Origin of the sequence: Devosia sp. Leaf420 (genome assembly GCF_001425445.1) — a bacterium.
In the GTDB taxonomy this organism is placed as follows: Bacteria; Pseudomonadota; Alphaproteobacteria; order Rhizobiales; family Devosiaceae; genus Devosia.
In genome coordinates, this window is the sequence record NZ_LMQU01000001.1 from 567,133 (window position 1) to 624,393 (window position 57,261).

52 protein-coding genes and 1 riboswitch (2 of these 53 cut by a window edge) are annotated in these 57,261 nt (G+C 60.8%); of the genes, 8 read left to right on the forward strand and 44 right to left on the reverse strand.

Going from position 1 to position 57,261, the window contains the following annotated elements; all coding sequences use genetic code 11:
* The 3 genes in view from ASG47_RS02835 to ASG47_RS02845 are tightly spaced (at most 20 nt apart) and all read right to left on the reverse strand, a layout consistent with a single transcriptional unit that may run on beyond the window.
* Positions 1 to 86 carry the beginning of a hypothetical protein gene (locus tag ASG47_RS02835; protein ID WP_061907195.1) on the reverse strand. 250 nt of this gene lie to the left of the window's left edge, so only the first 86 of its 336 coding nucleotides appear in the window; it begins with the start codon at positions 84 to 86; its stop codon lies beyond the left edge, outside the window.
* The gene (locus ASG47_RS02840; RefSeq protein WP_061907196.1) at positions 83 to 970 is read right to left on the reverse strand and encodes an NAD(P)-dependent oxidoreductase; all 888 of its coding nucleotides are present in this window, start codon (positions 968 to 970) and stop codon (positions 83 to 85) included. Before ASG47_RS02840 ends, ASG47_RS02835 begins: the two co-directional genes overlap by 4 nt.
* A gap of 20 nt (positions 971 to 990) precedes the next feature.
* Positions 991 to 1,740 carry an SDR family oxidoreductase gene (locus ASG47_RS02845; RefSeq protein WP_061907197.1) on the reverse strand — a complete coding sequence of 250 codons (750 nt, stop codon included), beginning with the start codon at positions 1,738 to 1,740 and terminating at the stop codon, positions 991 to 993.
* A gap of 93 nt (positions 1,741 to 1,833) precedes the next feature.
* Between ASG47_RS02845 and ASG47_RS02850 the strand changes: the two genes are divergently transcribed.
* Together ASG47_RS02850 and ASG47_RS02855 are read left to right on the forward strand one after the other, a co-directional pair.
* Positions 1,834 to 2,784, forward strand: coding sequence for a 2-hydroxyacid dehydrogenase (locus tag ASG47_RS02850; RefSeq protein WP_061907198.1), 951 nt, complete (start codon positions 1,834 to 1,836; stop codon positions 2,782 to 2,784).
* A complete protein-coding gene (locus ASG47_RS02855; RefSeq protein WP_061907199.1) occupies positions 2,784 to 3,821 on the forward strand; it encodes an L-idonate 5-dehydrogenase in 1,038 nt (345 codons plus the stop codon). The genes ASG47_RS02850 and ASG47_RS02855 overlap by 1 nt, the downstream gene beginning before the upstream one ends.
* Here the strand turns inward: ASG47_RS02855 and ASG47_RS02860 are convergent, their stop codons facing one another.
* From ASG47_RS02860 to ASG47_RS03000, 29 genes are all read right to left on the reverse strand, one after another.
* On the reverse strand, positions 3,822 to 5,717 hold the full coding sequence (locus tag ASG47_RS02860) for a LysR family transcriptional regulator (protein ID WP_061907200.1): 1,896 nt from the start codon (positions 5,715 to 5,717) through the stop codon (positions 3,822 to 3,824).
* A gap of 72 nt (positions 5,718 to 5,789) precedes the next feature.
* Positions 5,790 to 7,403: an HAL/PAL/TAL family ammonia-lyase gene (locus tag ASG47_RS02865; RefSeq protein ID WP_061907201.1), complete on the reverse strand. Its 1,614-nt coding sequence runs from the start codon at positions 7,401 to 7,403 to the stop codon at positions 5,790 to 5,792.
* A gap of 38 nt (positions 7,404 to 7,441) precedes the next feature.
* A complete protein-coding gene (locus tag ASG47_RS02870; protein ID WP_061907202.1) occupies positions 7,442 to 8,725 on the reverse strand; it encodes a Zn-dependent hydrolase in 1,284 nt (427 codons plus the stop codon).
* Complete coding sequence (locus ASG47_RS02875) at positions 8,722 to 10,098, reverse strand: dihydroorotase (RefSeq protein ID WP_061907203.1); 1,377 nt, start codon at positions 10,096 to 10,098, stop codon at positions 8,722 to 8,724. Before ASG47_RS02875 ends, ASG47_RS02870 begins: the two co-directional genes overlap by 4 nt.
* Positions 10,099 to 10,111: 13 nt before the next feature.
* Complete coding sequence (locus ASG47_RS02880) at positions 10,112 to 10,612, reverse strand: TIGR02444 family protein (RefSeq protein ID WP_162243204.1); 501 nt, start codon at positions 10,610 to 10,612, stop codon at positions 10,112 to 10,114.
* 10 nt (positions 10,613 to 10,622) lie between these two features.
* On the reverse strand, positions 10,623 to 11,612 hold the full coding sequence (locus ASG47_RS02885; protein WP_061907205.1) for an ABC transporter ATP-binding protein: 990 nt from the start codon (positions 11,610 to 11,612) through the stop codon (positions 10,623 to 10,625).
* Positions 11,602 to 12,627, reverse strand: coding sequence for an ABC transporter ATP-binding protein (locus ASG47_RS02890; RefSeq protein WP_061907206.1), 1,026 nt, complete (start codon positions 12,625 to 12,627; stop codon positions 11,602 to 11,604). The genes ASG47_RS02885 and ASG47_RS02890 overlap by 11 nt, the downstream gene beginning before the upstream one ends.
* A gap of 1 nt (position 12,628) precedes the next feature.
* Positions 12,629 to 13,549, reverse strand: a complete 921-nt coding sequence (locus ASG47_RS02895) for an ABC transporter permease (RefSeq protein WP_061907207.1) — start codon at positions 13,547 to 13,549, stop codon at positions 12,629 to 12,631.
* Positions 13,546 to 14,493, reverse strand: a complete 948-nt coding sequence (locus ASG47_RS02900) for an ABC transporter permease (RefSeq protein ID WP_061907208.1) — start codon at positions 14,491 to 14,493, stop codon at positions 13,546 to 13,548. Before ASG47_RS02900 ends, ASG47_RS02895 begins: the two co-directional genes overlap by 4 nt.
* A 90-nt stretch (positions 14,494 to 14,583) precedes the next feature.
* Positions 14,584 to 15,516: an isocitrate lyase/PEP mutase family protein gene (locus ASG47_RS02905; protein ID WP_061907209.1), complete on the reverse strand. Its 933-nt coding sequence runs from the start codon at positions 15,514 to 15,516 to the stop codon at positions 14,584 to 14,586.
* A 124-nt stretch (positions 15,517 to 15,640) separates the two neighbouring features.
* The gene (locus tag ASG47_RS02910; RefSeq protein WP_156463950.1) at positions 15,641 to 17,260 is read right to left on the reverse strand and encodes an ABC transporter substrate-binding protein; all 1,620 of its coding nucleotides are present in this window, start codon (positions 17,258 to 17,260) and stop codon (positions 15,641 to 15,643) included.
* 91 nt (positions 17,261 to 17,351) lie between these two features.
* Positions 17,352 to 17,933, reverse strand: coding sequence for a UbiX family flavin prenyltransferase (locus tag ASG47_RS02915; RefSeq protein ID WP_061907210.1), 582 nt, complete (start codon positions 17,931 to 17,933; stop codon positions 17,352 to 17,354).
* A 3-nt stretch (positions 17,934 to 17,936) separates the two neighbouring features.
* Positions 17,937 to 19,277, reverse strand: coding sequence for a UbiD family decarboxylase (locus ASG47_RS02920; protein WP_082511533.1), 1,341 nt, complete (start codon positions 19,275 to 19,277; stop codon positions 17,937 to 17,939).
* 363 nt (positions 19,278 to 19,640) lie between these two features.
* Positions 19,641 to 20,642: a bile acid:sodium symporter family protein gene (locus ASG47_RS02925; protein ID WP_061907212.1), complete on the reverse strand. Its 1,002-nt coding sequence runs from the start codon at positions 20,640 to 20,642 to the stop codon at positions 19,641 to 19,643.
* 109 nt (positions 20,643 to 20,751) lie between these two features.
* Positions 20,752 to 21,252, reverse strand: a complete 501-nt coding sequence (locus ASG47_RS02930; RefSeq protein WP_061907213.1) for a flavin reductase — start codon at positions 21,250 to 21,252, stop codon at positions 20,752 to 20,754.
* Between the two features lie 120 nt (positions 21,253 to 21,372).
* Positions 21,373 to 22,401, reverse strand: coding sequence for a methionine synthase (locus ASG47_RS02935; protein WP_061907214.1), 1,029 nt, complete (start codon positions 22,399 to 22,401; stop codon positions 21,373 to 21,375).
* Between the two features lie 29 nt (positions 22,402 to 22,430).
* Complete coding sequence (locus ASG47_RS02940) at positions 22,431 to 23,414, reverse strand: DUF1852 domain-containing protein (protein ID WP_061907215.1); 984 nt, start codon at positions 23,412 to 23,414, stop codon at positions 22,431 to 22,433.
* Positions 23,415 to 23,668: 254 nt separating this feature from the next.
* Positions 23,669 to 23,883, reverse strand: a riboswitch (cobalamin riboswitch).
* A gap of 212 nt (positions 23,884 to 24,095) precedes the next feature.
* Complete coding sequence (locus ASG47_RS02945; protein ID WP_061907216.1) at positions 24,096 to 25,772, reverse strand: gamma-glutamyltransferase; 1,677 nt, start codon at positions 25,770 to 25,772, stop codon at positions 24,096 to 24,098.
* 31 nt (positions 25,773 to 25,803) lie between these two features.
* Positions 25,804 to 26,685 (reverse strand): ABC transporter permease, encoded by an 882-nt coding sequence (locus tag ASG47_RS02950; protein ID WP_082461221.1) that lies wholly within the window; start codon positions 26,683 to 26,685, stop codon positions 25,804 to 25,806.
* Positions 26,678 to 27,631 (reverse strand): ABC transporter permease, encoded by a 954-nt coding sequence (locus ASG47_RS02955; RefSeq protein ID WP_061907217.1) that lies wholly within the window; start codon positions 27,629 to 27,631, stop codon positions 26,678 to 26,680. Before ASG47_RS02955 ends, ASG47_RS02950 begins: the two co-directional genes overlap by 8 nt.
* Before the next feature lie 70 nt (positions 27,632 to 27,701).
* Complete coding sequence (locus tag ASG47_RS02960) at positions 27,702 to 29,312, reverse strand: peptide ABC transporter substrate-binding protein (protein ID WP_082511517.1); 1,611 nt, start codon at positions 29,310 to 29,312, stop codon at positions 27,702 to 27,704.
* Between the two features lie 67 nt (positions 29,313 to 29,379).
* A complete protein-coding gene (locus tag ASG47_RS02965; RefSeq protein WP_210168431.1) occupies positions 29,380 to 30,309 on the reverse strand; it encodes a 2-hydroxyacid dehydrogenase in 930 nt (309 codons plus the stop codon).
* 192 nt (positions 30,310 to 30,501) lie between these two features.
* A complete protein-coding gene (locus tag ASG47_RS02970) occupies positions 30,502 to 31,485 on the reverse strand; it encodes an ABC transporter ATP-binding protein (protein WP_061907219.1) in 984 nt (327 codons plus the stop codon).
* Positions 31,478 to 32,500 carry an ABC transporter ATP-binding protein gene (locus ASG47_RS02975; RefSeq protein ID WP_061907220.1) on the reverse strand — a complete coding sequence of 341 codons (1,023 nt, stop codon included), beginning with the start codon at positions 32,498 to 32,500 and terminating at the stop codon, positions 31,478 to 31,480. The genes ASG47_RS02970 and ASG47_RS02975 overlap by 8 nt, the downstream gene beginning before the upstream one ends.
* Positions 32,497 to 34,116 carry a DUF885 family protein gene (locus ASG47_RS02980; protein WP_061907221.1) on the reverse strand — a complete coding sequence of 540 codons (1,620 nt, stop codon included), beginning with the start codon at positions 34,114 to 34,116 and terminating at the stop codon, positions 32,497 to 32,499. Before ASG47_RS02980 ends, ASG47_RS02975 begins: the two co-directional genes overlap by 4 nt.
* Positions 34,113 to 35,228 (reverse strand): Gfo/Idh/MocA family protein, encoded by a 1,116-nt coding sequence (locus ASG47_RS02985; RefSeq protein WP_061907222.1) that lies wholly within the window; start codon positions 35,226 to 35,228, stop codon positions 34,113 to 34,115. Before ASG47_RS02985 ends, ASG47_RS02980 begins: the two co-directional genes overlap by 4 nt.
* Positions 35,225 to 36,307 carry a ketopantoate reductase family protein gene (locus tag ASG47_RS02990; protein WP_061907223.1) on the reverse strand — a complete coding sequence of 361 codons (1,083 nt, stop codon included), beginning with the start codon at positions 36,305 to 36,307 and terminating at the stop codon, positions 35,225 to 35,227. Before ASG47_RS02990 ends, ASG47_RS02985 begins: the two co-directional genes overlap by 4 nt.
* On the reverse strand, positions 36,304 to 37,503 hold the full coding sequence (locus ASG47_RS02995) for a hypothetical protein (RefSeq protein WP_061907224.1): 1,200 nt from the start codon (positions 37,501 to 37,503) through the stop codon (positions 36,304 to 36,306). Before ASG47_RS02995 ends, ASG47_RS02990 begins: the two co-directional genes overlap by 4 nt.
* 32 nt (positions 37,504 to 37,535) lie before the next feature.
* Positions 37,536 to 37,946 carry a VOC family protein gene (locus tag ASG47_RS03000; protein ID WP_061907225.1) on the reverse strand — a complete coding sequence of 137 codons (411 nt, stop codon included), beginning with the start codon at positions 37,944 to 37,946 and terminating at the stop codon, positions 37,536 to 37,538.
* A gap of 137 nt (positions 37,947 to 38,083) precedes the next feature.
* On the opposite strand from ASG47_RS03000, the gene gcvA reads away from it, so the two are divergent.
* Entirely contained in the window at positions 38,084 to 38,974 is an 891-nt protein-coding gene (gene gcvA / locus ASG47_RS03005; protein WP_061907296.1) for a transcriptional regulator GcvA, read from the forward strand.
* Between the two features lie 176 nt (positions 38,975 to 39,150).
* Here gcvA and ASG47_RS20510 read toward each other — a convergent pair whose 3' ends face one another.
* The 5 genes from ASG47_RS20510 to ASG47_RS03030 all read right to left on the reverse strand — a co-directional run bounded on the left by ASG47_RS20510 (position 39,151) and on the right by ASG47_RS03030 (position 43,639).
* On the reverse strand, positions 39,151 to 39,471 hold the full coding sequence (locus ASG47_RS20510) for a hypothetical protein (RefSeq protein WP_156463951.1): 321 nt from the start codon (positions 39,469 to 39,471) through the stop codon (positions 39,151 to 39,153).
* Between the two features lie 172 nt (positions 39,472 to 39,643).
* On the reverse strand, positions 39,644 to 41,728 hold the full coding sequence (gene glgX / locus ASG47_RS03015; RefSeq protein WP_061907227.1) for a glycogen debranching protein GlgX: 2,085 nt from the start codon (positions 41,726 to 41,728) through the stop codon (positions 39,644 to 39,646).
* A 179-nt stretch (positions 41,729 to 41,907) separates the two neighbouring features.
* Positions 41,908 to 42,321, reverse strand: coding sequence for a response regulator (locus ASG47_RS03020; protein ID WP_061907228.1), 414 nt, complete (start codon positions 42,319 to 42,321; stop codon positions 41,908 to 41,910).
* A gap of 146 nt (positions 42,322 to 42,467) precedes the next feature.
* Positions 42,468 to 43,196, reverse strand: coding sequence for a PspA/IM30 family protein (locus ASG47_RS03025; protein ID WP_061907229.1), 729 nt, complete (start codon positions 43,194 to 43,196; stop codon positions 42,468 to 42,470).
* Entirely contained in the window at positions 43,193 to 43,639 is a 447-nt protein-coding gene (locus ASG47_RS03030; RefSeq protein WP_061907230.1) for a YjfI family protein, read from the reverse strand. Before ASG47_RS03030 ends, ASG47_RS03025 begins: the two co-directional genes overlap by 4 nt.
* 208 nt (positions 43,640 to 43,847) lie before the next feature.
* Between ASG47_RS03030 and ASG47_RS03035 the strand changes: the two genes are divergently transcribed.
* The 5 genes from ASG47_RS03035 (at position 43,848) to ASG47_RS03055 (ending at position 47,654) form a co-directional block, all read left to right on the forward strand.
* Positions 43,848 to 44,507, forward strand: a complete 660-nt coding sequence (locus ASG47_RS03035; protein ID WP_061907231.1) for a DUF2491 family protein — start codon at positions 43,848 to 43,850, stop codon at positions 44,505 to 44,507.
* A 32-nt stretch (positions 44,508 to 44,539) separates the two neighbouring features.
* Positions 44,540 to 44,941: a DUF350 domain-containing protein gene (locus tag ASG47_RS03040; RefSeq protein ID WP_061907232.1), complete on the forward strand. Its 402-nt coding sequence runs from the start codon at positions 44,540 to 44,542 to the stop codon at positions 44,939 to 44,941.
* Positions 44,942 to 44,952: 11 nt separating this feature from the next.
* On the forward strand, positions 44,953 to 45,537 hold the full coding sequence (locus tag ASG47_RS03045; protein WP_061907297.1) for a DUF1190 domain-containing protein: 585 nt from the start codon (positions 44,953 to 44,955) through the stop codon (positions 45,535 to 45,537).
* A 3-nt stretch (positions 45,538 to 45,540) separates the two neighbouring features.
* Positions 45,541 to 46,698 carry a glutathionylspermidine synthase family protein gene (locus tag ASG47_RS03050; RefSeq protein WP_061907233.1) on the forward strand — a complete coding sequence of 386 codons (1,158 nt, stop codon included), beginning with the start codon at positions 45,541 to 45,543 and terminating at the stop codon, positions 46,696 to 46,698.
* Between the two features lie 65 nt (positions 46,699 to 46,763).
* Positions 46,764 to 47,654 carry a lipid kinase gene (locus ASG47_RS03055; protein ID WP_061907234.1) on the forward strand — a complete coding sequence of 297 codons (891 nt, stop codon included), beginning with the start codon at positions 46,764 to 46,766 and terminating at the stop codon, positions 47,652 to 47,654.
* Positions 47,655 to 47,657: 3 nt separating this feature from the next.
* On the opposite strand, the gene ASG47_RS03060 is transcribed toward ASG47_RS03055, so the two are convergent.
* The 7 genes from ASG47_RS03060 to ASG47_RS03090 form a co-directional block, all read right to left on the reverse strand.
* Positions 47,658 to 49,856, reverse strand: a complete 2,199-nt coding sequence (locus ASG47_RS03060; protein WP_061907235.1) for an AI-2E family transporter — start codon at positions 49,854 to 49,856, stop codon at positions 47,658 to 47,660.
* 215 nt (positions 49,857 to 50,071) lie between these two features.
* Entirely contained in the window at positions 50,072 to 51,133 is a 1,062-nt protein-coding gene (locus tag ASG47_RS03065; protein WP_061907236.1) for an ABC transporter ATP-binding protein, read from the reverse strand.
* Positions 51,134 to 51,144: 11 nt separating this feature from the next.
* Positions 51,145 to 53,346 (reverse strand): glycoside hydrolase family 2 protein, encoded by a 2,202-nt coding sequence (locus ASG47_RS03070; RefSeq protein ID WP_061907237.1) that lies wholly within the window; start codon positions 53,344 to 53,346, stop codon positions 51,145 to 51,147.
* A 9-nt stretch (positions 53,347 to 53,355) separates the two neighbouring features.
* Positions 53,356 to 54,168, reverse strand: a complete 813-nt coding sequence (locus tag ASG47_RS03075) for a carbohydrate ABC transporter permease (RefSeq protein WP_061907238.1) — start codon at positions 54,166 to 54,168, stop codon at positions 53,356 to 53,358.
* A complete protein-coding gene (locus ASG47_RS03080) occupies positions 54,165 to 55,010 on the reverse strand; it encodes a carbohydrate ABC transporter permease (RefSeq protein WP_061907298.1) in 846 nt (281 codons plus the stop codon). The genes ASG47_RS03075 and ASG47_RS03080 overlap by 4 nt, the downstream gene beginning before the upstream one ends.
* A 222-nt stretch (positions 55,011 to 55,232) precedes the next feature.
* Positions 55,233 to 56,513, reverse strand: coding sequence for an ABC transporter substrate-binding protein (locus tag ASG47_RS03085; protein WP_082511519.1), 1,281 nt, complete (start codon positions 56,511 to 56,513; stop codon positions 55,233 to 55,235).
* Between the two features lie 95 nt (positions 56,514 to 56,608).
* A protein-coding gene (locus tag ASG47_RS03090) for a LacI family DNA-binding transcriptional regulator (RefSeq protein ID WP_061907239.1) crosses the window boundary here: on the reverse strand, positions 56,609 to 57,261 show its 3' portion. It continues 334 nt past the right edge of the window; only the last 653 of its 987 coding nucleotides appear in the window; the start codon falls outside the window, past its right edge; its stop codon occupies positions 56,609 to 56,611.

Here is a 57,261-nt window from a genome sequence, read left to right on the forward strand (position 1 = left end):
AGGATTTCGGCGGTAACGGCGGCGCGTAAGGCGGCTTCCTGGCCTTCATGCACCTTACCTTCGAAAAGGGCGTAGCGGGTGATCACTGAAACTTCTCCTTGCTGGGGCCGCGGAAGAATTCCATCAGCGCGGCCTGGTCTTCGCCGCCCAAGCCGGCTGCGGTCAGCAGGCGATGGATTTCGGCCGCGAGGGCCGTCAGCGGCATGGTGATCTGGGTCTGGCGCGCGAGCTCGCGGGCGCCATCGAGGTCCTTGACCATGTTGTCGATGCGGCCGGTGCGACGGTAATCGCGCGCGGCAAAACGGGGCATATATTCCTGGAGCAGTGCGCTATCCGCGCGGCCGCCCTTGAGTGCGGCGGGGATGCGCTCGACATTGACGCCTGCGGCTTCCGCCAAGGCGGTGGCTTCGGCGACGGCCATGAAGCCGAGGCCGCAGAGGACCTGATTGACGATTTTGGTGGTCTGGCCGGTGCCGACATCGCCCATATGGGTCTGGTTGGAGGCGAGCTGGGAGAGGATGTCCTGGGCTTCGCACACATCGGCCTCGGTGCCGCCTTGCATCAGCGTCAGTTGGCCGATTTCGGCCTTGGGCGCGCCGCCGGAAAGGGGGCTATCGACCCAGCGGAGGCCCTTTTCCCTGGCCTCGGCGGCGAGAGCGCGCGTGGCTTCGGGGTCGATGGAGGACATGTCGATAATGAGCAGCCCCGGCGCCGCGCCTGCGGCGATGCCGTTGGGGCCGAAGACAGCGGCGCGGACGATGTGCGAAGCATTGAGGCTGAGGATGACGGCGCCGGCGCCCTGGGCGAGTGCGCTGGCGCTGGCCGCGGCGGTCGCGCCCTTGGCGACGAGATCGGCGACCTTTTGTGCGTCGAGATCGAAGACTTTTAGCGCCGTTCCGGTGGTCGCAAGACGCGCGCCGATGGCGCCGCCCATGGCGCCAGCGCCGACAAGACCGATGTGACCTGTCATGAAGTCCTCCTCAGGCAGTCTTAGAGCGACGCGGTGATGCCGCCATCGACGTAAAGCGTGTGGCCATTGACGAAGCTCGAGGCCGGCGAGGCGAGGAAAATGCAGGCGCCGACCAGTTCCTCGACATCGCCCCAACGACCGGCAGGGGTGCGCTTCTCGAGCCAGGCGGAAAAATCCTTATCGGCGACAAGCGCGGCATTGAGCGGCGTATCGAAATAGCCCGGCGCGATGGCGTTGCACTGAAGACCATATTTGGCCCAGTCGGTGCACATGCCCTTGGTGAGATTGCCGACGGCGCCCTTGGTGGCCGTGTAGGGCGCGATCGAGGGGCGCGCGAGAGCGGTCTGGACGCTGGCGATATTGATAATCTTGCCGGCGCGGCGGGTGATCATGTGGCGGGCGCAGGCCTGGCCGACATTGAAGACGCTGGCGACATTGGTCTGGAGAAGGCGCGTAAAAGCGTCGGCGGGAAAATCTTCGAGCGGGGCGCGAAACTGCATGCCGGCATTGTTGACGAGGATATCGATGGCGCCGGTTTGAGCCTCGAAGGCATCGACGGCAGCGCGGGCCGCGGCGTGATCGGTGACGTCGAAGGCGAGCGTCGCGGCGCCGGGAATTTGCAGGGCGGCTTCGGCGAGCTTGGCCTCGTCGCGCCCATTGAGGACGACGCTGGCGCCGGCTTCGGCAAGACCCTTGGCGAGCGCGAGACCGATGCCTTGCGACGATCCCGTCACCAGGGCGCGGCGGCCGGTGAGATCAAAAATCTGCATGGGTCACTCCTTCAAGAAACCGGCTCGACAAATGTGCCTGCCTCTGTTTTGTTATCGATAACATTTTCTGTCAAGACGTAAAGCCTGCTTCTCATGACCAAGCCGCATATCCTGCAAATGGGGCCTTATCCCGAATGGGATCAGGTGCCGCTCGACGCCGCCTTCACCGTTCACCGCTATTTTGAAGCGGCGGACAAGCCGGCCCTTCTCGCGGCGGTCGGCAAGGACATTCGCGGCATCGCGACGCGCGGCGAGCTTGGTGCCAGTGCCGACATCATCGCGGCTTTGCCCAATCTCGAAGTGATCAGCGTCTATGGCGTAGGCTATGACGCGGTCGATCTCAATGCCTGCCGGGCGCGCGGCATCCGCGTCAGCAATACGCCCGATGTCCTGACCAAGGACGTCGCCGATCTCGGCGTTGCGATGATGCTGGCGCTCTCGCGCGGCATGATCGGTGCCGAGACCTGGGTGCGGGATGGGTCATGGGCGCAAAAGGGGCTTTATCCGCTCAAGAGCCGAGTTTGGGGTAAGAGGGCCGGCGTGCTCGGCCTTGGCCGCATCGGCTTTGAAGTGGCCAAGCGTCTGCAGGGTTTTGATCTCGATATCGCCTATTGCAATCCGACGCCCAAGGACAGCGCACCGGGCCACTGGCGTTACGTCGCCAATCCCGTCAGCCTTGCTGCCGAGGTGGATTTCCTCTTCGTCACCCTCGCTGCCTCGGCTGCGACGCGGCACATCGTGGGGAAAGATGTCATCGCGGCGCTTGGCCCCGAAGGCATGCTGATCAATATTTCACGCGCGTCCAATATCGACGAGGACGCGCTGCTGACGGCGCTTGAGACCAAGGCGCTCGGCTCGGCGGCGCTCGATGTGTTCGAAGGCGAACCGAAACTCAATCCGCGGTTCCTCGCTCTCGACAATGTGCTGCTGCAGCCGCACCATGCCTCGGGTACGGTCGAAACGCGCAAGGCCATGGGCCAATTGCTGCGCGACAATCTCACCGCCCACTTTGCGGGCCGCAACCTTCTCACACCGGTGCTCTGATGAAAGCCATTGTCATTCATGCCGCCAAGGATCTGCGCGTCGAAGATCGTCCGGTGGAAAAGCCCGGCCCCGGCGAGGTTTCGCTGCGGCTGGCGACCGGCGGGGTCTGCGGTTCGGACCTGCACTATTACAATCATGGCGGCTTCGGCACGGTAAAACTGCGCGAGCCGATGGTGCTCGGCCATGAGGTCTCGGCCTTTGTCGAAGAGCTTGGCGAGGGTGTCACGGGGCTTGAGCGTGGGCAGTTGGTGGCCGTGTCGCCATCCCGGCCCTGCGGCCATTGCCGCTATTGCCAGGAGGGCCTGCAGAACCAGTGCCTCAATATGCGGTTCTATGGTTCCGCCATGCCCTTCCCCCACATCCAAGGCGCGTTTCGCGAACAATTGGTGGCGCTGGCGAGCCAGTGCGTCGTCGCGGATGGGTTGAGCGCCGGTGAGGCCGCCATGGCTGAACCGCTGGCGGTGACGCTGCATGCGACACGCCGCGCGGGACAGTTGTTCGGCAAGCGGGTGCTGGTGACCGGTTGCGGCCCCATTGGCGTGCTGTCGATCCTCGCGGCACGCCGCGCCGGTGCAGCCGAGATCGTCGCGACCGATCTGTCGGATTTCACCCTCGCCATTGCCAAGGCAGCGGGCGCTGATCGCGTCATCAACACGGCCAAGGACACTGAGGGGCTTTCGCCCTATGGTGCCGACAAGGGCTATTTTGACGTGCTCTACGAATGCTCCGGCGCGGCCCCTGCCCTCGCCTCGGGCATTGCCGCGCTTCAGCCGCGTGGGATCATCCTTCAACTGGGTCTGGGTGGCGACATGACCATCCCCATGCAGATGTTGACCTCCAAGGAACTGGACCTGCGCGGCTCCTTCCGCTTCCACGAGGAATTTGCCATCGGTGTCGAGCTGATGCGGAAAAAGTTGATCGACGTGAAGCCTTTGATCACCCATTCGGTGCCGCTCGCTGAAGCCGAGTCGGCGTTCAAGCTGGCCTCCGATCGGTCCTCGGCCATGAAGGCGCAGATCACCTTCGCGAGTGCGTAATCAATCCTCGGGCAGTTCGACCGTGGCGGTGCGCCCCGGTCGGAACACCCGGACGAATTCCTGCACGATGATGCGCTCGGCTTCCGAGAGTTCGCGGTCGGCCGAGAAGATGACTGATAGCGCGCCAGAGAGCTCCTCGTGACGGATCGGCACGGCGATCAAATTGCCGGCCTCGATATCGGCTCGCACGGATGATGGCGGCAGAATGGTGCAAAGTGGCGCCTGACGGACCATGGCGATGGCCAGTGCCAACGAGCCGACTTCGACCACCGTCTTTAGACGCAGGCCGCGTTCACGGGCGGCATCGGCAAAACTCTGGTGAATGCTGAGATGCTGGCGGCCGAGAACGAGCGGCAGCGCCACCGTTTCCTCGATCCCCAATTCCTTGCGACCGCCGAAACTGATCGCGGGATTGCCGATGACGCAGAGGGACTCTGTTGGCCCCAGACGAATACGCGCAACCTGCGCCTGCACCATGCCAACCAGCGCCAGGTTGAGATCGCCCGAACGCACATGCTCGTGGAGCATCGTGTTGGAGCTTTCAACGATCTGCAACTGCCAGTCCGGGTGGCGCGCATGGATGCGCGTCATCACATGAGCGATCTTTTCGGTGAGAACGCTGTCGTGGCCGGAGCTCGGCAAGGTGCCGATGGTGACGCGGGCTTGGGAATGGGCGGCAATGTCATGGGCCTTGCGGACGATCCAATCCTGCCGCTCTTCGATGACGACGGTCTGCGCCCGCACGTCCTCGCCGCGCGGGGAAAGGCTCGTCCCCTCCTCCGTACGCTGAAGCAATGGTGCGCCAATGGCCTCTTCCATTTGGGAAATGTGCTTAGAGGCTGACGACTGCGCCGTATTGGCGACGCGCGCCGCGGCGGAAATGCTGCCCGTCTGGGCGACGAGATTGAAGAAATGGATCTGGCGCGTGGTTAGGCGCGGCGTGAAGACCGCGCTATTTTCTGCGGCGAGGTTGCGCCGCATGGCTTCGAGGAATGCCTTGCCGTAGGCCCCGGCAGCCCCGCCGGTTTCGCCATAAATCGAGGAAACGAAACCCGGGGCGAAGGGGGCTTCCTCGTGACGGGCGAGGCCGAGCCGGCGCGGCATGAGATTGGCGGGCATGAGTAGCCGCGTCTGCGGCTGGTCGCGCAGAATGGCCGAGACCTGGGCGGGCTCTTCGTCCCGATAGCGCAGGCGATCGGCAAAGCCGTGTTCGGTGGCAAAGCGCGTCATGGCGTCGACGATCTCGCGCCGCATGCGGAGGAGCGTCACGCGTTCGTCGGGCTGGAAGGCGTCGACCCGACTGCCTTTATTGCCGACGACAATCCAGGGATCGTCGTAGAGATGGACGGCTTTGGCACTCACCGTCGCAGCGGTGCCGTAAAAGATGCGGAGCTGGCCGGATTTGTCGGGCAAGCGCTCGCTTTGGGCAAGACCGGTGGGATCGCCGATATCGTCGTCATCAAGGCCCGAAAAGTGCCAATCGACGAGCAATTCCGGCGCTGTCTCGATCATCTCCTGCGAGGTGCGCAGCAGAGCCTTCGAGACCCGACCGATGGCAAAATTCAGATCAAGATGAACCGATAGCTTGACCATGCGGCGGCCGCCCGCGAACCGGGCCTCGCGCGTGTGCTGCTCGAGATAAAGCAGGTGTGCGCCGGTGCGAAACAGCCAGAAGGCGGCCGGCAGGAGATCAAGCCCGGCGCCCCGACGCTCGAAGAGTTTGAGGCCAAGCCGTTCTTCGAGATTATGAAGGGCAATGCTGAGGGCGGATGGGGTCTGGCCGAGGTCTTTGGCTGCGTCGGCAAGACGGGGGGATTGGCAGGCGAGCACGAACTTTGACAATAGGGAAAGTTCGAAGCCAGCCTTATCCATAAGGGGCAGCATAGAGCCGGCCATGGTCGCACTCAAGCTAGCCTGAAGTCGAGTATGGGTAGCGAGGCCCGCGTCGAGCGCGGGCCTCAAGAGGGCTTAATTGAGCGCGCCGACGGCGCCTTCAGCAGCGGCGAGGACGCCGCCATCGGTGAGGAGCTTGATCATCGGGACGATCTGGTCCTGCATATAGCCATCCTGCTCCTGGAGCGGGACGACATCGGACACGGCGTCATAGATCGCCTGGGTGCCGGCGCCGAGGGCGAACTGCCCAAGCGCATCGCGCGTGAGGAAGATCGCCTTGGTGGCCAAGAGGCATTCGACGGCGACGATTTTCGGCATGTTGCTCAGGACCTGCTGGGCCTTGCGGCAGGACCAGGCGGCCATCGAGACGTGATCTTCCTGGCTCGACTTGGTCGGGATGGTGTCGGCCACCGATGGGAACGCGAGAGTCTTGTTCTCCGAGGCGACGGCGGCAGCGGCTGTCGACAGGATGCCATAGCCATAGTTGAGGCCGATGGGGCGGCCGGCCAGGTTGGGCGGCAGGCCATAGTTCAGCGTCGTGTCGCAGAGCGCAAAGAGGCGGCGCTCTGAGATGTTGCCGATTTCGATCAGCGCGATGGCGAGGATATCCATGGCAAAGGCGATGGGTTCGCAGTGGAAATTGCCGCCCGAGAGGAATTCAAGCGCGCCTGCTTCATTCCAGAACACCAGCGGATTGTCGGTCGCGGCATTGAGTTCGCGCGTCATCAGCGTCTTGGCGTGTTCGAGCTGGTCGCGACAGGAGCCATGGACCTGCGGCAGGCAGCGGAAGGAATACTGATCCTGCACGCGGGCATGGTGGACGGGATGGAGGATATCGTCTTCGAGGCGAACGGCGCGGGCGGATTCCGAGGTGCGGCGCGAGCCCTTGATCATGCGGCGCACGTTTTCGGCGGCGTTGATCTGGCCCGGTTGCTTGCGCACTTCGTGAATTCGCGCGTCGAACGCGGCCTGTTCGCCGCGGATGGCTTCAAGGCTGAGCGAACCGATGGCGTCCACCGTCTTCATCAACTGCTCGGCATCCCAGATGGTCAGCGAGCCCATGCCGGCGCAGAGGCTGTTGCCATTGATGAGCGCGAGGCAATCCTTGGCCTTAAGATCGAATTTGGTCGGCGAAATGCCGGCCAGTTCGAGGGCCTTGGGGGCGGACATGCGCTCGCCCTTATAATAGGCCTCGGCCTTTTCGTAACCGATCAACACCGAAACCATATGGGCGAGCGGAGCAAGGTCGCCCGAGGCGCCGACAGATCCCTGAATCGGAACAACGGGATGCACGCCGGCATTCAACATGTTGACGAGGCGATCGACGACTTCGATGCGGAGGCCCGAAACGCCGACGCAGAAGGCGTTGATGCGGACGGCCATCATGGCGCGCACGATTTCTTCGGAGGCCGGATCGCCCATGCCCGAGCAGTGCGAGAGCACGATATTGAGCTGGAACTGCTCGTTATCGGCCTGGTTGATCTTGTAATCCTTGAGCTTGCCGACGCCGGTGTTGAAGCCATAGGTCGCCGGGGCATTTTCGGTGAGCCAGTTTTCCTCGATATAGGCGCGCTTCTTGACGATCTCGGCGCGGGCCTCGGGGGCCAGCTCGACCTTGACGCCTTCGCGTGCGATGCGGACGACCTGCTCGATGGTGAGGCTGTTGCCGTCGAGGATGATACTGCTCATTCTTCTATTCCTAGGTGGGGGCGCTGTTGCGCCAATGGTCAGGCCGCGGGGGCACGGGGCTTTTGATCGAGGGTTGAAAGGGTCAGCGCCAGAACGTCGGCGGCTCGGGCGATGGCTTCGGTGTCGGTCCACTCTTCGGGGGCATGGCTGATGCCGCCCTTGGAGGGCACGAAAATCATGGCGGCGGGGGCAATGCGCGCGACAAAGGCCGCGTCATGGCCGGCGCCGGACGCGAGCGAGCGCGTCGCGAGGCCATGGACTTCGGCGGCTTCGCGAATGATGCCCTGGAGGCGCTGATCGCATAGGACTGCGAAAGTGCGGCTCAGGCGCTCGGTGGCGGCGACACGGCAGCCTTCGGCTGTGGTAGCGTTCTGAGCCAGAGTGTCGATGGCAGCGAGATAATCGTCCATGGCCGCATCGTTCTCGGCGCGGATGTCGACGATCGCTTCGGCGGCCCCGGGCACAACATTGGCGCCATTGGGCTCGAACTTGATGACGCCGACGGTGGCGGTGAAATGGCCCCTGCCCTTTTCGGCCTCGACGCGGGCGGCATCTCGAAGTGAGAGAAGGAGGCGCGACATGGCCATGCCGGCATCGGCGCGCATATTCATCGGCACGGTGCCGGCGTGACCGGCTTCGCCTTCAAGGCGAATGCGGACGCGGGCGATGCCGGCGATGCCGCTGACGACGCCGAGGGGGATGGCCTCGGCTTCAAGGACGGGGCCCTGCTCGATGTGGATCTCGACGAAAGCGGCGACATCGGAATGAAGCTTGTCGCCGAGGCGCGAGGGGTTGCCGCCCATGCAGGTGATGGCGGTATCGAGCCGCTCCTGGTCTGGACCAACCATGGCGAGGTGGTCCAGCGTCAGCGCGCCGACCATGCCGCGGCTACCGATGCAGGAAAGGCCCCATTCGCTTGGTTCTTCGGCAAGGAAATCGACGAGGTCGATCGGATGTTTTGGCGTGTAGCGGGCGTCGCGCAGAGCGCGGATGGCGGCAAGGCCGGAGAGAATGCCGGCAATGCCGTCGAAACGGCCGCCGCTCGGCACGGTGTCGCTGTGCGAGCCGGTCATCAAGGCGGGGGCGGACGCATCCGTGCCCTGCCAGCGGCCGATGAGATTGCCGGCGGCGTCGATACGGGTGGACAGGCCCTCTTCGGCGAAGCGCTTGGCGAGATAGTCGCGTCCCTTCAGGAACATCGGCGTGAAGGATCGCCGAGTCCAGGGTTTGCCGGGCTCGGTGAGCGCCGCCAGCGCGTCGAGATCGCGCTGGAGCTGCTCGCGATCCACCTTGATCGGGGTGTTGGTGCCAGGGATGTTCATGCGGCGATTGCCGGGGTGACGCGGTTGGGCTTGATGAAGCGGCCATTGCCGGGCTGCGCCAGGACGTTGGTGCCGTCGAAGACAAGATCGCCGCGGAGGAAGGTGGCGACCGGGGCGTGGCGAATGAGGCGGCCTTCATAGGGGCTCCAGCCGACGACGTTGTGGCCGCTGGCGGAGGGGTCGTAGTAGCGCGGGCGTTCGGTGAAGACGGCAAAGTCAGCGTCGAGCCCGAGGCCAAAGCCACCCTTTTGGTCCGCAATGCGGAAGAGGCGCGCCGGGTTGGATGCCAGCAGTTTTGCCGCGTGGGTCAGCGGCAGGTTGCGATCGGTGAGACCGTCGAGGAGAAGACTGGGGAGCACTTCCAGGCTCGGCATGCCCGAGGCGTTTTCGAGCATGACCGCGGACGACTTGCGTTCAAGGCCCCAGGAAACGTGGTCGGTCGAGACGATGGTGATATGGCCTGCGGCGAGATGCTGCCAGAGCTTTTCGCGTTCGGCGGCGGATCGGATCGGCGGATTGCATTTGGCGCGGCCGAGCATGCGCGACACATCTTCTTCCTCGCTACAGACGAGATAGTGGATACAGGCTTCGATGGTCGCGTCGACGCCCTGAGCGCGATAGGCCTGGGCAATGTCGTAACCGCGGCCGACGGAGCAGTGAACGATGTGGGCAGAGGCGCCAGTTGCCTGGGCGATTTCGTAGACTTCGGCGATGGCCAGAGTTTCGGCGATCGGCGGGCGGGATTCGCCATGGGTGCGGTAGTCCGTGCGGCCTGTTGCCTTGATGGCCTCGCTCCAGACCTGAACGCACTCATCGTTCTCGTTGTGCACGCCGGCGATCAGGCCGGTCTTGGCGACTTCGGTGAAGGCCGCATGCAGAAGCGGCGTCGGGATGCGCGGAAAACGAGTTGAATCGGTGTTGAAGGTCGAGAACTTGAAGGAGGCGGCGCCCGCTTCGGCCATTTCGGCGATATGGATCGGGCCATGCGCCGGATTGATCGTGCCATAGAGCGCGAAATCGACACGGGCCTGTTCGCCGGCACTGCGGGCCTTTTCGCGGATCATGTCGCCAGTCGAAATCAAGAGGCCGGCGTCATAGGGCATATCGACGATGGTGGTGACGCCGCCGGCAGCGGCCGAGCGCGTCGACCAGATGAAATCTTCCTGGTCCTTTTGCGAGCGCGAATGGACCTGGCCGTCGATGACGCCAGGAAGGACGATGGCGTCGCCGAAATTGTGGACATCTTTTGCCGCGGGCGCCGTGCCCGAGCCGAGCATCGCGATCTTGCCATCGCGCACGGCGGCAAAGCCGCGCTCGACGATGCCGTCTTCGCCGACGAACCGGCCCTGGATGACTGTATCGAAATCACTCATGATTATGCTCCGTTCAATCCAGCGCCACGACCGGCGCAACCTGCGCATCATAGGCGATATCAAAGGTCTGCAAGAACTGCGTGGCAATGTCTGTGGGCACGCCGCGCAGTGCGAGGTACTGGCTGGCTGCAACGCCGCCTTCCCCACCTGCCGGCGGGAAGGCTTCGGCGAGCCGCTGGACATGCAGACGCTCGGCTTCAAGTTCAAGGCGTTTGATATCGTCGCGTAGCGCCTGTTCGGATGGCGCGGTGAAGCGCCCCTTCATGGCCTGGCGGGCGCGGCGGAGCGGTTCGATGGCGGCAGCGCGCCAGTCTTCGCTCTCGATCACCAGCGCATCGAGATTTTCGGCAGCAATGCCGTGGCCGACCCGATCGGCAATGCACAGCACCAAGAGCAGCGGCACATCGACATTGTACCGCTCCTGCAGGTCGAGGCAGGCACGGCCAAGCGCGGCGTCGCGATAGGCGGCGCACATATCGGGCCAGACGCGCTGGAGAAAGCCGGGATTGCTCATCGTCTTGCCCTCACGCCGCCATGCCGGGCGCTGGCTCATCATGGTGATGATGGCAGGCGACCATCTGGCCACCTGGCGCGGTCTGCAAGGTTGGGACGACTTGGGCACAGATGTCGGTGGCGCGCGGGCATCGGCTGCGGAAGGCGCAGCCACCTTGGGGCCGATTGCGCGAGGGCATCACGGTGCGCTTGCCATCGGGCTCGATCTTTCGCGTGGCATCGACCACGGGCACGGCTTCGAGCAGCGTGCGGGTATAGGGATGCGCCGGTCGGGTGTAGATCTGCGGCCCCGTGCCGATCTCGACAATGCGGCCCATGTAAAGCACGGCCACGCGATCGCTGACATTTTTGACGACCGCGAGATCGTGCGAAATGAAGATCAGCGCGAGATTACGGTTTTCGCGGATGTCCTGCAGCAGGTTGATGACCTGCGCCTGCACCGAGACGTCGAGCGAGGCGACCGGTTCGTCACAAACGATGAGTTCAGGCTCGACGGCGAGCGAGCGGGCAATGGCGATGCGCTGGCACTGGCCGCCGGAAAACTGATGCGGCTTGCGCCCGGCAACGAGGTCGATATCGAAGCCGACATCGGCGAGAGCGGACTGCACGCGGGTCTTGCGTTCGCTGGCGGGCTTGCCCTGGATGACGAGGCCCTCGGCGACGATGTCTTCGACATTGCGGCGCGGATTGAAGGACGAGAGAGGGTCCTGGAAAATCATCTGCAGGCGATTGCGCATGCGGCGCATGTCTTCGCTTGGCAGGGTGATGAGGTCCTGGCCCTTGTAGCGCACCGAACCCTTGGCCGTCGTATTGGCATTGGGCAGGAGGCGCAGGAGCGCGCGGCCGATGGTGGTCTTACCGCTGCCGCTTTCGCCGACGAGGCCCAAGGTTTCCCCTGCCCCGACGGTGAAGGAGACGTCATCGACCGCCGTCATTTCCTTGCCGGCGCGGGTGAAGCTGACCGAGAGGTTCTGGACCTCGAGAATGGCGTCACTGGACATGGGCAACCTCCTGCGGCGCCTGGCGCGGCAGTTCAGCCAGCGGGAAATGGCAGGCAAAGCGATGGTCGGGGTGAATGCCGGCCGACATCGGCGGCATCGCTTCATGGCAAATGGCCTGAGCCGACGGGCAGCGCGGCGCGAAGGGGCAACCGGCAGGACGATTGGCTAGGTTCGGCGGCTGGCCGGGAATGGTGCGGAGCCGTGTGTGTGCCGGCTGGTCCATGGCGGGCATGGCCGAGAGCAATGCTTCGGTATAGCGATGGCGCGGATTGCGAAAAACTTCGGCGGTCGGGCCATACTCAACGACATTGCCGCCATAGAGCACGAGGATTTCGTCCGTCCGCCCGGCGACGACGCCGAGATTGTGCGACACGAGGATCATCGACATCTGCCGCTCGGCCTGGATGGTCTGGAGCAAATCCAGCACTTCCTTTTGCACGGTCACGTCGAGCGCCGTCGTCGCTTCGTCGGCGATGAGCAGATCAGGCTGGCAGATGAGCGCCGCCGCAATCATGATGCGCTGCTTCATGCCGCCCGAGAACTGGTGCGGATAATAATCGTAGCAATCCTCGGGGTCGGGAAGACCGACGAAGGATAGGAGTTCGATGGCGCGAGAGCGCGCTTCGACCTTGCTCAGGCCCATATGGATGCAGCCGGCTTCCTCGATCTGCCGCCCGATCTGGACGAAAGGATTGAGCGAGGTCATCGGGTTCTGGAAGACGATGCCGACCTTGCGGCCGATCAGCCGGGCACGATCTCGCGGCTTCAGCGCAAGCAGGTCCTGCCCTTCAAGTTCGATCCGGCCCATGGTCTTGAGGCCCTTGGGCGCGATGCCCATGATGGCCTTGACCAGCATGGACTTTCCGGCGCCGGATTCACCGACAATGCCCAGAGCGCGGCGGGGCGCGAGGGTGAAGTTGATGTCCTGAAGGATCTGCAAGGGACCGGAGACAGAGTCCATCTCACAGGTCATGGCGGCGCAGGAGAGGATCGGGCGAGGAGCTTCGGAATACATCTCAGCTCTCCCGTTCGCGGCTGTTGAGGCGTTGGGCGAGATAGTCGCCGATGGTGTTGAAGGCATAGACGGTCAAGACGATGGCGAGCACGGGTCCCACGATGAGAATGGGGAAGCGGCTCAAGAGATCGGTCGAGCTGGCGATCATTCCACCCCAGCTCGGTGCCGGCGCAGGAATGCCGTAGCCAAGAAAGCTCAGCGAGCCCTCTGTGATGATGAGGCCAGCCATCAGCGTCGGCATGACGGCGGTCAGGGCCGGAATGAGATTGGGCAGGATTTCCTTGAGGAGGATGCGGCCATCGGTGGCGCCCATGGCGCGGGCGGCCAGCACATAGTCGCGGTTGGACTGCGAAATGACGCCGGCTTTGGCAACGCGGGCATAGGTGCCGATATCAAAAATGCCGAGGACGACGATGATGGTGACGACGGACGGACCAGTGACCGCGACGAAGGCGAGCACGACCAGCGTCGAGGGCATGGCGGCAAGCGCATTGGCGAAGAGATCGACACCGCGCTCGAATATGCCGCGATAGTAGCCGGCGAGCATGCCGAGGAGGAGCCCGGCGACGAGGGCGATTGTCGTCGAAATGGCGACGATCATCATCGAGGTCCGCGCGCCATAGAGCACGCGCGAGAAAATGCTGCGGCCGATATCGTCGGTGCCAAGGAGGCCATTGAGCGACCATTCCGGCAGAGCCGAGAAATCGCCATAGGGCAGTTTCGGGCTGACAAGACCGGGGATGAAATCGACGAAGAGCGCGATCAGCACCAGCAGGACGAGAAAGATCGCCGCCAGCATTTCAAAGGGCGAGGCGCCGGGGAGTTTGAGGCGGCTCGACCAGGGCATGGCGTGGCGCACGATCTCGCCGAGCTTGGCATCGGGGCCAAGCTTGAAGACGGGGGAATTGCCGATATCGGTCATGATACTTTCACCCGTGGGTCGATGAGCGCATAGCCGAGATCGACCAGCATGAAGACGATGACGAAGATGACGACGGTGAGCGATAGGATAGCCTGGACGAGCGGAATATCGTGGCTCTTGACGGCGCTCAGGATGGTCCAGCCGATGCCGGGCACGGCGAAATAGCTTTCGACGACGAAGGAGCCGGCGAGCATATAGGTCAGCGACAGGCCCATGACCGTCAGGATCTGCGGCATGGCGGGGCGCAGGGCATGATGGAAGAGAATGTAGCCGAGCGGCAGGCCCTTGGCGCGGGCGACGGCGATATAATCTTCCTGCAGCGTCGTGACGAATTCGTTGCGCGCCACGCGGTAGAGATAGGCCGTCTGGTGCATGCTGAGGCAAAGAACGGGCAGCGCTACATACCAGAGATTGGCCACCGGATTTTCGGTGAACTTGGCCCAGCCCGTCGCCGGGAACCAGCGCAGCACCATGGCAAAGAGATAAGAGAACAAGACCACGATGACGAAGGTCGGCACGGCGAGGAGCACCGTCGAGATCGAACGCATGACCTTGTCGGCGAGCTTATTGGGATGGCTCGCGGTGTACATGGCAATCGGAATGCCGAGGAGCGACACGGCCATGGCAAGGAAGGCGATCTCGAAGGTTACGGCAGCGCGTTCGAGAACGACGCCGAGAATGGGTTGTTGGCTGAAGAGCGTCACCCCGAGATCACCGCGGAGGAGATCCCCGAGCCAGCTGAGATAGCGCTGCCAGAGCGGCAGGTCATAGCCATATTGGGCATTGAGCGCCGCGATCTGCTCTGGCGTTGCGTAATCGCCAAGGATCAGCTGCGCAGCCGAGCCGGGCGCCAGGCTTGAAAGGGCAGTGGCGCTAAAAGTCACCAGCAGGAAGACGAGAACCCCGGTGATCAATCGCGTCGATATGGCCCGAAAATAGGGCATTGCGCTATTCAGCACGTCAGTTCCCTTTCCTGTTCCGGCGGCGAGTTTTGACACCCACCGCCACCTTTGCGTTCACCTTCAATGGCGCGCTCAGATGCGCTTCCACTCTTCTTCCGCGTCCATCCAGCCGATGTCGCGTTCGAGCAGGTTCCGCTGCTCTTCCTTGGTGTAGCCACCCATGTCGTGCTCATCGGAATAGCGGGTGCTCTGCTCGGCAAAGACGCGCTTACCGAAATCCATCATTCCGTACATCGAGCCTTTTTCGAGGTAGTGCATGGTGACGAGGTTGAAGCCGAGGGCGCCGATATCTTCGAGTTCGACGAAGGGCTTGCCATTGACCCAGGCGATGTCGCCAAACATCTTCCAGCCCGGCAGCGCCGCGTTGACCTTCTTGCACTCTTCGAGGGTGCGCAGACCATGGACATAGGTCATTTCAGCGCCGAGATCCTCGGCCTTGACGCAGCGCTCGATGGCGTCGTCGAGGCCCTTTTCGAGCTTGGACTCGGTGCGGGCGATGACGACACAATCGGTGTCGGCGCAGGCGTCGAGTGCGGCCTTGATCTTGGCCAGCCAGAGTTCCTGGGAAATCACCGGATGCTCGATATTGCCATCGAGCTTGCCTTCGAGCGTCGCCTTTTCCATGGCGCGGCCGAAGCGGGCATAGCCGCGTTCGTTGGGCGTATCTTCGAGGAGAATCGCGGCAGCGCCGGCCTTGGCGAGGCGGCGGCAGGTGCGATAGGCCTGGGCCACGTCACCGAAGCAATCGTCGGCGTCGATGATCAGCGGCAGCGGGGAGTAATCGGAAATGCGGTCGGTGGCCCAAACCAGCTCTTCCTGATTATGCAGGCCCATATCCGGCACGCCCGACATCGAAAAGCCGAGCGAGGCGCCCGAGAGCAGAATGGCTTCGAAACCAGCCATTTCCGCTGCCTTGGCCGAGTAGCAATCCCACACGCAAGGGGTGAAGACCTGCTTCTCGCCAAAGAGCTGGCGGAAGGTTTTTCTGGGGCGTTTGTCGAACATGAGATGACCTTCAGGTGTCATTGGATGGACGCCGTCGGCATCCGTTTTATGGGACGGTGCCGCGGGGAGGCGCGGCACCGTTTGCTCCGTCACGAGGGAAGAACGGAGCGGTGTGGGCTAGAGCTTATTTTGCAGCGCAGGCGTCTTCACAGACGTAGAGATACTGCTTCTGCAAGATGCCGCCATTGGAGGGCACGATGCCGCCAGTGTTGTCGCGGAGCAGCAGGAAGCGCGTCTCCGAGCCAAAGATGTAGAGCGGCAGGTCCTCGGCAATGACCTTCTGCACGTCGAGATAGGCAGCCTTGACCTGAGCCTGATCCATGGTCGCATTGGCGGCATTGAGATAGCCGTCCATGGCTTCGCTCGAATACTGGCCCCAGTTGTCGACGCCACCGGTCTTGAGAAGGTTCGAGATGATCGGCTCGGCGCCATTGGCCACGAGCACGCCACCATCGACGCAGAGGTCGAAATTGACCTGGGTCTGGCACTGCGGCTTAAGCATGGCCTGGTCGACGAGTTCGAGCTCGACTTCGACGTTTTCGTAGGCCGACAGCACCTGCTGCAAGTACGAAGCGAGACGCTTGAGGTCCGAGTTCGAATAGGTGACGAGCTTCATCTTGAACGGCTTGCCGTCGGCAGCCAGTTCGTTGAAGAGCTCCTGCGCCTTTTCCGGGTCGTAGGTCGGCAGAGTGTATTCGGTCTGATAGTAAGGCGAGGCTTCGGTGAAATAGTTGGTCGGGGTCACATAGCCATCGACCTGGGTATAGGCCTGCATCAGGCGGGCCGGATCGACCGCGTGGTAGAAGGCTTCACGCGCGCGGTGATCGGTGAAGCTGCCGGCGACCTGATTGAAATAGGCGCGATAAAGGCCCGGGATCGGGATTTCATGCGTCGTCACACCGGGTGCTTCGGCATTGGCGCCGAACTGGTAGGGATAGCCCGCCATCATCTGCGCGCCGCCCTGAACCACAGTCGAGATACGGCTGTTGGTTTCCGGGATGATCGCGAATTTCAGCGTGTCGAGATAGGGGCGCGGCTGGTCCCAATAGTCCGGATTGCGCTCGAACGAGAGCGAAATGCCCTGATCCCAGCTTTCAAAGAGGAAGGGGCCAGCGCCGACCGGCTTGATCGCGGCCTTATCCGAGCCGGCAGCTTCGAGCGCCGCGGGCGACGCAACGAAAGGCGCGGACTGGGCGACAGTCGAACCGAAATTGCGGTTCGGAGTCGGCAGGGTGATTTCGATGGTCAGGGGGTCGATGATCTTGACGCCGTCGATCCAGGACGAAACGAAGGGCTGGGCCGGTGCGAGCGTGTCGGGATTGGCGGCGCGCTTCCAGTTGTAGACCACGGCTTCGGCATCATAGGGATTGCCGTCGGTGAATTTCACGTTCGGACGCAGCTTGAGGGTCCAGACCTTGGCGTCGTCACTGGTCAGGCTCTCGGCCATGCCGCCCTGAACCTTGCCTTGGAGGTCGACATAGACCAGGAAGCCATACACGGAATCGAGCTGATCCATTGGGCCGCCCGGGAAGGTGCCCGAGGTGATGGCCGGATCCCAGCTCTTGATATCGGAGCCGGCGATGATGGTCATTTCACCGCCGCTCACGGCCTGCTCGTCGGCCTGAGCAAAGGCGTTGCTGGTCATGCCGGTCAAAACCGAGGTGCCGAGCAGAGCGAGTGCAAGCGCAGCGGCTCGGCCCATGCGGGCGGCGCGCGACTTGCTGGTAGTCGTCAGATTGTTCATGTGTTTCTCCATTTTTTGCGGCCTCCTTTCTCCAGAGGAAGCCCGTTCCCTTATTCATGCTGGCTGAGGCGGCCAGCGGACGCGTCCCTGACTAGCTCAGACCTCCTTCTTTCCATCGGCGCACACTGGGGTGGTCGAGATCGAACAGGTCCAGAGCGCGACCCACTGTCTGGCTCACCAGATCGTCGAGCGTCTTCGGACGGGTATAGAAGCTGGGCACGGGCGGCATGATAATCGCCCCGCTGCGCGTTGCCGTGTCCATCAACGCGATGTGACCGGCATGAAGCGGGGTCTCGCGCACCATCAGGACGAGCTTGCGACGCTCCTTGAGGCAAACGTCGGCGGCCCGCGAAATGAGATCGTCGGAATAGCAATGGGCTACTGCGCTCAGCGTCTTGATCGAGCACGGCGCGACCAGCATGCCTTCGCATTTGAACGAGCCGGAGGCCACCGCTGCCCCGATATCCTTATGCGGATAGGTGACATCGGCCAGAGCGCGAATTTCCTCGGCAGAGCCAACGACGCCCTCTTCCATGGCCGTGCGCACACCGGCGCTCGACATGATGAGATGGGTTTCGATGCCTTCGATTTCGCGCAGCATCTTGAGCGCCTGCACGCCGTAGCAAGCGCCGGAGGCTCCGGTAATCGCAACGATCATACGGCGCTTGTGCATGGCTCAGCGCCCCTTGGCCCGGGCGCGGGCCAGAACGGCACGCATACGGTCGTAAGAAGCTTCCGGCGGGAGGGCCTTGTCGAAGCCTTCCTTGCGGTCCGACTGTCGGATGGTCGCGTCATAACCGATCTTGGCGACCATGCCGCCCGATTCCTGCGGCTCGGAACGATCAGCGGGAAGGTCGGTGACGATCAATACGTCGCGCTCGGCGCGCATGCGGGTCGACTTGGCCAGCTCCACCGCCTCGGTGTCCCAGGGGTCCACATCGCTATCGACGATGGTGATGTTCTTGATGATGCTGACGGCACCCCAGCAGATCGCCATGGCGCGGCGGGCCTGGCCGGGACGCGGATTGTGGATTTGCACGACGACATTGTTGCGGCCCGAACCGGACGCCGTGACGGCGACTTCGCCGACATTGTGGATCGAGCGCGACAGCTGGGCCTTGAGGCTCGCTGCAATTGGGATGGCGCCGAGATAGATGTGTTCGGCGTGGTAGCCGGGTTCGATGACCTGGAACATGGCATCTTCCCGCCGCGTCATGCGGTGGAAGCTGGCGAGGACACCAACGCCATAATCCTCGTACATGCCATGATATTCCGAGACATAGCCCTCTTCGATGGGCTTATCCGCATGGATGAAGCCTTCCAGCACGATCTCGGCATCGGCCGGCACGAGGATGTCATTGGTGAGACACTTGGTGACGCGCACCGGCGCGCCGAGCAGTGCACCAGCACAATGCAGTTCATCGTCGCCAAGGCCAAGATAGAGGCAGGCGGCCAGCTGAATGGCGGGATGTGCACCGAGAACCACGGCGAAGGGCAAGGGCTTACCCATCGCCGCGGCCTTGCGCGCCATGATCGCGAGGTGATGGTTCGGCGCAATGCCGATCAGTGCCTCGGTGGGGCTAAGGATCTTGAGGCGCGCATAGGAGGCATTGCCAAGGCCGGTTTCGGGATCAACCGCAACCATCATGCCGGCGCTAATATAGGGGCCGGTTTCCTTGGCAAAGAATGTTGGAACAGGGAGGCGAGCAAGAACGCCATCGGCAAAATCGACCTGCTGGACAGGTGCGTTTTCGACGATCACTGGCGCAACCGGCTTCTTGACAGAAGCAAGCAGCGTTTCCTGGATTTGGTCAGGCTCGACGCCGAGGGCCAGCGCGATGCGCTTGCGATCAGAGAGCAGATTGCCGAATGCAGCGAGGTCCGAACCCTTGAGATTGCTGGCAATGACAGCATTGGTATCGTGGGTCAGCGACAGCAGTGCGGAAAGATCGAAATGCGGATCGACTTCTTCGCCGACCACCAACAGTTCGCCTTGTGCCTCGAGCTGGCGCAGCATCGGCCGGCAGGACTGGTCCTGCACATCGAGGCCGAACACCCTCTCGTTTTGAGGCGAAAGATCTGCCACCGCTGAAACACTAACCAAAACCACTACCCCGCCGCCCTCTGACTATTTGATGAGCATGGAGCGATCGGAGGGGCGTGAGTAGCCAGAGCTCCCTTAATTTAGGTATCGGAAATTTTTAATCTTAGTGCCATTATCCTCCCACGTGCGGTGAGCGGCAGATGCCATTGACGCTCAAGCGTTTAATATCTGCGCCATGTGAGCAGTGCTGTTCCGCGATACTCCCCAGCTCCGGAACGTTCGGGAGCAGGCCCTTACCACAGCCTTTCGGAACGCCGAACGAGGCGTCGCCCCGAACTAAGTCGCCGCCGCTTCCAGTTCTTTTTCGCTGGCGAGATAGCCAGCACGTTGCGCAATGATGGCGCAGACGAAGAGTTGGATTTGGTGGAACAGCATCAGCGGCAGGATGATCATGCTGACGGCTTGACCAGCGAACAGAATGTTGGCCATGGGGAGTCCGCTGGCGAGGCTCTTTTTGGAGCCGCAGAAGAGCAAGGTGATCCGATCGGCTGGAGTGAGCCCTGCTGCCCGCCCAGCCCACACCGTGGTTACCATGATGACCGCGAGCAGAATGACATCGGCCGCGATGATGATCGAAAGGCTCGCCAAACTTACTTCTTGCCAGATGCCGGCGATGACGCCGGCGCTGAAGGCTGAGTAGACGATGATGAGGATGGAGCCACGATCAACGACCTGCGTCAGAACGGAATGACGGCTGATGAAACCGCCGACCAAGGGGCGGAGTAGTTGGCCGAGGATAAAAGGCGCGAGGATTTGGAGGCCGATATCGAGGATGGATTTTAGCGAAATGCCATCGCCCGAAGAATGCAGTAGCACGGCCACCAGCGCCGGGGTGAGGAACACGCCGAGCACATTCGACATCGATGCCGCGCATACTGCCGCAGGGACGTTGCCGCGTGCGATCGACGTGAACGCGATCGATGACTGTACCGTGGACGGCAGTATGGAAAGATAGACGATGCCGATCGCCAGTTCTTCCTCGATCCATGGCGACAGGACAGCCGCTAGGGCCAATCCGCAAAGAGGAAACAGCACATAGGTGAAACCGAAGACCAGGCCTTGCAGGCGCCAGTTGGCGATGCCCGCCACGATGGCGCTGGTGTTGAGCTTGGCGCCATAGAGGAAAAACAGCAGCGCGACAGCGAAATAGGCGATCTGGTCGACGATATCTGCCCCGACGCCCGACGCGGGAAAAATGGTCGCGAGCGCTACAGTCCCGATCAGAAGGAAGAGATAATAATCGAGGCCGAAGCGTTTCAGGCGGTTAGCAAGGGACATTGGGACGTGCCAGATCGAGGAGATGGGGTTTGGTATAATGGATCGGCGCAATGATCCACAGCGCTCGGGCAGTTTTAGTCACGGGCAACCTTAGCGCGCTTCAAGCAGCCTAGCCGCTGATGTAGCGCCGCATGCAGTACATGAGCGTCGCTTTCTCGTCGCTCTCACGAACGCTGACGACACGTCCGAAGAGAACTCGGTGGGTTGCTTCGTCGACAAAACTAGTGAGTTCGCAGTCAAAGCTCACTGATGCGGTGGCGAGGACGGGGACTCCTGCAAAACCCTCGTGCCATTCGCCAAGGGCAAAGCGCTCCAAGCCCGGCATTCTGCCTCCAAAAAGTTCCGAGAGGTCTTCCTGGCCCGGCCTCAACGTATTGACGCAGAAGTGGCGGGCTTTCTCGAAGGCATGAAAACATGAGCTGGCACGATTGATGCAAACGAGCAGTGTCGGGGGTGTATCGCTGACACTGCACACGGCCGAGGCTGTAAAGCCATAACGTTTCTCAGCCAACGTCGTGGTGACGACATTGACGGACGTGCCGAGGCGCGACATGCCGTTGCGATAGGTGGCTTTGTCCACAGAGTTGGGGCGATGGTCCAAGACGTCCATATCGGCCTCTCAAGCATATTTTAGGGCGGAAGAACCGGAGCGGCGTTTGTCGTCGCTACTTTTGATCGGTTTGGCGGTGGCGAACCCAGCTGGCCACACGGGGTGACGACGGGTCAGTGCTTAAGTCGATAGCTCCTGGCGGACGATTGCAGCACCGGCACTCAGGGCCTGCAATTTTCCTGTAGCGATCTTTCGGGAAAGAGGCGCCATGCCGCAATTGGTGCTGGGATAGAGCTTGTCAGCGTCCACGAACTGCAAGGCCTTCCGCAGGGTCGCGGCGACTTCTTCCGGAGTTTCGATGGTGTTGGAGGCAACGTCGATCGCCCCGACCATGACCTTCTTGCCCCGAATGAGCTCGATCAGGTCCATGGGGACATGGGAATTATGGCACTCGAGCGAAATCAGATCGATGCTCGATTTCTGTAGCGTCGGCAGCGTCTTTTCATATTGCCGCCATTCGTCGCCGAGCGTCTTCTTCCAATCCGTGTTGGCCTTGATGCCATAGCCATAACAAATATGGACGGCAGTCTCGCACTTGAGGCCCTCGATCGCGCGCTCAAGCGTTGCTACGCCCCATTCGTTTACCTCGGCAAAGAAGACGTTGAAGGCCGGCTCGTCGAACTGGATGATATCGACGCCCGCAGCTTCAAGCTCCTTGGCTTCCTCGTTGAGGATTTTAGCGAACTCCCACGCGAGCTTTTCGCGGCTTTTGTAATGCGCATCGTAGAGCGTATCGATCATAGTCATTGGCCCCGGCAGGGCCCATTTGATCGGCTGCGTAGTCTGGCGACGCAGAAACTTGGCGTCTTCGACGAAAACCGGCTTCTGCCGCGAAACGGCGCCCACGACGGTGGGCACGCTCGCATCATAGCGATCGCGAATGCGCACGGTTTCGCGCTTTTCGAAATCGACGCCATCGAGATGCTCGATGAAGGTCGTGACGAAATGCTGGCGCGTTTGTTCGCCGTCGCTGACGATATCTATGCCTGCCTGTTGTTGATCTGCGAGGGAAAGGCGCAGCGCGTCCTGCTTGCCCTCGACGAGTTCTTCGCCGTCCAGTTTCCAGGGCGACCAGAGCTTTTCAGGCTGGGCCAACCAAGAGGGTTTGGGCAGGCTACCAGCCGTCGAGGTGGGGAGGAGTTTGTTCATGATGCTCGATCTTCTGTTCTTTTAACTGTTCAGGACGCGTAGCTGGCGGACCACTGGTCGAGCACGCTCTTATAGGGCTTGATAAAATGCTCTTCGGCGAACTTGCCCTGCTCGACGGCGAGGCGGCTACGTTCGTCGCGGTCATAGATCACCCGCGTCACGGAATAGTCCTGGTGCTTCAGGTCGGGCTGATAGAGAGCTCCGGCAGCCGAATTGGCGTTATAGATCTCGGGCCGGTAGATTTTCTGGAACGTCTCCATCGTGCTGATGGTGCTGATCAATTCCAGATTGGTGTAGTCACCCAAGAGATCGCCCACATGGTAGAACGCGAGCGGCGCCACGCTATCGGGCGGCATGAAGTAGCGAACCTTGAGCCCCATTTTGGCAAAATACTGGTCGGTCGACGAAAACTCGTCCTGGCGATACTCGACGCCCATAACCGGGTGCTGATTTTCGGTGCGGTGATAGACTTTGCTACTTGAGGCACTGATGCAGATCACCGGCGGCTTGCTGAAATTTGCGCGGTAGGTTTCAGAGTTCAGGAATGCCTTGAATAGCTTGCCATGCAGATCGCCGAAGCTCTCCGGAATTTTGAATTTAGCTTGCCCCTTATTGTGTTCGGGCAGCACGACGCTGAAATCGTAGTCGCGAACATAGGACGAGAAATTATTGCCGACGATTCCGTCGACGCGCTCATTCGTCCTCTTGTCCAGAATGGTCGACTTAAGGATTTCGATGAGGGGGAACGAGGCGCTCTTTCCATCGGCACCGATCGTCAACTCGACAGTGACGATGTCGAGGTCGACGGCGTAGCGGTCGGCTTTGGGGTTATCCCAGCGCGCCAAGGCGTTGAAGCGATTGTCGATCATCCTCAGCGCATTGCGCAGATTTTCCTGCCGGCGCTCGCCGCGAGCGAGATTGGCGAAGTTGGTGGTGACGCGCGTGTTTTCAGCGGGCTGATAGTCCTCGTTGAAAGCAACGGTCTTGATTGCGAAAGTCAGGTCTTTGGTCATGGAGCGGTCGCCGTCTCTTATCGGTCTTGATGTCAGTCAGCAGGGTTGAAAGTGGCGCATGACGCATCGCCAGCGCGCATCATCGGGACGTCGAGCAGACCTGGCATTCGTGGGTGGCACGCCAAACATGCCGGCGGATTTTGCATTTGAGACATGACAAGCCCCATTCTGTTGGGGGCAAGGCCAAGGCAAGCACATAGCGAAGCGGGCCGCGCTCGCGACCATCACTACGGCACACCAGGACACCCCGCCCGTGGACGTTATTTCGCCGAGGCAGGTCTCCTGGCTCGCGGGTCATCGCCGTTATCCGTCTTCCCAGGTCTGACCCCAGTGACATGTTGGACTTCGGCTCGCCGCTTACAGTTGCGGGGGCAGCTCCGGCATTCCCGACCTTTCGGGGCACCGGCTTCCCTCTTAGCTCCGGCACATCGCAAGCGGCGACCGGAGAACCTTGGCCTCTGCACTTTCCGGCAGAAGCCATCACGAGTCAATACCGTATAAAGATATCTTTATATCTTTAATTCATCAGGTGAGTGGTTTGAGGTTTGCAGAGCGTGGAGCAGCATGATGCGAGCCCCTTGCTCGCGTCTGGAGCTAAAGCTATCGCGCTAAAGAGATTTTGGTTGTGAAGTTAACAGCGACGGTCGCGCCGCTCGGTGCGCGACCAAGGCTAGTCTTCCGCTAGATCAAAGACGCCGCGGTGCCGGTGCGCCTGAAATCGGCCGATGCCATGAGACCGGCATCGCTGCGCCAGCACATCTGGAAGGAGCCCATATTCCAGTCCCATGCCGGCATGGGAGTGAGATGGAGGCCGAGGGCCGTGACGCCAAGGACGGCTTCCGGTGCCAATCGACTTTCGATCGTGAGCGCATAATTATCCTCGAGCGGCAGCATGCGCGGGGCATCAGACGCCGCATCGGGCGTCATGCCGAAGTCGAGAATATTGACGAGCATTTGCGCCACTGTCGCATAGACATTGCCCGGCGTGCCAAGCGCCAGCCAAGGCGCGCCATCCTTCATGACGAAGGTATTGCCCAAGATGTTGCGCATGCGGGCGCCCGGTGTCCGCCAATTAGAGAAGTGCGCGTTCATCGACGTCTGCTCGTGCGATCCCATCATGGCAACGCCGCCGACAGCCATGCCGGGGATGCCACCCGACTGCACCGTGTTCATCATCTGCAGCCAATTGCCTTCAGCATCGACGATCGAAATTTCACAGCTGCCGACCGGCGCCTTGGACTTGGCGCTGTTCCAACCGGACGCGGCAAAGGCGGCGGCGCCGGTGGTCAGCCGGACATGGTCGGTCAGATCGACCTTGGGCCGGCTGGCCTTGATCAGTTGGGCCAGGGAGCGGTGATAGGCCGGGTCCATGATGGCGGTGGCACCCTCGCCGAAATATTGAGGGTCGTGGAGGAAGCCGCAGGCCTGTTCGGCCAGACGGAGCGCGTGGCTCATATAGAAGAGATAGTCGGCGCCAAATGGCTCCATCTGGGCAATGCCCGCTTCCTCGAGCACGCCCAGCACCAGCGAGCAGAACACCGCCTGACGTTCGGGCGGGGCCAGACTGACAATCTCATTGCCGCGATGACTAAAACTCAATGGCTCCTGCCAGCGCGGCGGGTTGGCGGTCATATGGTCGAGCCGCACCGGCCAGCCGAGGGCGTTGCCGACCGCCACGAAATCACGCGCCCATTGGCCTTCGGTAAAATAGGTTGGGCCCTCCTCCGCTAAAGCCCGCAGCGTCTTTGCCAAAGAGGGATTGCGCGTGATGCTGCCGACGGGTGGCAGATAGCCATCAGGCATGAAGACGGCGCGGCCTTCTTCGAAATAGGTCGAAAAGGGAGCGGCGAAGACGTTGACGCCATATTCGAAGGAGGAAACCGGATGGCCCTCTTCAGCCCAGCGAATGGCATCCTGGCACAGTTCGGACCATGGCCGCGTGCCAAAGCGATCGTGCATGGCGCCAAGTCCGGGCATAAAACCGGGAATAGCCGCTTGCGGTCCCGGTGCGCCCTCCCGCGCCCAACCACCGACGCCGTTGATCGGCCGGAATGGCGCCAAGTCGTGCGGCAAGGTGCCGAGTGAATTCAACTGATAGGCGCGCTTGGTCTTGGCGTCCCAATAGAGAAACGAGACCATGCCGGCATGGCTGGTCAGGTGGGGCTCGACCGCTGCCTGCACCAGTGCTCCGGCAATGGCGGCATCGGCCGCATTGCCGCCACTAGCCAGGACTTTCATCACGGTTTCTGTGACGATCGGATTGCCGGTGCTCGCCACCGCCTTGCCGCGCGCCAGAGGCTTGGGGCCCTGGTCGACGATATAGCGGCTTTGCAGGTCAATCAGGCGTGCTTGATCCATCTGATGTCACCGTTTTTCTTCGAGCTAAAGATTATTCCTTCGGCTCCATGGCGTCGCGGAGACCATCGCCAAGGAAATTCACGGCCAGCACCGTGCAAAGGATCAACAGCCCCGGGGGAATGGCGAGCCAAGGCGCGACGCTGAGATAGGAACTGGCGCTGTTGAGCAGATTCCCCCACGTCGGTACCGGCGGCTGGATACCAAAGCCGAGAAAGCTCAGAGCCGATTCCAGCATGATGGCGCTGCCTACGGCCAGAGTCGCCGAAACAGTGATTGGGCCGATGGCATTGGGCAGGATATGGCGGAACATGAGGCGCGCGCCCCCTGCCCCCAAGGCGCGGGCCGCCTCGACGAATTCGCGCTCACGAAGCGCCAGAAACTGGCTCCGCACCAAACGCGCCGTACCCATCCAGATCAGCATGCCGACGATGGCGACAAGGAGAGGCGGACTGGGACGAAAGAGCCCGGACAGCAGCAGCACAAGCGGCAAAGTCGGGATCGACAACATCACGTCGGTCAGCCGCATCAAGAGCGCGTCGGTCCAGCCACGGTAAAAACCTGAGAGCGCGCCCACCAAAGTCCCGGCTATCGTCGCAATGATTGCGCCCGCAAGACCGACAGCGAGCGATACGCGACCGCCATAGATCAGCCGGGTCAGGGAGTCGCGACCAAGTTCGTCAGTCCCCAGCCAATGCTGCGCTGAAATCGGTCCGGGTGAACCAATCAGCATGAAATCCTGCCCATCGAAGGAATAGGGCGAGAAATAGGGGCCGATGATGATCGCGACGGCGAGAAGCAACAAGAACGTCAGACCAGCTACTGCCGGCTTGTGCTTGAAGAAACGCTTGATGACGCGACGGCCGTAGCTTTGCGGCGGCTGGACCTTGGCCAGCGGAATGGCAGTGTCAACCATAGCGGATCCTTGGGTCGAGCGATGCATAGGCGAGATCGGCGATGATGTTGGCGATGATGATGCCAAGCGAGCCCATCATCATCAGACCCATCAGCATCGGATAGTCGCGGCCATCCATGCTTTCCATGAAAAGACGCCCAATGCCGGGCCAGGCAAAGACGGTTTCTGTAATGACAGCACCAGAAATTACGGTCGCAAAATCCACCGCGATGACAGTGACGGCTGGGATCATGGCGTTTCGCAGGGCGTGAAGAATAACCACACCCCGCTCCGAGCGACCCTTGGCGTAAGCGGTACGGATATAATCCTGATTGAGCACGTCGATCATGCCGGACCGGATAAACCGGCTCCAGCTCGCGACAGTGGCGAGCGACAGGACTGCGGCGGGCATGACGATATGGCGCAGACGATCGAGAAAATCGCCGCCGCCGATGGATTTATAGCCAGCCGATGGCAGCCAACCCAGTTGCACGGAAAACAGCAATTGTAGCAGTAAGGCCAGCCAAAAGACGGGGATCGAGATACCGGCGAACGAGGCCAGCGTCAGGCTACTATCGAGCTTCGAGCCACGGCGCGAAGCGCTGATGATTCCAAGAGGAATAGCGATGATGAGGGAAATGATCAGCGCAAGGCCGCCCAGCTCAAGCGTTGGCCCGAGGCGCAAGACGATTTCGGTCAGCACCGGGCGACCAGTGCGGATGGAGTAACCCCAATCGCCGACCACCATGGACTTCAGCCAGAGGAGGTATTGAATCGGCACTGGTTGATCGAGACCATACGCGGCCGAGATCTGCGCCAGCGCTTCCTTACTGACGGCAGGGTTCTCGGTATACATATCGAGCGGACCGCCCGGCGCCAGATGGATAATGGCGAAAAGAATAACCGAAATACCCAGCAGCAGCGGGATGGCGCTCAGTAGACGGCGCAAGACGTAACCAAAACTCATGCCGCCTCCAGGCTCGCAAAAAGAAAATGCCCCCGGCCCGTTGCGGCCGGGGGCGTTCGTCCAGTGGAGATTACTCCATGTACCAGGCAGAGGTATCGACGAAGTTGGTCATGTTGGTTGGGTTCGGCACGAAGTTCTTGAGCTTTGTGGTCTTGGCGATCAAGGCCACGTTGTTGACCAGCGAGATGGTCGGCAGGTCTTCGGCCAGGATGGCTTGGAACTTCGAGGCTGCAACCTTGCGCTCAGCTGGGTCCAGCGTGTTCTCGAATTCGGCCATGGCTGCATCGAGCTCAGGGTTGGAATAGGACTGGCCATTGTTGGCGCCGCCCGTGCCCCAGAAGTCGTGGTAGACGGGGTTAGCCGAGGTGATCCAGCGACCATAGATCAGGTCGTAGCCGCCCTTGTAGCGGGCTTCGCGATAGGCAACGCCGGTTTGGTTGTTGGCGGTTGCCTCGATGCCGATGGCCTTGAGCTGGGCAATGATGACTTGCTGGGCGAGTTCGTCATCGGCGCGACCGGACTGCACCATGAACGCATAGGAGAGACGTTCGCCGTCCTTTTCACGGATGCCATCGCTGCCGGCGACATAACCGGATTCGTCGAGGAGCGCGTTGGCGGCGGCAACGTCATAGGCGAGGACCGGCGTGCTGTCGTCGTAGAAATCGAACACCGGTACGACAGGCGACTTGATAGCCTTGGGGAAACCACCCTGAGCGCGAATGATCACTTCGCGATCGATGGCCATGGCAATAGCCTTGCGCACGTTGAGATCGGCGAGCGAGGGGCGCTTGAAGTTGAAATCGAGGTGCTGCCAGCTTAGCTGCGGCCCCTGGACGATTTCGATGCCCTCGATGCCCTGAACCTGGCTCGCCTGGCTGTAGGGGGTCGAGACGACCATGGTCACTTCGCCCGACTTGAGCTGGGTGATCAGGGTATTGGTGTCGGGGATCATCTTGAAGATGATGGAGTCGAGGTAGGGCAGCTTGTCGCCGTTTTCAGCAGTGCGCCAGTAGTCGTCATTGCGCACGGTCTCGACATACTGGCCGCGCACGAATTCCTTGACCTTAAACGGTCCGGTGCCGACCGGGGTCTCATTATAGGACGAGGTATTGAGATCGGTGCCTTCGAGGAGGTGCTTTGGCATGATGCCGAAGGTGAACAGCGTCGCGGCAAAGGTCGGCGTGATCGTGTTGTAGTTGACGATGACCGTGTAGTCGTCGGGGATGTCGATGCTCTCGACTTCGGACGAACCATCCTTGGATTCGGCGATGAACGCTGGGTCCTTGACGGCCTCCCAGGTGTATTTCACGTCGGCAGAGGTGAAGGGTTCGCCATCATGCCACTTGACGCCTTCGCGCAGCTTGTAGGTGATCTGCATGGTCTTGCCGTCATCGGAGACGACAATGCCGCCATTTTCGAGCGATGGCACTTCGGTGGCGAGAACCGGCACATAGACCGCGTCCTTATCAGGCGCGATCAGGCCTTCGATGACGGCGGCCTGCGCATCGCCGAGGAAGCCGGTCGAATAGGGGTTCATCGTATCGATCTCATAGGTGAGACCGACGATCAGCGTGCCGCCTGGCGCCTGGGCCCAGGCTGGGAAAGCCCGCATGGTGGTGAGTACGGCGGTACCGGCAAGCATGCCCTGAAGCGCTGCACGGCGGGTCAGTTTGATTGTCATTGTCACGTCCTTCTACCTGATGCCCATGCGGGCGTTTGCCTTAGCCAGCTTCGGCCGGTCTTGTCGTCTAGTAGCCCAGCGTTCGATCCACGAGATGCGGCAGCTTCTCGCCGCGCTCGAACCGCCGGATATTTTCAGCCATTTCCGCCACGGCCGTATGCGCATGCGTCGGCGCTGCTACGTGCGGGGAAAGCAAGACTTTTGGGTGGCTCCACAGCGGATCTGCCGCCGGGAGAGGCTCGGTCCGGAAGACATCGAGGGCGGCACCGCTCACCTGTCCACGATCGAGCGCATCGATCAGATCGGCATCGACCACATGGCCACCGCGCGCGCCGTTGATGAAAAATGCGCCCTTGGCCAAGGCGTTCAGCACGGTCGCATCGACGACATTCGCCGTTTCGCTGGTCATAGGCAGGAGGTTGACGAGAATGTCAGCGCCCCTCACTGCATCCATGAGGGCCGGGCGGCCCGCAAAGCTGGTTGCGCCATCGATCGGGCGGCCAGATCGGCTCCAGACGCGCGTCTTGAAACCGAAGCGGACGAAATGGCTGGCAACCTGCGAGCCAAGGGCCCCTGCCCCGAGCACGGCGACGGTGCGCTCGCGCGCCAGCTTTTCCTGCTGCGGCGCCCATTCGCGCTTGGCCTGAAGGTCGGCGTAGATGGCGAGGTTGCGGTGCCAAGCGAGCGCGTGGGCCAGCACCCAATCCGACATGCCGTCAGCCAATCCATCATCAACCAGACGGACAATCGGCAAATGGTCCGGCACTTCGCCGCTTGCAAGCAGGTGTTCGATGCCGGCATTGAGACTTAGCACTAGCTCTAGCCCCGGAACTGCAGCGATAACACCCGGCGTCGGGCGGCCAACGACGATATAGGGCACAGGCGCATCCCCAGACTGGGGCTGCTGGGTGAACACTTCATGCTCTGGCAACTCGCTGCGAAACAGCTCGGCCATGTGCTCTGGATTGCTTCGTGCGGCGATAAATATACGTTTCATGACAAGCAGCATGGTGCGGCAGGAAGGCGTCATGCAATGCCCGAAAAAATCCGCTTTATGCGCACTTCAACTCATGCACTGGGCAAATCGTCCAAATGCACAAAAAATGCCCGCAATCGCGGTTTTATGAGCAATTGCGGGCATTGAGAGGTGGTTGTTACCGAAGTGCGCAGGACCGACGAAATGCTTGATCTATTCGCTCAGGTTAAGCTCGGCTGCTCTGATGCACGCCACGCGGTGACCGTTTTCGAGCGTTTCGAGTGGCGGGACCACTTCAGCGCAGGGCTCAATCGCATAGGGGCAGCGGGTGCGGAAAACGCAGCCGGAGGGTGGATTGACCGGGCTTGGGAGATCACCCTTGAGCGTGATGCGCTCGCGGCGGATCGTCGGGTCCGGCACGGGCGCGGCGTCGAGCAGAGCGCGGGTATAGGGGTGGCGCGGATTTGAATAGAGATCGGCGGCAGTGCCCATCTCCATGACCCTACCAAGATAGAGGACGATGACGCGGTCGCAGAGGAATTCGATGACCGAAAGATCGTGGCCGATGAAGAGGAGCGAGAGGCCAAGTTCGCGGCGGAGATCCTGCAGCAGGTTGATGATCTGGGCCTGGATCGAGACGTCGAGGGCCGAGACCGGCTCGTCGGCTACGATGAATTCGGGGTTGACGGCTAGCGCCCGGGCGATGCCGATGCGTTGGCGTTGCCCGCCGGAAAACTCATGCGGAAAACGTGCAGAAGCGCTGCGTGGTAGGCCAACTTTTTCGAGCAGATCTCCAATGCGCTGGTCGCGATCTTTCCGCGTACCAATCTTATGGAGAAGCAGCGCCTCACCCAGCGTTTGGCCGACGCTCATGCGTGGGTTGAGGCTGGCATAAGGGTCCTGAAAAATGATCTGCATCTTGCTGCGCAGGGCTTTTAGGTCGGGTGGCGAAAGCGTGGTGACTTCTTTCTCGCCCAGTTGCACCTTACCTGAGGTCGGTTCGACGAGGCGCAGGACGGCTCGGCCAATTGTGGTCTTGCCTGAGCCCGATTCGCCGACCAGGCCGACGACTTCGCCCTTGCCGACGGTGAAGGACACGCCATCAACTGCGCGGAGCGTGACACCCTCCTTGAAGAGCGTCTTGCCAATTGGGTAGTGGACTTTGAGATCTTCGACGACGAGGAGCGGCTCAGCCATGGACTTCGTTCCAGCGGATGCAGCGGGCCCGATGTTCGGGAACGACCGGCAGGAGGGCGGGCACCGCGGCGCGGCATTCGGGGATGACCCAGGCACAGCGCGGGTTGAAATCGCAGCCCTGCGGCGGGTTGCGCGGATCAACGACACTGCCCGGGATGGCGCGGAGGCGCAGCTCCTGGCCCGAGGCGCGGGCAGCGTGATCGACGACCGGCAGGCTATCGAGAAGGCCGCGCGTATAGGGGTGGCTTGGATGGGCGAAGAGCTCGCGCACCGGGGCCGCCTCGACGATGCGGCCGCCATACATGACGGCGACGCGATCGGCGACTTCGGCGACGACACCAAGATTGTGGGTGATGAACAGGATGCCCATGCCGATCTCACGCTGCAGGCGGCGCATGAGTTCAAGGATCTGCAACTGCACGGTCACGTCGAGGGCCGTGGTCGGCTCGTCGGCAATGAGCAGCGCGGGGTTGCAGGCCAGCGCCATGGCGATCATGACGCGCTGGCGCATGCCGCCCGACATCTGATGGGGATAGACATCGGCGCGGCGGGCTGGATCGGGGATTTCGACCAGAGCCAGCATTTCTACGGCGCGAGCCCAAGCCTGTTTTCGCGTCAGGTTCTGGTGAAGCCGTGCGGCTTCGGCAATCTGCGCACCGACCTTCTGTGTCGGATTGAGCGAGGTCATCGGCTCCTGAAAGATCATGCCGATTTCGTTGCCGCGAATGGCGCGCATGGCGTTTTCGGGCTGCTTGACGAGATCGACGATCTGGCCCGCGCGCGTGCGGAACAGCATTTCGCCGCCGGTGATGGCGCCGACGCCTTTTTGGATGAGGCGCATGACTGAAAGGCTGGTGACGGATTTGCCCGAGCCGCTTTCACCGACGAGGGCAACGGTCTCGCCCTGCCCGATGGTGAGGTCGACGCCTTTGACAGCGCGGACGACGCCGGTTTCGGTCGAGAACTCGGTGACGAGGCCGCGGATATCGAGCAGTGGAGTGGTCTGATCCGTCATGGGTTGAGGTGCCCTGCCCTTTCCATTTCCTCTGCTATCCACGCGAGCGGCATGTGACCGTAGCTCAGGAGGTGATCGTGGAAACCGAGCGTGTCGCCCTTCCAGCGCTGGCGCAAGCTTTTGATGCCTTCAACGCCGAGCCAATACATGAGGCGGGAGCCCGGCAGCATGGAATTGCGCACGACTTCACCCTCGACGCGGGCGGCGGCAAAGCCGGCCTCGCGGTAGAAGGCCATGGCTTCTTCAAGGGTCCAGTCGCCCAAGTGCAGCTTGATGTCGACGAGGACGCTCGCGGCATTGCGGCGCTCGAACTGTTTGAGGAGGAGGATTTCCTCGGGCGTATAGAAGCCCGGCGCTTCCATAAGGAGGTCTTCGACATAGCAGGCCCAGCCTTCGATGAGCGTGCCGGACCCGAGGAAGGCCAAGCCTAAAGCGCAATCGGTGCCGGCAATGCGGGCGAGGCGCGATTGGGCAGCCCGGGCGCGGGTGTTCTGGGTGTGATGGCCAACGTTGCCGTGGTGGACCGAATGGATGGTTTTGACCATGGCGGTATTGTTGCCACGGAGGAACGCTGCCTCATCTTCGCCGGGCGGGGTCACCCAATAAACGCTGCCGGCGCCGGGATTGAGGCCGGGGGGCGAGCGATAAAAGAGGAAATAGAGCGGCTGGCTGATCTTGCGGAAGCAAGGCGCCATCCAGCGATAGTCGAGATCGTATTCCTGCGCCGGGGTGACGAGTTCGGCGCCTTGAGCGACGGCCTGCACGTCCCAATCCATATAGCTGTCAAAGACCGCTTCGGGATCGGCGGGGTGGATGTCGGCGAGGCCGGCCAGAATCTGGTCGGCACTGCGGCTCGGGTCGATTGCCCTAGCCATCTCTGCCATCTCGTCGCCCATGCGCTTATAAGCCACTTCCGCCATCTCGATGGCTTCGCGCGGCGACATAGGGAGGCCGTGGATCTCGGCCATGAGCTGGCTGAGATAGGCTTCGCCACAGGCGGGATCGGCATCGGGCTGGGCGTCGAGCGCGGCGGCGAAGGCTTCGAAGGCGTCGGCGGCCTGGCGGGCGGGTTCAGCCCAATCGTCGGCGAATTCTTCGTGGAGCTTTATGTCACTGCGGAGGAAACCGGCCATGGCCGTGGCTTCCTTTTGCGCGCGCTTGACCCAGCCCTGCGGAGCCGGGACGCCATCAAGGCGCTCGGCGGCTGACCGCAGAAAACCAGCGAGACCATTGAGCCGCGCGATCAGCGCCGCGTGCCGGATCGGTTGGGACTGTGGCAGCAAAAGCGAAATAATCGAAAACGCCGCCTCGCCCGAATACCAAGCCGGATTGTGGAGCCGTGGCCGCGTTTCAGCCGACAGACGCTGCATACGCAGTTCGGCCAACATCATGCGCCGATCAAGCCGATCGCCAAGATTTTCAGGCAGTTCGCTGGCTTCAAGGCGCGTGAGAAGATCGTCGATTTCGGCGATCTCTTCGCTCAGCGTCTCCGGTCCGGCCGGCGGCAGCACGGCATCATGGGCCTTATCGCCCATGAAGGTCGCGTCGACTGGACGGAAGCGCCAGTGATGGGCGAGGAAGTCGTCGACAACCGCCGGATTGTAAGAAACCTTCATGCGCTCTTGCCCGGCAGGTCGACCCAGCGGCGCTCGAAATGCGCCTTGATGATCGCGTCGACAATTTCTTGGCTCTTGGCGCCATCGAAGAAGGTGCATTCCTGCGGCCGGTCTTCGAGGATTTCGTCGACGAAGTGGCGGACGAGATTGCGATAATAGAGCTCAGGCCAGGGCGTATTGAGCGTTGTGCCCGGCGGGAGGGCCTCTGCGCCGACATCATATGGGATGAATTCGACGGCTTCGGCTTTGGCGATTTTGAGGGTTTCGGCCGTGCCAAATTCCGAGATCAGGCGGGCAACAGCGGCGCCCTTGGAGCCATAAACACGGATTTCGACGCCGGGATAATTGCCGACGGCGACATAGGAGGTCTGCAGCAGGCCCTGCGCGCCATTGGCATATTCGACCAGCGCCACGGCGCCGTCTTCGACCTTGATCTTTTGAAGGCCGACTTCGCCGCGAACGATGCGCTCGGGAATGAAATTCTTCATCGTCGAGGCGACCGAGCCGAACTCGCCGCCGAGCCAGCGCATCAGGTCGATGAGGTGCGAGCCATAGCCGACGATCGAGGCTGGGATCAGCGAATTGCGGTCGACGCCCGGCGTGATCTGGCGCAGCGGCTCTTGAGGATCGAGCCACTGGGAGTTCTGCTCGAAGCCGTGGATATGGAAGACTTCGCCGAGCGTGCCATCATCGATCCACTTCTTGATCTGACGGATGGCAGGCGAATAGCGGAAAGTGAAACCGAGCTTTGTGCGGACATCCTTGGCGTCGGCCTTGGCCGCTGCATCGAAGGCCGGGGCGGCTTCGGTGTGGAGCGGCTTTTCCGAGAGGACATGCTTGCCACCTGCGATGGCGAGGAGGCTCAGCGGCAAATGGGTATGGGTCGGGGTGCAAACATCGACCATCTGCACATCGGGATCGGCGATGAGCTTTTCAGGGTCGGTATAGACCTTTTTGGCCCCGTATTTTTCGCCCATGGCCTTGGCGCGATCGGGATCGACATCGCAGACGGCGATGAGGTCAACGCGTTCATGCGCCTTGTAGCCGGGAAGGTGTGCCTTGTCGGCCCAGGTATGCGCGCCAATGAGGCCAACGCCGAGTTTGCTGGTCATGGCAGGGTCTTTCCAATCTCGGCAGCATAGGCGGCCAGCTCATCAAAATTGTGGAAGCCGAGTTCGCGCTTGCCGTCTTCGATTTCATAAATCATCGAGGTCAGCTTTTCGTTGAGACGCGTATCGGCTCCCGCCTTCTTGCCGAATTCGATGAGCTTGCCGGCAAAGGCGCGGGTTTCGGAGGGGCGCTTGCGATAGACGATGTCCCACCAGATGCCCGAACCCTTTTTCTTGAAATTGTGGGTGGGCTTGTTGTCCTGGTCCTTCTTGAGGAGCCAGATGGCGTGGTCGATATTGGCGAGAAGCTTCTTGGTGTCCTCGGCGGTTTTCACGCGGTAATTGGCGGGATCGAAAAAGTCGAAAGCCTGGATCTCTATATTGTTGGCATCGGCGATCTCGAGGGCTTCCTTGACCACGGCACCAGCCGTGCGGGCATACTTTTCAACGCCCAATGTGTCGCGGATCTTGGCATCGGCGAGGGCCGAAAAGACCACCTGGGCGGAATAGACTTCCTTGGCCCAGATCTGGCCCCAAATGCGATCGGAATATTGCACTTCCGTGAGGGCCGAAAGCGCGTCGCCAAGCTCCTTGAGCCGCGGGGTCATCTCCCCGCTCATTTCGCCGAGCTGGATCGGGCCTTCATGGACAAATTCGATATAGCCGGGGTCGACCAGCGCGCCGCCGTAATTGGGAATGGAGCCCATGATGATCTTGTCGCCAGGCAGACCGGCTTCGTTCAGCGCTTCGATCATGCCCGGCTCGTTGAAGCCGTTTTGGTACGACACGACGAGACTGTCGGCGTTGAGCAGCGGAATGATCTGCTTGAGGGCTTCGATGGTGTGCTGGCTCTTGGTCGCGATCAGCACGACGCCGAGATTACCTTCAAGCTGACCCGGCGTCTTGGCCTTGACCTTGATGTTCATATCGCCACGAACACCATCGATGGTCATGCCCTTTTCGTTGAGCGCCGCGACATGTTCCGCCCAGCGGTCTACCAGCGTCACATCGTGGCCGGCTTTGGTCATGTAGGCGCCGGCGAGACCGCCGATTGCGCCTGATCCGATAATGGTGATCTTCATGCCGAGGCCTTTTCGATGACGGTCTGGGGAAACATTTCTAGGCTCTGCGGGCTATTGGCATTGCTATAGAGCGCGTCGAGGAAGGTGGGCCACTGATCCTTGGTGACCCGTTCGCGCACCCGGCGAACGGCCTCATTGCCGGCCCAGTAGGATGAGATGAACGGCCCGCGGAACGGATGGGCGGCCATGCGCAGACGACCCTGCACCCAGGCCTCCTGCCCCATTGCCGTGTCGCGCAGATAATTGGCGACGTCTTCGCGCGGCACCCCTTCCACCATCAACATCCAGGCGGCGCTGGTTTGGGCCGCCGAGCGCACGCGGCGCAATTCAACGTGGATTTCATCGTCATCATCTTCGATGAAATCGATCAGGTGCGCGCCCTGATCGCCGATGCCTTCCTGCACGCAGCCAGTGATGGCATCGGTGGTGATCAGCAATGCGTCAGCTGGCGCACGGCCCTCATCGACAGCCTTTTTGGTTGAGAGCAACTGCGTCGAATGGCCGGGATAAACTTCGTGGCAAACCAGATGCTTGAGCGCAGCACGGGTGAAGCTCAGATCGTAGTTGAGGTCCATCTTGCCCTGATCAAACGAGCAGCGCGCCGTATAAAACATGCCGCGAACAGGGTTGAGCACCATGTCATAGTCGCCGGTGTCAAAGATCAGTTTGTCGGTGCGGGCTTTGGCATCGGCCATGAGTTCGCGGAATACCGTTTCTATCTTTTCGGTCGGGATGGAGCGGGCGTCTTCCCAGGCTGAAACGCGCTCACCAAGCGAGCCATTGATGAAGCCGGACTTCGTCAAGAGCGCATCGACCTTTGCACGCGCGTCTTCGATCAGCGCCGCATCTTCACGGCCCGCGGGGGCGCCGACCAGATCGGTGACCTTTTCCTCAAATGACGGGCTGGCGCCGCTCAGCATTTTGACGGCGACGCGGAGGGACTTGAGCATGCCCTCAAGGAATACTTTGCGCGGTCCTGCAGGCAGTGCTGCCGTCGCAGTATCGAGCGAAACCAGATCGGCCTTGATGCTTTCGCGGTCGGAATAGATGACCGCATCGACAATGCCCTCGCCAAGATAGATCGGCACGAGGCCTTCACCGCCAAGCAGGCTGCCTTCTGCTGGCTGGCTGCGCTCGAAAGCGTCGATGCCCATGGTAACTGCGGTCAGTTTCTGGCCGATTTCAAACGAATTCATGCGGACCTCGGAAAGGGCGGGCGAAAATTAGGTCAGTGGTCGAAGAGGCCGTCGGGGTTCTTGAAGGACTTGAACTCCATGGCATTGCCGGCCGGGTCCTTGAGGAAGAACGTGCCCTGCTCGCCCGGCTCGCCCTCGAAACGCACCTTGGGCTCCATGACAAAGGGCCAATTGGCGGCGCGGAGACGACCGATCAGATCATTCCACTGGTCCCAGGGCAGCACGGCGCCGAAGTGATGCAGCGGCACCATGTCATTGCCCACCTTGGAGGTGGCTGTGGACTTCGGGTCCTTGTTGATATGGGCCGAAATCTGGTGACCGAAGAAATCGAAGTCGATCCAGTTGTCGGACTCTCGCCCTACCTTGCAGCCGATGACATCGCCGTAAAAATGGCGGGCCGACTCCTTGTCGTCGATTGCGAATGCCATGTGGAAGGGGATCATGCCGTGCGCCTCTTGGGGTGCCTTATGGAAAATGATGCCGCGACGTCGCGGATGTGCTGGCCAAAAAGCTATCCTCTTGGCGAATGCTCGCAAGCCGCATAAAGATTGCGCTTCCATGACTTGAAAGAATGCTCGCCATGCGCGGACGCCTCCTGCCCTCGCTCAATGCCATTCGCACATTCGAAGCGGTTGCGCGCTACAACAGCTTCACCCGCGCCGCCGAAGAGCTGAACGTTACGCAAAGCGCAGCCAGTCGACTGGTCCGAAGCCTAGAAGAATATTTGCAGGTGCCGCTCTTTACGCGGCAAAGCCGTCGTATCGAACTGACGGACCAAGGGCGGTTTTACAACGAACTCGTGCGCGACTCGCTCGATCTGATCGAAGCTGGCACTGTTGAGTTGATCTCATCGAAAGAGGGCAAAGGGACCCTTTCGATCGGCATGTTGCCGACTTTTGGCACGCGTTGGCTGGTGCCGCGCCTACCCTCGTTTCAGGAAGCGCACCCAGAAATTTCGCTCAACATCATCTCGAGTGATGGCCAGCTCGACTTCACCAAGGAGCGCATTGACGTGGCCATCCGCTTCGGCCACGGCGAATGGAGCGATGCCATTGTCGATCCGCTGATGAGCGAGGAAATCATGGTTGTTTGCAGTCCGCGGCTGATGGAAGGCAAGTACCCGATCACCAGCTATGACTCGCTCCGCCATCACCGGCTTATCCGTCACTCCACCCGCCCCAATAGCTGGGAGCACTGGTTCCGTTCGGTCGGCGCTCACCGCGAGGATCAGCAATGGGGCCCAACGCTCGAGCACTTTTTCATGGTCATCCAGGCGGCCATCGCCGGCCTCGGTGTCGCCCTCCTGCCGAGTTTCCTCGTGGAAGACGACATTCGTTCGGGCAATCTTGTAACCCCGTTCACCGATCGCATTTCGGGACCCGGCGCCTATTATCTCGTCACATCGGCGGCCAAAAGCGAACTGCCCCGCGTCAAGATTTTTCGGCAATGGCTGCTGGCGCAATTGGCTTGAGCGGCGTCATTGACCGGACATGATGACGTTGGATGTCTGCCCATTGGACACGGTTACGCGCTCCATTAGCCAGCCGCCCTGCTGCGCATATTGCACCATCCAGGTAACGTTCGTCGTCAGATAGTACGACCCCGCGGCCAAATCGGTGAAGACGAAGCGACCTTCGCCATCAGCGATCAGCTTGCGCGTGTAATTGTAATATTCGGCGCTGTCGTTCTTAAACGTGCTGCCGAAATAGCTGATCTTGCTGCCTTTGTAGATGCTTGCAAAGCGTTCGTCGCTATAGGGGTCTTCGGCACCAGATAGACCTCGCTACCGGCTGCATAGACAACCATGCCGTCATTGCGGCGCAGAAAGGCCTGGCCGGTGATGATCCCCGTCCCTTTCTGATTGATGAAAGCAGCGTCCGTAGCGTTGAAAGTCGATTTGAGCGTCGTCGGCGAGCAGGCGGCGAGGCACAGCGCGAGTGCCAATGCCGCATATTTTACGATGTTCATGGTAGCCCCCAAATATGCCGATAGCGAACGACTTGCGTCTGCGAGCGTCAATTGGGAGATTCGGAAGAATTCATCAGTTTTAAAAATGCCGCGCAACAAAAAGGGCCGCCACTTTTAAGGGCGACCCTCACTTTATTTACAGATCAAGCCAGCGTTGCGGGAAAAAAATGCACTATCGCAGCAGGATCAGTGATCGCGGCGCCATTTTGATGGCCTCGCCGCCCTTGACGTGACGGTCGGTATTCGTGGGTTCTGCCGTATCGATTTCGGCAGTCCAATCACCGCCGCTGCTGCGGGTTGGCACCACGAAATCTACATCGCCATCGTGCGGATTGAAGAGCACGACAAGCTCCCACCAAATGCCTTCCTGGTTCTGCAGGTCATCCCGCGAGAGCCTGATACCAAGCGTTGTCGCGCCGCCATCGAGCCAATGCGCTGCCTGCTGCTCGCCGCCACCTGGATTGTACCAGGTCACGCTCATCATATCGCGCCAATTGGAGCGATGGATCAGAGGTTGGGTCTTGCGGATCGTCGTCAGCTTCTGGACGAACTGGTGCAGCGCCTTGGCATTGTCGTTGAGATCCCAATTGATCCAACTGATCTCGCTGTCCTGCGCATATCCATTGTTGTTGCCGCCCTGGGTGCGGCTGAATTCATCGCCTGCCAGCAGCATGGGCGTGCCATGCGAAAGGAAGAGCGTCGCAAGAAAATTGCGCTTCTGGCGTTCGCGGGTTGCCACAATGCCTTCGTCTTCGGTCTCGCCTTCCGCACCATAGTTATAGCTGCGGTTGTCGTTGTGACCGTCGTTATTGCCTTCGCCGTTGGCCTCATTGTGCTTGGAATTGTAGGACACAACGTCGTGGAGCGTGAAACCGTCATGGGCCGTGATGAAGTTCACGCCAGCCCATGGACGACGCCCACGATGGTCGTAGACATCGCCTGAGCCCGTGAAGCGCGCGGCAAAGTCGGTCGAGGTGTGATCGGTGTTCTTCCAATAATCGCGGACGGTGTCGCGATATTTGTCGTTCCACTCGGCCCAGCCCGGCGGGAAGCCGCCAACCTGATAGCCGCCGGGGCCGATATCCCAAGGCTCACCGATCAACTTGACCTTGGCGAGCGCGGGATCCTGTCCCACCGCATCAAAGAAGCCGCCGCGCTGATCGAAGCCTTCTGGCTCGCGACCGAGAATGGTACCGAGATCGAAGCGGAAACCATCGATATGCATTTCTTCGGACCAATAGCGGAGACTATCGGTCACCATCTGCAATACGCGCGGATGGCTGGTATTGACGGTGTTCCCGGTGCCGGTGTCGTTGATGTAGTAGCGCGCGTCGCCCGGCATGGTGCGATAGTACGAGAAGTTGTCGATGCCCTTCCAGGAGAGCGTCGGCCCCATCTCATTGCCTTCGGCGGTGTGGTTGTAGACGACGTCCATGATCACTTCGAGGCCCGCGTCGTGGAAGGCGCGAATGGTGTTGCGCAGGCCATTGATCCCGTTGGGGCCATAATAGCGCGCGGCCGGAGCGAAGAACCCGAGCGTGTTATAGCCCCAATAGTTGCGCAGCCCCTTTTGCAGCAGGAAATCATCATCGGGGAAAGCGTGGATCGGCAGAAGTTCTACCGAGGTCACGCCGGTCGACTTGATATAGTCGATGATCTCGCGCTGCCCGAGCCCTTCGAACGTCCCGCGCAGGTTTTCGGGAATGGCCTGGTGCAGCTGGGTGAAACCCTTGACGTGGGTTTCGTAAAAAATCGTCTTCGCCCAATCGATATTGGGCTTGGTGTCATTGCCCCAATCGTAAGCGCGCGGATCGACGACCCTACCCTTGGGCATGACCGAGGCGCTGTCCTGATCGTTGAATGAAAGGTCTTTTTCCTCCGCATCGGCAAGATAGCCGAAGTGGGCAGGCGACCATTGAACATCGCCGACCAGTTCCTTGGCGTAGGGGTCGAGCAACAGCTTGTTCGGATTAAACCGGTGGCCGTGCGAAGGCTCATATGGGCCATGGACGCGATAGCCATAAAGGGTGCCGGGGCCAAGATCGGGAATGTAACCGTGCCAGACCTCGTTGGTGTTCTCAGGCAGCGTTATGCGCTCAATCTCCGCACCGCTCGCTTCATCGAACAGGCAGAGTTCGACGCGCGAGGCATGAGCCGAAAACAGGGCGAAATTGGTGCCCTCTCCATCCCAATTGGCGCCGAGGCGAGTGTAATCACCAGGCAAGGCACGGCGTGAGGACGAAGGCGTATCGTTCATTTGCTGCTCCGGGTTAGGCTGCCCTACAACACCCGCCAATCCCTCCCGGTTGCAGCGTAAATATGCATAACAGCACAGACGGAACTTAATGTGGGCGCATGGCGAGCGAAGAGCTCAGGTTTCCGGGCTGAAAGCTGTCTAGAGACTGGCAATCGGCAGGCTTACGGTTGTGTCAAAATCTACTTGGCGCGTTTTTTCAGCGGCTCAGGCTTGGCGCCGTCGGGCAGGATATCCTGCAGGTGATCGTAGACCACCTCGTCGCTAAATGGCTTCTTCACAAAGACCGCACCTTTTGGCAAGTCATCGCCCTGGGGCTCGATCATGCCTGAAGCGACGAGAATGCTGATATGCGGCCATGTCCTCGCGCAGACCTGGGCCAGATGAAAGCCGTTCAGTTCGCCGGGAGGCATCTGCACGTCGGTGAACAAGAGCTGGATGCTCTCGCCTTCACTCTCGAGGATCGCAAGGGCCTGATCGACGCCTGATGCTTCATGCACACGAAAGCCGGCGTGTTGGAGGATATCCGAGGCATCCATACGGATCAGCGCATCGTCGTCGGCGACTAAGGCGTATGGCGTAAAGTCGTCGGACATCTCGTTCTCCCTGGCGTTGGCTCACGAGAACGTACGAGATCGCGGAACGATCCGCCAAAAACCAGACGCCCCAAGCATATGCAGGACGACAGAAAGTACGGAGGCATGGTTCTCCGCATATCGGCGAAGAACCATGCAGATTAGGCTTAGCTGTCCTTCTTGCCGCCCGGCAGGGCAAGCGGATCGGACGATGCGGGCGACATCAATTGCGCAAGAATGTCATCAGCAGATTGGCTGGAGCCGCCAATGCCGGCTTCGAGCAGCTGCCGGTCTAGGTCATTACCGTTTTCGAGCGCGGCAAGTTCAGCGCCAGCGGCGATCCGGCCAGCGGTCGCTTCCTGGCGCTTCTTGATGCGTTCGAGGCTGTCGACGGCACTGCCAAGGCGGGTATTGGTGCCGGACTGGCTATGGGCCAGTGCTGACTGCGCCTTGAGCAAAGCCTCGTTGGCCTTCACATTGTCGACTTCGCGCTTCATCTGGGTAATGCGCGCTTCGGTGTCCTGAATGGCGCGCAACATTTGCTGCTGGCGCGGCAGGAGTTGGTCGAGTTCGGTCTGGTCGCGCTGCAGTTCGGTGCGGATCGTCGCGATCCGCTGCGCTAGACCCTGAGCCAAATCGGTGCGGCCGGCTGCGATAGCGGCGCGAGCACTATCGGTGTCTTTTGCTTCCTTAGTGCGGTTCTCTTCAATCCGGCGCATCACGCTCTTGTTCGAGGCCATAATGCCGGCAAGGTCGGACCGCGCCTGACGCAGAGACTGCTCGGCATCGCGGATTTCCTGATCGAGAATGCGCATCGACTGGCTATCGGCGACCGCCTCGGCCGCTTCGTTGGCGCCGCCGCGGATGGCGGTGAAAATCTTACCCCAGGCGCTCATGCTGCGAAGTCCCCATTCTTCCATTCGTTGATCATGTCGGCGGCGTCGACGGCATTGGATGCCAGCACGGCGACTTCTTCGACCACGGCTTCAGCGCTTGAGCGCGCCGAAAGCGAGCCAAACAGTTCATACCATTCTTCGCCCTGGATTTGGGTAATGCCAAAGCTCGATAGCGGCACGAGCTTATGGGTACGCAGAACCATGCGCTCGAAGGCTTCGCGGTTGGGAATGTCCTTGCACGGCGCGAGCACGACGCTCGCCAGAATGTCGCGATCCCCGCTCACCGTCACGAAGACGTCCAGATCGCCCTTTTCCTTGAGCGTCACATAAAGCACGCTGCCCTCGGGCGGCACATGCACATCCACGTCGCCAAGCGCCTCGGGATCAGACGCGAAAAGCTGCGTCAAGGTCGTGAGGTTCCAGGTGTCCAAAAGGTCCTCCATAGGATCTGTCGATATCGACCGGCATGTGCGGGCCATTGCGGGCATATGGTAGTATGGTCCAGCCGCTGCAATGATTTTTTGGCTGTGGCGACTTGTCGCCACCAATTGCAACGCTTTGCCTTCCTAGCATCTTGTTGCATGGCTACCATATAATCATGCGACGTCGCGCCGGGTCCCGGCCAAAACGTCGAGCGTCGGGGAGGCAGAGATGGTCGGCTGGTTTAGTCGAAAGAGTGAAGCAAAGCCCCTTCCGGTGGAGCGTGGGCCGCTTGCCGTCGGCATCGGGGGCGCCCTTGATCTCGACCTGCTCTCGCTCGAAGCCAACGCCCTCGGTGGCGATCCCGCCATGCCCCTGCCCCTTAGCGGACCCTTCATCGTGGCCGCCTATGGCGAGGCTAAGCTCGACGCGAGCACCGTGCTGTCGCGCTATTATGATGAAGAACATCGTCTGATCCAGGCAATGTCTGGCGGTGGCAAGCCGGGCGATGCAGTTGAAGACATCAGTTTCTATCATTCCTGGGACAGCGTGGTGCCATCCGGGGCAAGCGAATGGGCCCGCTGGACTGGACCCCAAGGGCTGATCGGCCTGCCGGAATATGACGCCGATGGTATTCTCTTTCGCCGCTTCTGGGGCGAAGGACCCAACCGTGCTCCGCTCGTCGAATTCGTAGAACAGGTCGACGATGGCGAAACGGTACGCTCGATCCACCAGACCTGCATGCTTTACTATCGCCCGCTCGGGCAATCGCGCGAAATGCTGCTGATCAATGTCGAGCGCGATCTCGGCGAACGCGAGCGTCAAACTGGCAGCTCCGTCGAATTTATGATCGGCTATGGGCTGACCCCCGCCGATGTCCGACGCGTCTGACCATTTGACCCCTTATCCAACGGAGTTTCGACATGCTTGACTATGTGGCGGGCCTGCCGGCCTTCCTCGGCTACTTTGCGATCGGCCTTGGCGCCTATGGCGTTTTCGCGCTCGTTTACACGGCGATTACGCCCCATCGTGAAGTCGAACTGATCCGCGCCGGCAACATGGCCGCCGTCACGGCTTTTCTCGGCGCTATCCTGGGCTTTAGCCTGCCGCTTGCCTCGGCAGCCGCCAATTCGGTCAGCATTATCGACTACATCATCTGGGCGGCAATCGGAATCCTCGCCCAAATCCTCGCCTATTACGTTGCCAACTTCACCCTCAAAAATCTGCACGAGAAGATCACCAATGGTGATGTGACGGCGGGTATCTGGGGCGGTGGCATCGCGCTTGCGGTCGGCATTCTCAACGCCGCCTGCATGACCTATTGATGGAGACCGCCATGCGCAGACGTCTCAGCGGGCGCAAGCCGCCGCTTCTTTCCCTGGGGACCATCGCCCTCTCGTCCATGGCCCTTTCCGCCTGTGCCGGTGATCCGCCGGGCGAAGTGCTGTTCTCCTCAGTCGATCAGTGCATCACGGCCGGCATGGATGCCCAGGTGTGCCAGGCTGGCTACCAGGACGCGATGCAATCGCATCTGGCCAACGCCCCGCGCTTTGATGGCCTTGCCGCCTGTGAGGCCGAATATGGCGCCGGCCAGTGCACCGAGGAATCGACCAGCGCGACCAATACCGTCGGTGGCGGCAGCTTTTTCACGCCCTTCCTCGCGGGCTATCTCCTCTCCTCGACCATCAACAACCTGACGGACTACAACAATTATCGGCGCGCTCAGCTCAACAACGGCTATGCCTATGGCTCTACGCCAATCTACCGCAATCGCAGCGGCCAGACGTTGACCCCGGGCTCGCTTCCCGGCGGCGATGTGGTCGCGCCCGGACGGCAAACCATGCAGCCGGTCAACGTCAACACTCGCACCGTTGTCCGCCAAGGTTTTGGTGGTGGCAGCAATTATAGTTTTGGCGGCTGAGCCATGAAACGCCTTACCTATCCAGAGCGTCCGGGCTGGCGCGACAAAGCGCGCGCCGCCGGCTTCGGCTTCCATGAAATGTATGGCGAGCCGTATTGGCTCGACGATGCCGCTTATGCCTTCACGCTTGAGGAAATCGAGGAGCGCATCGAAGCCCCGAGCGAGGAACTGCACGAAATGTGTATGGACCTCGTCGGCGACATCGTTGCGAGCGAAGAGAACCTTGATCGCCTCGCCGTGCCCGAGGACCTGCGCGATCTCGTCCGCTCATCATGGCAACGCGGCGACCGGCACCTCTATGGCCGTTTCGACCTCGCCTATGACGGCGCGGGCCCTGTCAAGCTTCTCGAATATAATGCCGATACGCCCACTTCGATCTTCGAGACGGCCTACTTCCAATACAACTGGCTGACCGACCAGATCGAGGCCGGCGTGTTGCCCGAAGCTGCTGACCAGTTCAATTCGGTGCAGGAAAGCCTGATCGACGCCTTTTCCAGCTTTTCGACCGATCCGATCTTTCATTTTGCAGCGATGACCGACAATGAGGAGGATCGCGGCACGACTGTCTATCTGATGGATTGCGCCAGTCAGGCCGGGCACCGCGTCGAATTGCTCGACATCAAGGATATCGGCGTGGATGCGCAAGGTCGGTTCACTGACCTTCAGGACCGGGTTATCGACCGTTGCTTCAAGCTCTATCCTTGGGAATTCATGTTGCGCGAAAAATTCGCCGAGCATCTCCCGCAGTCTGGTCACGTCTTCGTCGAGCCCGCTTGGAAAGCCGTGCTCTCCAATAAGGGCCTCCTCCCGCTTTTGTGGAAGCGCTATCCCAACCATCCCAACCTGCTCCCCGCCTTCTTTGAGGACGATCACGACGCCCAAAGCCTCACGAGTTTCGTGCGCAAGCCGCTCCTGTCGCGCGAGGGTGAAAACGTCACCATCACAACGGATGGCAAAGAGCTGGCATCGGCTCCGGGCGATTATGGCGACGAGGGTTTCATCATCCAGCAATACGCGCCTCTCTTCGAGAGCGAAGGCGGATTTGCCGTGTTGGGGAGCTGGATGATCGGTGACCGCGCAGCGGGGCTTGGGATGCGCGAAGACCGGTCTCGGATCACGGCAAATCTCTCGCGCTTCGTGCCGCACGTCATCCTCGACTGAAGTCGGCCTTGTCGCCGCCCTCTTTCACCGCCATTTGAGGCAGTCTTCCCGTTCAAGGTGCCTTCATGAGCGTATCTCCGCCTGCCCGCCGCCGCGCTCTGATGCTGGTCAACCCTAATGCTCGACGCGGGGCGGAAGCGCTCGATCCGATTATTGAGCGCCTCGCAAATGGCGGGGTCGATGCTGTCGTCGAGCGGTTCGAAACGCCCGATGAGGTGTCCGCGGATATCGCAAGGCGCCGACACGAGGCCGATCTGGTCATCGTCTGCGGCGGCGACGGCACCATCAACTCAGCCGCCAAAGGCATTCTGGAAACTGGTCTGCCCATGGGGATCATGCCGATGGGCACGGCCAATGATTTGGCGCGTACCCTCGGCATTCCGAACAATCTTCTGCAGGCCGCAGATGTCATCATCAATGGCTCAATCCGGCGCGTCGACTTGGGTGAAGTGAACGGCCACCCATTCTTCAATGTCGCAAGCATGGGACTGAGCGTCGATCTCGCGCGTGGCCTGACGCCCGAAGCGAAACGGCGATGGGGCAAACTTGGCTATGCGCTCGCAGCGATCAAGGTCGCGACTCGCGCTGAGCGCTTCCGCGCCGAAATCATCAGCGATACCGGCAAGGCAAAAGTCAAAACGCTACAGATCGCGGTGGGTAATGGCGTCCACTATGGCGGCGGCACGATGATCCATGCCGATGCGACCATCGAAGATGGTCATCTCGATCTCTACAGTCTTGAGCTCAAGAATGTCTGGAAGTTCGGATTGATGCTGGGCGCCTTCCGCCAGGGCCGTCACGGCGCCTGGGATGAAGTGCGCACGGCCAAAAGCACCGAATTCGATATCCGCACGGAAGTGCCGATGGCCGTCAACACCGATGGCGACCTCGTCACCGAGACCCCGGCCCATTTCGTCATCCGGCCAAGCGCCATTGCGGTTTTTGCGCCGCAGTGAGCGCTATCCCGCGAGCATCGGTTGGGGCATGTCCATGTTGACCTGCTCCGCGAGCATCAGATCGACCAATTCTGCGGCGCTGCGCTCGAGCCTTTCGAGGTCGGCATCACTCAAGGTCACGCTCTGATAATCCAGCAGGGCCAACACGCCGACACGGTCGCCGTTTGGCATTTTTAGCGGCGTTCCGGCGTAGAGCAGTATGCCGTTCGATTGCAGAAACGCGTCGTGAGTCAGAAGTGCGGCATTCATCTCTTGCGTAACAAACAGAGGCTTATTGCCGTGCGCGGCGAGTCGCGTGAGTTCGTCCGAAGGGGCCTCGTTGCCGGCATTGACCTGTCCCAACAGGTCGACACGCGCAACGGCCACGCCAAAGTCCGCAGCAATTATTTGGAGCCGCGCCTGAACCAGAGTCTTGGTGGGATCAAGGCGCGGTGAAAGTGGCACGCGCTCGACGGGACCCAGGTCACTCTCCCATTGTCTATGCAGCGATTTCGTGGCGTCGACGTGATTGCGGTAGATCGCGTCCAGATGCAGCCGCTCCACAGTTTCGCCGTCTGTCGGCTCGCCAAAAGCACAGGCGACAAGCTTGATATCCCCGCTCCTTCTGCGCAGCCGGCGCGACACATAGCGCGCCTGCGATCGGATATCGGCGCCGAGGAAGACCATGGCGACGACACCGACATCGTCGAGATCAAGCCGTTCTATGGCCTGTGGCTTGATCGCGAGCGGGGGTAGCACGCGGGTCGGGATGCCTCTTTCGGAAAGCTGGATGGCGAGCAGTCTGGCAGCGGCCTCGTCGACCTCGGTGCGACCGCCGATCAGCAAGATGATTGGACCGTCCTCGACGTCAGAGGTCTCGAACTCTTCGAGCATCATGTTGAAAGATTCGACCATCTGGCGCCTTTGATCGAAAGCTGCCGGGCGGTCGGTCAATTCCTCGCTCGCCATGATCAGCGCCGGCAAAGCGACCTCATCTATGAAGTCGGCTTGGCTATGTTCGGTCGTATATTCTTCGAGAATCTCGGTCGCCGCGATCGGGTCGCCTTTGAGGAGGCGCTGATAGAGTTGTTCCGGTGGGGTCAGCACGGGCTCGCTGCCCAGCAGGGTATCGAGGAACCGCAACTCGGGAATATGACGGCCAATGACGACGAGGCAGACGGTCATCGGGGTCGCGAGAATAAGCCCGATCGGCCCCCAAAGCGTGGCCCAGAACATGGCCGAGATCAGGATGGCTATGGGCGAAACGCCGGTGCTCGAACCATAGAGACGGGGCTCAACGACATTGGCCGTGGTGAGGTCGAGAACGAGGAAAAGACCGAGGGTCAGCAGCAACATGTTCCAGGTCGGGTCGACCGCAAAGGCGAGCGCGAATGGAACGGTTGCGATGATCAGGGCGCCGACAAATGGGATGTAGCGGAAGACGACGATGAGGACGCCCCATAACAGGGCGCTCGGCACGCCGATCAGCCAGAGACCGAGCCCGAAAAGCACGCCGTAGGTTGAGTTTACAGCCAATTGCACCAGCAGGTATCGGCCCACTCGGCGGCTGGCATCGGCCATGGCGAGATTGGTTTTGGCATAGTCGCCGGAGCCGACGAGGCGGATGAATCTTTCGAGCATGTCGGCGCGGCCGAGAAGCAGAAAGATGAGGAAAATCACGACGATAGCGAGGGTTGCCACAGGTCCGACGATGGAGCCCAGCACGGAAGAAAGCAGTCCGAGCGGTCCGACATTGTTGGTGATCGCAACCGGAACCGGCCGGCCCTCGGCCGGCGCTTCGACTTGCGTGACATCGGAAACCTGAGCGGAAAGACTACTTATCGTGCCGTTGATCCGCTCCATCAGCTCGCCGCCAAACTGCTCCTGAAGCCCGGTCAGCTTGGTGGAAACTGTCTGCTGATAGCCCGGCAAGTCCTCAGCCAGTCGGGCAAGTTGTAAACCTGCCAAGGTGGCGAGACTGAGCAAAAGGCAGAGGGCGCCGACAACGGCGAGGATGACGGCGACGGCGTCGGGGAGGTGAAGGCGGCGGTTGAGCCAGGTGACGAGGGGGGTCAGCGCAAAGGCGAGGAGGATGGCGAGAACCAGCGGCACGATAATGCCGGCGCCGAAGTAGAGAAGCGCGGCAACCAGAGCAAAAGTTGCAATGGATTCAAAGGGCGTATGGCGGCGCACGATGGACGGTTCGATACGACGTTCAACCATCACAACCCTCTTGGCCACGCTATGTGGGGACAGTTGCTAAAGCGCCGCGGCGCCCTTTTGGTTCAGGCTCGAAATTAATTCTGTTTTGGAGCGCCGCTGACTGTCACTAATTATTGGGTGAACTGGTCATGATTTGGGTAGCATTCCGTTATCATCGACGAGGATTTAGCGGATTATTGCGGTGCCGGCGGTTTCCGGCCGGCACCTTGCGTAAACTATGCGCGGATGCGCTTGCCGTCCTGGCCGAAGACGAGAAGGTTCTTCGGGTCAAAATGGGCATTGTAGGTTTCGCCCGTCTTGAGGTGACGATCATTGCCGGTCGCGATAGTGAGGAGCGTGTTGCCCTCGCCGCGTGCATAGGCATAGGTCTCGCCGCCGAGGTGCTCGATGATCTCGACGCGGGTTTGAAGGGCGGCGCTGCCTTCGGGATCGAAGTGCTCGGGGCGGATGCCGACTGTGACGGATGCACCGGGAGAAACCGGGACGGGCGACGGCAGAATCTGACCGGGAAAATCGGTGAGGCGGATGCCGCCCGCTTCGGCGATGCCGGGAAGGAGATTCATCTTGGGTGAGCCGATGAAACCAGCGACAAAGAGATTGTCCGGATTGTCATAGAGATCGAGCGGCGAGCCGGCCTGTTCGATGATGCCATCGCGCAGCACGACGATCTTGTTGGCGAGGGTCATGGCCTCGACCTGATCGTGGGTCACGTAGATGATGGTGGTCTGCAGTTCCTTGTGGAGCCGCGCGATCTCGATGCGCATGTGAACGCGGAGTTCGGCATCGAGGTTGGAGAGCGGTTCGTCGAAGAGGAACACGTCGGGGTGACGGACGATGGCGCGGCCGATGGCGACGCGCTGGCGCTGGCCACCCGAGAGCTGCTTGGGGAACCGGTCGAGCAAAGCGCCGAGTTCGAGGATGCGCGCGGCTTCCCCGACCTGCTTGGCAATCTCTTCCTTGGAGCGGCCGGCGAATTTGAGGGCAAAGCCCATGTTTTCGCGGACCGTCATATGCGGATAGAGCGCATAGGACTGGAACACCATGGCGATGCCGCGATTGGACGGATCGACATCGTTCATGCGCTTGTCGCCGATGAAAAGATCACCCGAGGTGATCTGTTCAAGGCCGGCGATCATGCGCAGGAGCGTCGACTTACCGCAGCCCGAGGGGCCGACAAAGACGACGAATTCCTTGTCTTCGATGTCGAGATCGACACCCTTGATGACCTCGACCGAGCCGAAGGTCTTGCGGACATTGCTAAGTTTCAACCCGGACATGGTAGCACTCCTCAGACAGCGGTGAGCGTTGCGATGGTGCGGCCAAGCCGCTCATTGGTGACAGTGACGGTGATCGGACCCTTGCCGGTCGAGCGGAGCCAGAAGCCGGTCGATCCCGCGCGAAGCGGCACGAGGCCCGGTCCGATGCGTTCGGCAGCGCCCGACACTTCGATCGAGACAGGCTCGGGGAAGAAGGGGAGCTTTTTGCCCGACTGATCGAGCGCACGGACGAGAACGCGAACGGTGTCGCCTTCGGCGCCGATTTCGGTCGCATCGGGTGCAACTTCAATCTCATGGGCGATCGGGTCGGAGATGAACTTGACCGTCTTGACGGCCTTGCCATCGATATAGCCGGTGATCGCTGCGTCTTCCCAGGACATGCCCCAGAGACCCAGTTCTTCTTCGCTGAGATCTTCGCGCTTGATGACGACAGGCGCATGGGGAAGATGCGGGAACGCCGCGCGATCGGGACCAAGGCGCTTGGGCGCGTTATTGCCGTAAGCGAGTTCGACTTCGTCGCAATTTGTCAGGATCATCAGCGGCAGAACGCCACCGATATTGCGCTCGCCACGGGCCCAGAAGGTTACCGGCTTCAAGATGATCTCATCTTCCGGCTCGCACTGGCTGGCATAGGCGAAGGCGGCGAACTTTGGCTCGCGGAACATGTCCATGACGCCGTGGTGGCAGAGGCGGTCGCCAGAGCCAAAGTCCTTGTGCGTATTGTAGTCGAACGCGCACCAGCCAATGCAGCCCGCGATCTGCGGATCGCCATAGGCCGCATTCATGACTTCCAGATGCCTGCGCACATGCTCGGCCTGGCGCTGCTCCTGATCATAGCTCTTGGTCGGGTACATGTGACCACCATATTCGGTGATCATGTAAGGCACGACGCGATCAAGGCCGGTGACTTCCTGCTGCGGACGCAGCGGGGTGCGCGGACGGTTACCACCCCATTCCTCGTTGCCGAGGATGAAGTCGTTCATGGTGTAAACGTCTTCGAGCAGCTCGCTATCGGTGATGTAGCGGACGCCGCCGGTCTGGCGGGTCGGATCGAGTTCGCGCGCCAGTTTGTTGGTGCGAACGTAGAAATCGTGATCGTCCTGCGATTCATTGATGCGAACGCCCCAGATGACAATCGATGGGTGGTTCCAATCGCGCGTGATCATGCGGCGGACGTTTTCGACCGACTCGTCCTTCCACGCGGCGGGGCCGATATGCTGCCAGCCGGGGATTTCTTCAAAGACGAGGAGACCGAGTTCGTCACAAGCGTCGAGGAAGTAGTGGCTCTGCGGATAGTGCGAAGTGCGCACCATGTTGAGCTTGAGCTCGTGCTTGAGGATTTCGGCATCCTTGACCTGTGCCGACTTGCCCATGGCGTAGCCGATATAGGGGAAGGACTGGTGGCGGTTGAGGCCACGCAGTTTGAGCAGCTTGCCGTTGAGCTTGAAGCCGTCGGTGGTGAATTCGGCGCTACGGAAACCGAAGCGGATATTTGCCACATCCTGGCCAGCCGCGGTGTCGAGGGTGATTTCGAGGCTATAAAGGGTGGGGGTCTTGAGATCCCACAGCGTAATGCCCGAGAGGTCGTTGAAGGCAACTTCGACCGTGTCACCGGTGATGGCGGCATCGGTCGTGGCAATGGTATTGCCCGAGGCGTCCTTGATCGCTGCGACAAGCGTGCCCGAAAGCGCATGATGCTGGGGATTGGCCAGCTCGACGCGGGCGCGAACCGACTTCTTCTCGGCGAGCACGTTTGGCGTTTCGATCTTGGCATTGCCGACGAAAACCGGCGCCGTGACGCGCAGCCAGGCTTCGCGGTAGAGGCCGGCATAGGTCAGGTAATCGATCTGGCCGCCGAATGGTGGGATCTCGGGGTTCTCGCTGCCGTCGATGATGACGGTGAGGACGTTTTCGCCATCGTTGAGCTTGCCGGTCAGGCGGCCTTCGAAGGGAGTATAGCCATCCTTGTGCGCTGCGATCTCGGCGCCATTGAGAAGGACGCGGGCATTGGCCATGGCGCCGTCGAAGACGACGGACACGTCCTTGCCCTGCCAGGCCGCATCGGCCGTAAAGCGCTTTTCGTAAGTGAAGACGCGCTGATAGGCCTTCTCGTCGAAATAGGAATAGGGAAGCTCGACCGCGTTGTGTGGCAGGCGAACGGTTTGACTGCCTTCAAAGAGCCAGCCGGTATTAAAATCGATCAAAGGACGCATATTCAGGTTCTACTTAACGGCGCCCAGCATGCCTTCGACGAAGCGGCGCTGGAGGACAAAGAAAATGATCAGGGTGGGAAGCGTGGCCAAGACGGTCCCGAACAGCAGCATGCCGTAATCGGGGGTATAGGCCGAAGTGAGAGCCGAGAGGATCAGCGTGATCGTCTTGTTATCTGCGGTTTGCAGCACGATCAGCGGCCAGAGGTAGTTATTCCAATTGGCCATGAAGACGATGATGGTGGCCGCCGCATAGGTCGAGCGCATCACCGGCATATAGACATAAAAGAAGATCTGCCACTCGTTGAGGCCATCGATCTTGGCGGCGTCACGCAGCTCGCTCGGGAACGCCTTGGTGGCCTGGCGGAAGTAAAAGATGATGAAGATCGACGCCACGGTCGGCAGGATCGCCGCCGCAAACGTGTTCACGAGCTTTGCCTGGGAGAACATGACAAAGAGCGGGACCATCATGGCGGCGAAGGGGATCGAGAGCAGCAAAAGCAGCAGCGCGAAGACCTTTTCGCGCACCCGCGAGCGGAACATCTCGAAGCCATAACCGGCCAGCGATGAAATGATCAGCGTCAATACCGTGCCGACAATGGCGATGATGGCCGAGTTCATGAAGATGCGCGGCGCATCGACCTGAGCAAAGAAGGTGGCGGCATTGGTAAGGAAGGCGCCGCCGGGCGTCGTCTTGCCGCGAATGATATCGGCAGACGCATTGGTGGCGCCGATGATCATCCAATAGAACGGGAAGACCGAAATGAAAGCAGCAAGGCTCAGGAGCGCATAGACCAGGCCGCGACGGAGAATTGCGGGGTTCATGATGACTTCACCTTGCGATCACGCGCCACGAGGAACTGCAGGAAGCTGAGGATGGCGACCAACACCACGATGACCCAGGAGACAGTGGCCGAATAGCCGAAGCTGGGCATGAACTTGAAGGTCAGGTTGTAGATGTAAAGCGACAGGGTGACGGTGGAATCCGAGGGGCCGCCGGTGCCGCCGGTAAGGTTGAAGACCTCATCGAAGAGCTGCAGCGTACCGATGGTCGACACAACGGTGGTGAAGAGGATCACCGGCTTCAGCATCGGAATGGTGAGGTAGCGGAAGCGAGCCCAGGCGGGGACGCCATCGATACGCGCCGCTTCATAGATCGAGCGATCGATGTTCTGGAGCGCTGCAAGATAGAAGATCATGTTGTAGCCGGTCCACCGCCAGGTGATGGCCATGATGATGGTGACCTTGGCCCAGAAGGGGTCGCCGAGCCAGGAGATGGGGCCGCCAATGATGTGCAGCGCCATCAGCGTCTGATTGACGACGCCATCGACGGCGAACATCGACTTGAAGATGGTCGAGTAAGCAATCAGCGAGGTAACGCAGGGGAGGAAGATCGCGGTGCGGAACAGGCCGCGGAAGCGAAGGGTCGAGTCATTGAGCGCGACGGCAAAGAGCAGCGCCAGCGTGATCATGATCGGCACCTGCACGATGAAGAACGTGAAGGTATTGATCAGGGCGCGGATAAAGACCGGGTCCTTTGTCAGGCGCTGGATATTGGCGAGACCGCCAAAGCTGAGATTCATCCCCTTGCCGACCTGGAAGCTCATCCAGAGCGACCAGACGATGGGATAGATCATGAACAGCCCAAGCAGGACCAATGCCGGCATGACGAAAAGCCAGCCATTTATCCGCTCACTGCGCGCGAGACCCGATTGCGCCACGACAGACTCCTTGTCGGTGGATTGCTGTTTCACTCATCTCGATACGAGATGAAGACATCAGACCGCCCTGCCGACTGCCCATGAAAGGATACAGCCGAGGGCCCCGCGATCGCTCGCGAAGCCCCTGGGAGGACAGAATTGGGGGCGACGTTGCCGCCCCCTTGCAGATTACTGCATCTGCTGCTGGGCCTGATCGTTGATGGCCTGGAGGGCCGCATCGATATCGCCGCCCTGGATGATCGTGGGCAACTGAGCCGCGACAGCGGAGTCAACTTCGGCCGTGAAGGTGCCATAGCTGACGCTTGGGATCTGACCGAGCCAGGTCGAGAAGTTCTGCCAAACGGGTGCGCCGCCGAAGAAATCGTCGGAGGCCTTATAGGCTTCGCCTTCACGCGCCGAGAGGAGCGAACCGACAGCGCCGCGCTTGATCAGGATGTCCTGGTAGAAATCCTGGTCGCCGGCCCAGACGGTCTTGAAGAAGTCGATGGCTTCTTCCTTGTTGTCCGAAGAGGACAAGAGGAACCAGCTCGAGCCGCCCTGGTTGGACGCATTGACCGAACCTTCGAGATCGAGGCGCGGGATCGGGGCAACAGCCCACTTGCCGGACTGATCGGCATTGGCCTTGATCGTCGCGGTGATCCAGACACCGACGGGAACCACGGCAACTTCGCCACCAGTGAAGGCACCGGTATATTCGGCCCAGCCGGAAACCGGCCTGACGAGGTCAGCCTGGTAGAACTTGGCGTAGGTTTCGAGCGACTTCTTGAGCGCGGCATTGTCCGTGATGTGGAGCGAGCCGTCTTCGTTGAAGTACCATTCGCCAGCCGACTGCATCATCATGCGGATGACGCCGGTGTCATTCATGTCGAGGTCGAGCAGCTGCTTGCCGGTCTTTTCCTTGACGGTCTTGCCGATTTCGACAAGCTGGTCCCAGGTGATGTTCTCGAGATCAGCAGCGGTGAAGCCAGCTTCTTCGAGGTAGTCCGAGCGGTAAAAGAGACCGGTCACGCCGGAGTCAAACGGCACCGAGTAGGACTTGCCATCGAGGGTCGCGGCCGCAACCTTGTAGGGCGCGAAAACCGACATATCGATCGAATCCGACAGCGGCTCGAAAGCGCCGGGGAACGACTGCAGGTACTTCTGGGCAATGTCGTCCTGGATCAGAACGATATCGGGGAGACCATCGGTGCTGCCAGCGAGAAGCTGAGTCTGCAGCTTGGCACGGATGTCGTCCTGGCTCGCGGTATCGTCGACGTTGAACGTCGTTTCCGGATGAGCCTTGGTGTAGATTTCACCAGCTTCGCGCATGGTGTCACCATTGAAGACCTTATCCCAAACCCAAACCGAGATTTCGCCGGCAGAGGCAGAAGCCGCAGCGACGGTCACGATGCTGATACCAGCAAGGGCAACACAAAGGGTGCGCTTCCAGCGCATGGACATATCTGTCATAGTTTCCTCCCATAGAGGTGGTCCTCACCACCTTGAGGGAGACTGTAGCCGCTAAAATTCCAGCGCGCAAATAATTTCAGTAAATTTTTACTGCGTTATTTTTCAACGGGTTGACGGGTGCTCGCGCGCCAAACCAGCTTGGATGCCAAGGTAATTTGCTTGGCAAGATCACGCCCCCCGACCCGCTCGAGCAGAAGCTCGATGGCCGCCTCGCCGATCTCCTCGGCAGGCAGATGAACCGTCGTCAGGGGCGGATTGAGGAATTGCGCCACGGAAATGTCATTGAAACTCGCCACCCCGATATCGCCGGGAATGGTGAGGCCGCGCTCGTGAATGGCGCGATAGGCACCGATGGCCATTGAATCGTTGAAGGTAACGATGGCATCGAACGGGCGGCGATCGGCGAGGAGATCGCGCGTCAGGCGATAGCCGCCCTCCTCCGTATTGTCGCCCGAGCGGAAGAGACGGTCATCGAACCAGCCGGCGGCGGTCATCCAGTGAACGAAGGCCTGGGCGCGGCGATCGCCCCAGCCGATATAGGCGATGCGCCGGTAGCCGCGCTGAGAGAGTGCAGCGAGCAGCTTTTCCATGGCGGACCAGAGATCGGCGGACACGGAATCGATGTCGTCATCGGGCGGGACGTAATCGGCAAAGACGATCTGGCGGCAGTGGTGGCGGAGCCAATCGATCTCGTCTTCGTCGTGACGACCGATGACGATGGTGCCCGACGCGTCCTGCAGGAGGTTCG

Coding starts and splice junctions, on each gene's coding strand:
- ASG47_RS02840 (WP_061907196.1), bottom strand. CDS start 970: ATGACAGGTCACATCGGTCTTGTCGGCGCTGGCGCCATGGGCGGCGCC.
- ASG47_RS02845 (WP_061907197.1), bottom strand. CDS start 1,740: ATGCAGATTTTTGATCTCACCGGCCGCCGCGCCCTGGTGACGGGATCG.
- ASG47_RS02850 (WP_061907198.1), top strand. CDS start 1,834: ATGACCAAGCCGCATATCCTGCAAATGGGGCCTTATCCCGAATGGGAT.
- ASG47_RS02855 (WP_061907199.1), top strand. CDS start 2,784: ATGAAAGCCATTGTCATTCATGCCGCCAAGGATCTGCGCGTCGAAGAT.
- ASG47_RS02860 (WP_061907200.1), bottom strand. CDS start 5,717: ATGGCCGGCTCTATGCTGCCCCTTATGGATAAGGCTGGCTTCGAACTT.
- ASG47_RS02865 (WP_061907201.1), bottom strand. CDS start 7,403: ATGAGCAGTATCATCCTCGACGGCAACAGCCTCACCATCGAGCAGGTC.
- ASG47_RS02870 (WP_061907202.1), bottom strand. CDS start 8,725: ATGAACATCCCTGGCACCAACACCCCGATCAAGGTGGATCGCGAGCAG.
- ASG47_RS02875 (WP_061907203.1), bottom strand. CDS start 10,098: ATGAGTGATTTCGATACAGTCATCCAGGGCCGGTTCGTCGGCGAAGAC.
- ASG47_RS02880 (WP_162243204.1), bottom strand. CDS start 10,612: ATGAGCAATCCCGGCTTTCTCCAGCGCGTCTGGCCCGATATGTGCGCC.
- ASG47_RS02885 (WP_061907205.1), bottom strand. CDS start 11,612: ATGTCCAGTGACGCCATTCTCGAGGTCCAGAACCTCTCGGTCAGCTTC.
- ASG47_RS02890 (WP_061907206.1), bottom strand. CDS start 12,627: ATGTATTCCGAAGCTCCTCGCCCGATCCTCTCCTGCGCCGCCATGACC.
- ASG47_RS02895 (WP_061907207.1), bottom strand. CDS start 13,549: ATGACCGATATCGGCAATTCCCCCGTCTTCAAGCTTGGCCCCGATGCC.
- ASG47_RS02900 (WP_061907208.1), bottom strand. CDS start 14,493: ATGCCCTATTTTCGGGCCATATCGACGCGATTGATCACCGGGGTTCTC.
- ASG47_RS02905 (WP_061907209.1), bottom strand. CDS start 15,516: ATGTTCGACAAACGCCCCAGAAAAACCTTCCGCCAGCTCTTTGGCGAG.
- ASG47_RS02910 (WP_156463950.1), bottom strand. CDS start 17,260: ATGAACAATCTGACGACTACCAGCAAGTCGCGCGCCGCCCGCATGGGC.
- ASG47_RS02915 (WP_061907210.1), bottom strand. CDS start 17,933: ATGCACAAGCGCCGTATGATCGTTGCGATTACCGGAGCCTCCGGCGCT.
- ASG47_RS02920 (WP_082511533.1), bottom strand. CDS start 19,277: ATGCTGCGCCAGCTCGAGGCACAAGGCGAACTGTTGGTGGTCGGCGAA.
- ASG47_RS02925 (WP_061907212.1), bottom strand. CDS start 20,642: ATGTCCCTTGCTAACCGCCTGAAACGCTTCGGCCTCGATTATTATCTC.
- ASG47_RS02930 (WP_061907213.1), bottom strand. CDS start 21,252: ATGGACGTCTTGGACCATCGCCCCAACTCTGTGGACAAAGCCACCTAT.
- ASG47_RS02935 (WP_061907214.1), bottom strand. CDS start 22,401: ATGAACAAACTCCTCCCCACCTCGACGGCTGGTAGCCTGCCCAAACCC.
- ASG47_RS02940 (WP_061907215.1), bottom strand. CDS start 23,414: ATGACCAAAGACCTGACTTTCGCAATCAAGACCGTTGCTTTCAACGAG.
- ASG47_RS02945 (WP_061907216.1), bottom strand. CDS start 25,772: ATGGATCAAGCACGCCTGATTGACCTGCAAAGCCGCTATATCGTCGAC.
- ASG47_RS02950 (WP_082461221.1), bottom strand. CDS start 26,685: ATGGTTGACACTGCCATTCCGCTGGCCAAGGTCCAGCCGCCGCAAAGC.
- ASG47_RS02955 (WP_061907217.1), bottom strand. CDS start 27,631: ATGAGTTTTGGTTACGTCTTGCGCCGTCTACTGAGCGCCATCCCGCTG.
- ASG47_RS02960 (WP_082511517.1), bottom strand. CDS start 29,312: ATGACAATCAAACTGACCCGCCGTGCAGCGCTTCAGGGCATGCTTGCC.
- ASG47_RS02965 (WP_210168431.1), bottom strand. CDS start 30,309: ATGAAACGTATATTTATCGCCGCACGAAGCAATCCAGAGCACATGGCC.
- ASG47_RS02970 (WP_061907219.1), bottom strand. CDS start 31,485: ATGGCTGAGCCGCTCCTCGTCGTCGAAGATCTCAAAGTCCACTACCCA.
- ASG47_RS02975 (WP_061907220.1), bottom strand. CDS start 32,500: ATGACGGATCAGACCACTCCACTGCTCGATATCCGCGGCCTCGTCACC.
- ASG47_RS02980 (WP_061907221.1), bottom strand. CDS start 34,116: ATGAAGGTTTCTTACAATCCGGCGGTTGTCGACGACTTCCTCGCCCAT.
- ASG47_RS02985 (WP_061907222.1), bottom strand. CDS start 35,228: ATGACCAGCAAACTCGGCGTTGGCCTCATTGGCGCGCATACCTGGGCC.
- ASG47_RS02990 (WP_061907223.1), bottom strand. CDS start 36,307: ATGAAGATCACCATTATCGGATCAGGCGCAATCGGCGGTCTCGCCGGC.
- ASG47_RS02995 (WP_061907224.1), bottom strand. CDS start 37,503: ATGAATTCGTTTGAAATCGGCCAGAAACTGACCGCAGTTACCATGGGC.
- ASG47_RS03000 (WP_061907225.1), bottom strand. CDS start 37,946: ATGATCCCCTTCCACATGGCATTCGCAATCGACGACAAGGAGTCGGCC.
- gcvA (WP_061907296.1), top strand. CDS start 38,084: ATGCGCGGACGCCTCCTGCCCTCGCTCAATGCCATTCGCACATTCGAA.
- ASG47_RS20510 (WP_156463951.1), bottom strand. CDS start 39,471: ATGAACATCGTAAAATATGCGGCATTGGCACTCGCGCTGTGCCTCGCC.
- glgX (WP_061907227.1), bottom strand. CDS start 41,728: ATGAACGATACGCCTTCGTCCTCACGCCGTGCCTTGCCTGGTGATTAC.
- ASG47_RS03020 (WP_061907228.1), bottom strand. CDS start 42,321: ATGTCCGACGACTTTACGCCATACGCCTTAGTCGCCGACGACGATGCG.
- ASG47_RS03025 (WP_061907229.1), bottom strand. CDS start 43,196: ATGAGCGCCTGGGGTAAGATTTTCACCGCCATCCGCGGCGGCGCCAAC.
- ASG47_RS03030 (WP_061907230.1), bottom strand. CDS start 43,639: ATGGAGGACCTTTTGGACACCTGGAACCTCACGACCTTGACGCAGCTT.
- ASG47_RS03035 (WP_061907231.1), top strand. CDS start 43,848: ATGGTCGGCTGGTTTAGTCGAAAGAGTGAAGCAAAGCCCCTTCCGGTG.
- ASG47_RS03040 (WP_061907232.1), top strand. CDS start 44,540: ATGCTTGACTATGTGGCGGGCCTGCCGGCCTTCCTCGGCTACTTTGCG.
- ASG47_RS03045 (WP_061907297.1), top strand. CDS start 44,953: ATGCGCAGACGTCTCAGCGGGCGCAAGCCGCCGCTTCTTTCCCTGGGG.
- ASG47_RS03050 (WP_061907233.1), top strand. CDS start 45,541: ATGAAACGCCTTACCTATCCAGAGCGTCCGGGCTGGCGCGACAAAGCG.
- ASG47_RS03055 (WP_061907234.1), top strand. CDS start 46,764: ATGAGCGTATCTCCGCCTGCCCGCCGCCGCGCTCTGATGCTGGTCAAC.
- ASG47_RS03060 (WP_061907235.1), bottom strand. CDS start 49,856: ATGGTTGAACGTCGTATCGAACCGTCCATCGTGCGCCGCCATACGCCC.
- ASG47_RS03065 (WP_061907236.1), bottom strand. CDS start 51,133: ATGTCCGGGTTGAAACTTAGCAATGTCCGCAAGACCTTCGGCTCGGTC.
- ASG47_RS03070 (WP_061907237.1), bottom strand. CDS start 53,346: ATGCGTCCTTTGATCGATTTTAATACCGGCTGGCTCTTTGAAGGCAGT.
- ASG47_RS03075 (WP_061907238.1), bottom strand. CDS start 54,168: ATGAACCCCGCAATTCTCCGTCGCGGCCTGGTCTATGCGCTCCTGAGC.
- ASG47_RS03080 (WP_061907298.1), bottom strand. CDS start 55,010: ATGCCGGCATTGGTCCTGCTTGGGCTGTTCATGATCTATCCCATCGTC.
- ASG47_RS03085 (WP_082511519.1), bottom strand. CDS start 56,513: ATGACAGATATGTCCATGCGCTGGAAGCGCACCCTTTGTGTTGCCCTT.